The following is a 57,671-nucleotide window of genomic DNA, read 5'->3' on the forward strand; positions in this document are numbered from 1 at the left end:
GAAGAAAGCAATGGCTTGGAGAAAAGTCATGGATCTTCCAACGTTTTCGTGGGTTTGATCAGGCGACACAAACGGATCAGGAAAGACAAATGCAAAACCAAATTAATCATTATCGTAAACAAATCATCCAAACGATGAAACCATTGGATGATAGCTTACGAGAAGCAAAGACGATTGAAGAAAGAGCTATCGTTTTATTTACCTGGCTAGAATCATTGGATATTACCAAACAACTAGAAGAGATTCGTGATCAATTAGATGAAAATGGTCAGATTGAAGCAGCACGTGAGCAAGGACAAGTATGGGATGCTGTAATGCAATTACTTGATGAAATGGTAGAGATTACAGGGGATGAAAAGATTTCCCTACAGTTGTTTCAACATAGTTTAGAAACTGGATTTGAAACGTTAAAGTTCTCCCATGTGCCACCAAGTATTGATCATGTCGTAATAGGAACGATTGATCGTTCACGGGTTAGTGGAATTAAGTCTGCCTTTTTACTTGGGGTGAATGAAGGTACGTGGCCGATGAAGCCGAGTATTGATGGGATGTTATCAGAATCGGATCGGATGTCTTTAGAGGAGCATGGATTAAAGCTCGCAGATGGAGAAAAGCAACAATTATTAGATGATTGGTTTTATGTTTATTTAGCCTTCACTGTAGCATCAGAGAGGCTATGGATCAGTTATCCACTTAGCGACGCGGAAGGAAAGGGCAAGATGCCATCTTCTTTGGTCAAGCGAATACATGATCTATTTCCTACAAACGCTGAAAGCATTTTGTTACCTGATCCAGAGGAAATGACTGATTCTGATCGTTTTGTCACAACACCAACAAAAACAAGGTCCGCTTTAACAGCTCAATTAGCAAAGTATCAACGTGCCTATCCAATTGATCCAATTTGGTGGAGTGTGTTTAATTGGTTTGTGACAAACCATGATCAACACAGTAAAACAAATACGATTCTAAAAAGTTTATTTTATCAGAATAGCACAACAGATTTATCAAAAGAAACAATCGAAGCCTTATATCCAAAACAAATAAAAGCAAGTGTATCTCGGATGGAGATGTATCATCGTTGTTCCTACCAACACTTTGCACAATATAGTTTAGGTTTAGAAGAAAGACGAACATATAAATTAGATGCACCTGATATCGGTCAATTGTTCCACGAAGCACTCAAGCAAATAACAGATTGGATTCAAAAAGAAGGACGTGGATTTGTTGATATTTATCAAGTAGAGGCAGATCAATATGCAGAGCGAGCTGTGAAGCAACTTGCACCGATTTTACAACACCAAATTTTGCAAAGCTCGAATCGTTACGATTATATGAAAACGAAATTAGAGCGAATTATTTCCCGGGCAACGTATGTCTTAAGTGAGCAATCGAGAAAAAGCAACTTTTCTCCAATTGGGTTGGAAATGGGATTCGGATTACCTGAAAGTCAATTAGATCCCTTGCAATTAGACTTACCTAATGGACATGAGCTCGTTTTACGTGGAAGAATTGATCGGGTGGATCGCGCTAATATAAAAGATGCTCTATACTTGCGCATCATTGATTATAAATCGAGTGCTCAAGGACTAAATTTAGTGGAAGTGTATTATGGTTTATCCCTTCAGATGCTTGCTTATTTAGATGTTATTTTAGCGAATTCAGAAAAATGGTTAGGCATTCAAGCAACACCAGCTGGCGTTCTTTATTTTCATGTTCATAACCCAATCATATCCGAAACAAAAGCGATAGATGAACAATCACTTGAGGAAAAATTATTCAAGAAATTTAAGATGCAAGGCTTATTAATCGAGGATGAAGAAGTGGTCCAACTGATGGATACAGATTTAGAGACAGGCATGAGTTCTATGATTCCAGCTGGATTGAAGAAAGATGGAACATTTAGAAGTGGTTCTCAAATAACATCGAATGAAAACTTTGGCCATCTACAAGGGTATGTACGGCAATTAATGACTGAAGCAGGTGTTGATATAACAAACGGTGGTGTTCATTTAAATCCGTATCAACAAAAACAGCAAACTGCATGTGGTTTTTGCTCATTCCGCTCTGTTTGTCAGTTCGATGCAACGTTACCAGAGAACAATTACAGACGCTTGCACACCTATAAAGAAGATGAAGTAATGCAAAAAATTATCAAGAAGGGGGAATTCTAATGCCACAATGGACAAAGGAACAAGAAGATGCCATTTATACAAGTGGGAGTGATACGTTAGTGGCAGCCGCTGCGGGATCTGGGAAAACTGCTGTTCTAGTAGAGCGTATTATTCAAAAATTGCTGAACCAAGAAAAACCGATTGATATAGATTCTTTACTAGTTGTGACATTTACAAATGCTGCTGCACAAGAAATGCGAAATCGTGTTGCAGAAGCACTTGAAAAAGCATTAGAAGACAACCCTGAATCATTCCATTTAAAGAAGCAATTGTCTTTACTACAGCAAGCGTCGATCCAAACATTGCATTCTTTTTGTATGGATATGATCCGTCGCAATTCATATCTATTGGATATTGATCCAGGGTTTCGAATTGCTGATAGTGTAGAAGGGGACTTGATGCGTCAAGAAGTATTAGAAGATTTATTCGAGGATTGGTATGGCAAAGAGCCCGCTGAGCAAGATGCATTTTTTGAAGTGATTGATCGTTTCTCTAGTGATCGTAGCGATCTAGAAGTAGAAGCACTCGTCTTAAAATTATATAACTTTGCAATGCAGAACCCATGGCCAGAACAGTGGTTAGATAATCTAGCTGCAATGTACCAAGTTAGTTCCGATACAGATGAAAGTCAAATTAATTGGTTGCAAATTTTAAAAAGAGATGTAAAAAGTCAGCTTTTTGCCATGCGTTCGGAGGCGGAGTCAGCTCTTGCGTTAACAAGAGAAAGTGATGGTCCTTACCATTATGCAGATGCAATTGATGCTGATTTGGTTATGATTCAGGAAGCAAGTGCTCAATTGGAAATGGGCTGGGACATGGTGCAAGCGACCTTCAAAGCTTCAAAGTTCACCGCATTATCACGTAAGAAAGCGGATTGTGATGAAGCCAAAAAGGAAAAAGTGAAAGAAATACGTGCCAAATATAAAAAGCGTTGGAACGACCTGGCTACTGATTGGTTTTCACGAGAGCTTTCTAGTTATTTAACCGATATGCAGCACCTATATCCAACAATGAAGCAACTCGTGATCCTTGTAAAAGAATTCAAACAAAATTATGCTAGCTTAAAAAAAGAAAAAGCACTCGTTGACTTTTCTGACTTGGAACATTATGCTTTAGAAATTTTATTAGCGGAGGAATCAACTGCAGACGAAGCAAAACCGTCAGAAGTTGCCCGTGCGCTACAAGCAAAATTCTCAGAAGTGTTGGTAGATGAATATCAAGATACGAACTTAGTGCAAGAAACATTGTTAACATTAGTTACGCAAAAAGATCCAGGCAATATGTTTATGGTTGGAGATGTGAAACAAAGTATTTATCGTTTTCGTCATGCGGAGCCATCTTTGTTTATTAATAAATACAATCAATTTGCTGCGGATAGTCATCCAGCACATCGGATTGATTTAGCTCGAAACTTTCGTAGTAGAAAAGAAGTACTTGCAGCAACAAACTATATTTTCCAGCAACTAATAGATGAAGAAGTTGGCGAGATTGCCTATGAAGATGATGCAGCGTTAATTTATGCAAACCTTATGTATGATGAAATAACGCTAGCGGATGCAGATGCAGAAGTTGTGATTATTGATCGTGAAACACAGGAAGATGCAAGCGATGAACAAGCAGAAAGTTTAGAGGATTTAGAAAAAGCACAGATTGAAGCGCGTGCTTATGCAACGCGGATTCAGCGGTGGATTGGAAATAAAGATACACCACCAATGCAAGTAATTGATAAAGCAACAGGAGCGAAGCGAAATATTGAATATCGCGATATCGTGATATTAATGCGGTCAATGACATGGGCGTCTACAATCATGGAGGAATTGAAACAACAAGGGATTCCAGTTTATGCGGAGCTTGCAACGGGTTATTTAGAAGCGATTGAGATTAAGATCATGCTTAGCTTATTAAAAGTGATCGATAATCCAAAACAAGATATCCCTTTAGCTAGTGTATTACGCTCACCAATTGTTGGACTTAATGAAGAGGATCTTGCTCAAATTCGCTTATCTAAAAAACGAACGAGTTATTATGAAGCATTACAAACGTTTGTTAACCAAACACCTTCAGACGTAAAAAGAGCTCAAATTCAATTATTTTTAACACAGTTAGAGGATTGGCGTTTGCAAGCACGTCAAGGTGCTTTAGCTGAATTGATTTGGCAGATTTATCGTGACACTGGTTATTATGATTTTGTTGGTGGCATACCTGGTGGACGACAAAGACAAGCAAACTTACGTGCCTTATACGATCGCGCACGAGGGTATGAAGCGACATCATTCCGTGGGCTGTTCCGGTTTTTACGCTTTATTGATCGCATGGAAGAAAACGGTGATGATCTAGGAGCAGCGCGTGCATTAGGTGAACAAGAAGATGTTGTTCGTATTATGACAGTCCATAAAAGTAAGGGATTAGAATTCCCAGTCGTTATTTTAGGAGCGATGGACAAGCAATTTAATCAACAAGATTTACGTCAGAAATACCTTTTGCACAAAGATCTAGGTTTTGGTAGTAAATATATTGATCCTGAAAAAAGAATCATGTATCCAACACTAGCTTATCATGCATTAAAACAACAAATGCAACGAGAGTTATGGGCTGAAGAAATGCGCGTTTTATATGTCGCCTTAACCCGAGCAAAAGAAAAGCTTGTTATGATTGGTACAGTAGCTTCCTTTGAGAAAAAACAGGCAAAATGGCAAGAAATAACGGAACATAGTGCGCTTGTTTTGCCAGCACATTATCGCTTGGAAACGAACACGTATCTTGATTGGGTAGCCTCAACATTAATCAGACACCAACAGGCTGACGTCTTACGTGGCAGTGAACTGAGTGCGAAGATTCCGATTTCGATTCAGAATGATCAATCAAATTGGAAAATACAAGTAGAGAATGCCGATGTTTATCGAACAATTGTAGAAAAGAAAGAAACGGCGTCGGTGGATTTGATTGATAAAATTAAGAATTGGGAAACGATTCCTACTACAGAGGAACCTTTAGATGTGAAAGTACGGGATCGTTTGAATTTCACTTATCCGCATCAACAAGCAGCAAGTTATCGGGCTAAACAGACGGTAACAGAAATTAAAAGACAACATGAAGTAAAAGATGATTATAGTGATACCCAATTAGTTGAAAAATTTCAAGCGCCAATTATGAGACGGCCAGCTTTTATGCAAAAAGAAAAGAAACTAAGTGCAGCGGAAATAGGAACAGCCATGCATACGGTGATGCAACATCTACCCTTTACGAAACAGTGGCAGGAAGCGGAACTGGCTGAAGAGGTACAAAAAATGGTCGTACGTGAGATCTTAACGCAGGATCAAGCTGACGTTATTAATTTATCTGCTATACTTCAATTTTTCCAAACGTCTATTGGTAAGCAGGTTATAGCGTCATCTCACATGCATCGCGAAGTGCCATTTAGTTTGACAGTAGATGCAAGTGAAATTTATGCTGATTGGAATAAGGAAGAAAAAGAACGTATATTCATCCAAGGTGTAATGGATTTATTAATACCAGCGGACGATGGTTGGATACTAATTGATTATAAAACAGATAAAATTCAAGGCAATGTAGATGAAAAAGTATTACTTGAACGCTATCAAGTTCAAATGAATTTATATGCACGTGCATTAGAAGAGATATGGAAAAAGCCAGTCAAAGCAAAATATCTATACTTCTTCGATAAAGCGATAGTAATCGAAGTGACATAATTTTTAAGCTGATGCGATCGATAAACGCATCAGCTTTTCTTTTTCAATTTCGCAGTAGATAGAAACTGTGACGTAGTTATAAGTTATGCTTGTCCTCGCTGCGTCAGTAAATGGTCTCGCTTTCCGTGGGCACAACCTTAGCTATCTATAGAAGCAAAGATCGCTTCTATAGAGGATCTTCGGTTTGTGCTGTTCCCGCTGGAGTCTCAACCATTTTCTTCCTTCGCTGGACAGAATTTAATAACTTAATAGTAGTACACCATATGTTATTTGTTGGCTCCTAAAGTTTTATTACGTTTATGACAGCGTTTAGTTATATTAATATTATTCGAAAAGGGCTGATATTGTTGATAAAGCAACTTCATCAATAAACATATTACCGACTAGCGAAGGAAATCCACTACGACTCCTGCAGGAACAGCGCGATCTGAAGATCCACTTGGAAGTGTCTTTCTTCCAAGTTAGCTGAAGACGTGCCTGCGGAAAGCGTAGTGGATTTTCAGAGCGAAGTAATCTGCTAAGTTACGTCGCAGTTGAATATTATTGCGACGATAATCTAGTTGGGGTTTATCGTTTTTTAAAAATAAGTAATTGTTATGTAAAAGTGGGGTTCCCCACTTATTTCATGCGTTACCACTGACTACTTGATCGACGGCATCTGGGTCAAGTGCATTTGTTGCGTTTAAGCCAGTGTTTGTATTGATAAAGTCTCCGGTGTTAAAAGCCCCAGAACCAGCAGCTGTTTTGGAGGCGCTTTTTGGTGCTAAATAAAAACTATCACCGAAATTAATTACGCCACCACCTACTTCATTAATTTTAATCGGTCCAACAATCGACGGCATTTTGACACACCCACTTTTTTAGTGTATTTATCATATCGTATGCACATATTATTCGTTCGTTCCTTTTAAAATACGAATATGCTTTATTCGTGCCTCTGATTGAATCGATTCTAAATTTCCTACTTGCATAACAGAAGAAGCACTGACACCCGTAACATCAATAGAATTTACCGTGATCATTTTTTGGTGATTGGTTGTTTTCCTAATTACTGTTGTTACAGGTGTAAGTGTAGGGGAGGTTCTTTCAAATATAGGAAAATCTGAAAAGGAGATCTCTTCATCTGTTTGCATGCCGTTTTCCCTCTGAACAGCGATAGCCTTACTCGTCTGTTGGGAACGTTTCGCATCCCCAATCTCTAGAATGGAAGAGTACCCAATAGAATTGACACGTACTAGCTTAACATTACTCGTGCGTAACATGATTTTCTCCAACATCCATTCGACTAAGTGGGACTAATGAGCCAACAATATAAGAGTCTGGTGGTGTATCGTAATACGATTGTAGTTGCATCGAATCATTGTCACCAACTAAGAAAACGGATGAAGAAGATATTGCGGTGATATCTACATTACCAACATGTAATTTCCAGTTGTGTACTTCAAAATTCATAAGAACTAATCTCCTTTATTTGTTTTTTTCTCAAAATAGAGACGCAAGGAATGTGGAATTTCTGCTTGAATTTGTTGATGGATATATGTCTCTAATTGTTGCTTATTCTTAATTTGCTGCTTTATGCCTTCCTGTTCATAGTAAGTCACACGTCCTGGTAGTTGTTTTCGAATATCTTCTAAAAGTAACCGTCTGTTAGGTTCATCTAATTGGTATTGATATTCATGAACGAGTTGCTGCAACATCGCATCCCCTTCACGTGTTAAATAATTATCTAATTCGTGTATTAACTGTTGATGGTTTTGATTTTGATTTTGATTGCGAAGTGGTAGTGAAAAATTGTCCATTTTAGTGAAGTCTTCTGGTGCTAAACCGATATGCAACGTGCCGTCCATCCGATCAATTTTTAATTGATCAAAATGATATTCTAACTTTTCAATTGTTGTTTGTTGGTTTGTGGGTTGTTGAAATTCCATTTGATCAAGTCTTTCTGTAAGTGTTTGAATTTTTTTATCTTGTTCCATTATATGTTGATGTAGTTGTTGCATGTATTCGTACCATGCGGGATCATTCACACCTTACCCCTCCCTACAAGTCAAGTGTATAGTATATAGCTCCTACTAACATATGTGTAAGTAGCCCACTTGTGCTTAAGAGGGTGGGATAAGTGGCACTAGTGGTGTGTTTACCCCAGGCTGCAATTCAGCGGGATCGGCGAGTTCTTGGTATTCACCGGTGTTATAGAGCTGGGATGAGGCTTGGATTGATCCAGCGCTTCCAATTTGGAGAACAGAAGAGTTCGAAATACTTCCGATCTTCAACAAATGAATGGCTATTGATTGATGAACGATTAAATCCACATCTCACACCTCAATCTTTATAAACTCGATATAACTTGATCGAATTTGTCTTGGTCATTTATTGTTGTATTGGTTTGATCAAACTGAACGCTAATACCATCTCCAGTATTAAAGGAACCGCCACCTGCAAAAGTTTTTGCGCTAGAATTGGGTTGCATCATGTAAACATCACCTATATGAAAAATGCTGGATGAACCAAGCGTTATTACTTTCACAGCTCCGACTATAGCAGGCATTTTAACTCCTCCTTTTCTAGTAGTTTATGAAACTCATTCAATTTTGTGTCATTTTCCTATACAATAGAAAGTATGACATTATGGATGATTAGGGAGAGGCGATTTTATGAATCAACAGGTATCACCTTTAGCGGAAAAAAAGCGATTAACCTGGATTGATGCAGCAAGGGGATTTGCTATTTTCGGGATATTTATGGTCAATGTTCCTGCTTTTAATGCTCCTTATTTTTTGTATGGTGGGGAGGATACCTTTTGGACATCTGGTATCGATCAAAGTATTCAAGTAATGATTGATATTTTTTTTCAAGCTAGTTTTTATACTCTATTTTCTTTTTTATTTGGTTTTGGAATTCAAATTATTGTCGAAAATATTGTGCGAAGAGAACAACCTGTTAATAAACTGATCTTTCGACGTTTAGTCATATTAATCGGTTTCGGTTTGATACATGCCTTTTTGATCTGGCATGGAGATATTCTGCTTACATATGGCATTATTGGTATGTTGCTTTTTTTATTCTTTAAAAGGTCAGACCGGACATTAATTGCCTGGGCAATTAGCTTATTAACTATTCCGACGCTGTTATATACGCTGATGTTGTATCCTGTTCGTGATCTACTGGGTGGCTATAATCTCACTGCGATCGAAGAAGCAGTTAAGCGGTATGGATCAGGAAGTTTAGCGGATATATGGGCACAGAATTTGCAAGATTGGTCATATAGCAATGGCGTTTTCACTTACTTTATCTTAGCGTGTAACCTATTACCACTATTTTTATTAGGAATGGTGACAGCTCGAAAGAAATGGTTGCATGATGTTGAAGCACACCAATCGTTTTTGCATAAAGTCTGGCTTGTTTCATTCGTATTGTTTGTTGGCATAAAGGCTGGATTATATATATGGGGAAATCCGGTATGGTTATCGATGATTCAAGACACTATTGGTGGCTCAGCGTCAGCGATCTTTTACTTGACGACAATTACCTTAGCTTATCAACGTGCATTTTGGCAGAAAATCTTGAAACCATTTACGTATGTTGGCAGAATGTCGTTATCGAATTATATCTTCCAATCGATTGTCTGCTTTTTCTTGTTTTATTCGACCGGATTTGGGTTATATGGTAATATAAAACCACTAGGAAGTATTGGGATCGTATGTGCGGTTTATCTTATTCAGATCTTACTCAGTAGAACCTATGTGAAACGCTATCGTTTTGGTCCAATAGAGTGGGTATGGCGTCGTTTGATGTATATGGAGAAGTTGCAGAACAAACGATAAATGTATAATAGTATAGGAGGAAATAAAAATGATTCATTTACACATAACAGGATGGGTTCTAGCACTTATTTTATTTGCAGTTACCTTTTCACTTTACAAAAACAAAAAACAGAAGCCAGCGAAAGTAATGCATATGATTACAAGGCTTAGTTATCTATTAATCTTATATTCTGGTGGCGACTTATTCTATAACTATATTGTGTCAGGTACTTGGAATAGTTATATGGCGGAATTAATTATTAAAGCAGCAGCAGGATTATGGGTAATTGCTTGCTTAGAAATCCTGTTAGTTCGATACGCAAAAGGGAAACCTACGAAAGGATTTATGGTCCAATTAGCTGTCTCCTTAATTATTGTACTTGCACTAGGATTTGGTCGCTTACCTTGGGGATTTTTACCTTTATAGGTTTTTAAAGAATAGAGAGTTCTACTCGTATTATACGGGTGGAACTTTTTTTATTTTGTTTCAAATAATTATTTGATTGAGGTATAATCATTTTAAAAAGGAGGTTTTGGTAATTGATAATTTTGCCTCGTCAAAAAACAGCTATCCACGTTCAGCTAGAAGTTCTCACTCCTAGAATCTCACCCCTAGATCCACTATATGACTTATTAACAGAAAATCTGAGACGGGAACAATCCGGCTACAAAGGAGAACAGTCACTTGACTACTATTATCGACACATAGTTAAACAACCACTCTTCTTGCATGGACTTCGTATAAAAGATAAGAAAGGATCTGATTTTTTTCAAATTGATACACTAATGATTTTTTCTAATTTCATCCTTATTGTTGAAGTGAAAAACTATACAGGCTCTTTGATTTATCAAGTAGAGACAGGTTTACTGACTAGAAAACGTAATAATGGTGAGCTTGATCGTTTTGATGATCCTCGTGCACAAGTTGAGATGCAACGCTCTCGATTGCAACGTTATTTGGACAGGTCTGAAATTCCAATATATACAGTCGTGGTGTTTGCAAATCAAAATTGTATGTTACAAATTAACGGAACACAGCCCAATTTTTTGCTTCGTGAAAGACTCCCACAGCATATCAGCCAATTACTATCAAACCATTCAAACACAGCTAATTACCAGGCTGAAAGTTTGCAACTAGCAAATCAATTAAGAGATTCTCATCAACCATCGAATGCTACTGTTGTCGAAAAGTATCGTATTCATCGAAAAGCTATACGTAATGGTGTGTGGTGCACGAGTTGTAAACGCGTTTTCATGATTAGGAAACAGCGAAGTTGGCATTGTCCGAGTTGCTTTCATAAAGATTCGGATGCTTCTATTAGAGCTTTGCAAGAATACAAGATTATTTTTGGAAATGAAATAACAAATCAGCTAGCTAGAGAGTTTTTGAACCTAGAATCAAGAAAAACTGCAACAAGATTATTGCAAAAGGCCAATTTTAAAGTGATTGGTAAGAATAAAGGAGTAAAATACATCTTAAAATAAGCAGATTAGCTCTGACGGCTCATATAATTTCTGGAATGCTCATTTATTCTTCTGAGGGGAGCATATAATTTGCCGAAGGGAGCATATAATTATCTAATGGCTCATATATTCCTTATTTAGATAGTTATGAGCCTTTAATAGTTGACACATTCCCAGACGCCCATCATATAAATAGACATAAGATTTCTTTTTCAATATGCGAGAGGATGTGGTGATTAAATTATGTGCGGTATAACAGGTTGCGTTGATTATCAAAAAGATTTAACCAAGTCCGAGCAAACTATAAAGAACATGGCTAATGCCTTGCAACATAGAGGACCAGATGAACAAAAAGAGTGGGTAGATACGCATGTAGCGTTTGGGCATAAGCGTCTAGTTGTCGTTGATCCAGCTGGTGGGAAGCAACCGATGCACTGTCTGAAAGAAGATAATGACTACGTACTTGTTTATAACGGAGAACTTTATAATACAGACGATATCCGAGCTGAATTACAAACACGCGGATGGCATTTTAATTCACATTCTGATACAGAGGTACTTCTAAAAAGTTATATCGAGTGGAAGGAAGCGTGTGTAGAGAAATTTAATGGTATCTTTGCATTTGCAATTTGGGATTCTAAGAATGAAAAACTTTTTCTTGCTCGTGACCGTTTAGGTGTTAAACCATTATTTTATACCGAAAAAAACGGCGCATTTTTATTTGCATCTGAAATCAAAGGACTCCTAGCACACGAGGATGTCAAAGCCGTTCTAGATCAAGATGGTATAAGTGAACTGTTAGCGCTTGGACCATCTAGAACACCAGGTAATGGTGTTTTTAAAGGTATCAATGAATTAAAGGCCGCTCATGTTGGTATAGTAGACCGTAACGGATTTCGTACAAGAAGATATTGGAATGTAAAAAGTAAAGCGCATAAAGACAGTCTTGAAGAAACAGCAAAACAAATACGTTTCTTACTTACAGATGCAGTAGAACGCCAACTCGTATCGGATGTTCCAATTGGGACATTTTTATCTGGTGGTGTTGATTCAAGTGCAATTACAGCAATTGCAGCGAATTATTTAAAAAAAGAAAAGAATCAAACACTACCTACTTTTTCAATCGATTATGAAGACAACGCGCGTTATTTTAAGAAAAGCACATTCCAACCAAACAGTGATGTGGATTTTATCGGGAAAATGGTTGATGCATGCGAAACAGAACAACATACGTATGTACTTGATAATGAAACGTTAGCCGACTTGTTGAAAAATGCGGTCGAATACCGTGACCTGCCTGGAATGGCTGATGTTGATAGCTCTCTGTACTGGTTCTGTGGAAAAACAAAAGAAGAGATAACAGTTGCACTATCTGGAGAATGTGCGGATGAGATATTTGGTGGGTATCCATGGTTTTACAGGGAAGAAGACTTAGAACGTGAAGGTTTTCCTTGGATACGATCAGCAGATGTTCGCACCAGTTTGCTAACAAAAGAATGGCAAAATAAATTAGACCTACATGAATATATGCTAGCTCGTTATCAAGAAACAGTTGATGAAACACCCGCTTATGATGGGGAAAGTGAAATTGATAAGAAGAGAAGGCAAATGTTCTACTTGAATATGCACTGGTTTATGCCTACGTTATTAGATCGAAAAGACCGTATGAGTATGGGTGCAAGTTTCGAAGCACGGGTTCCTTTTAGTGATCACCGTTTAGTTGAGTATGTGTGGAATATCCCATGGGAAATGAAAACATATCAAGGTAGAGAAAAGGGGATTTTAAGAAAGGCTTTAGAAGGATTACTTCCTGATGAAATTTTATATCGGAAGAAAAGTCCATATCCAAAAACACATCACCCTGCTTATACAGCTGCGGTTGTAAGGTGGATGAATCAAATTATTGCTGATCCAAATGCACGCTTATTTGATTTATTTGATAAAGAGTCAATTAAGAAACTTGTTGCTAGTGAAGGAAAAGAAATTGACACACCATGGTTTGGGCAGCTTATGCAAGGGCCTCAATTACTAGCTTATTTAGGCCAAGTAGATTATTGGCTACAAAAGTATGATATAGAAATAGAAAAGTAAAGAAGCAGAGGATTACTCCTCTGCTTCTTTTGTATAAACAAATGATTTGCGAACCCAAACTTTTGAGCGCCATCGACCAAGCATTAACATTCCACGGAGCCATTCGTCAGCAATAAAGCCAATCCAAACACCGATGAGTCCAAGCTCTAAAAATATTCCGAAAAACCATGCGAAGGTAACACTGACTCCCCACATTGATAAAACGCCTACAAATACAGGGAATTTAACATCGCCAGCTGCACGCAAGGAATTAATCACAACCAGATTAAAAGCACGTCCTGGTTCTAGAATAATTGTGATAAGTAGAAGTAACGCACCTTCTTCAATAATAGAACCATTATCAGTGAAAATACCAAGTAAAAAATCACTAGAAAAATAAACAACAATGGCTGCAAAGGTACTAACTACAATTGCAATTTGCAGACTTCTAATCCCACGTTTATATGCAGAATCAATGTCACCTGCACCAATCATATGACCAATTAATATTTGTGTGCCTTGGCCGATTGCGATCGAAAACAAGAGAATAAACATCATAATATTTTGAACGTATACTTTCGTTGTTATTGCGGCAGTACCAAGCTGTGCAATAAAGTAGGTAATTACCATTTGGCTTCCATTATAAGATAATTGCTCTCCAGCTGAAGGAATCCCAATGTTTAATAAGTTCCGCACATTTTCTTTTTCAAATTTATAAAAGGATGTAAACGGTAAGGTACCTTTATTTCGTTTAACTAAAATAACGAGCAGTACTAGGAATCCTAAAAATCGGCTAATGATAGTAGAGTAGGCAACCCCTTCTACACCAAGTACGGGGAAACCAAACGGTCCGAAAATCACAAAGTAATTCCCAATAATATTAACAATATTCATACCAATCGTTACGTACATCGTATCCTTAGTAAAGCCATAGCTACGTAAGATCGCTGCAACGGTCATAATCATAGCTTGAACAAAGATTAAACCACCAACAATATTCATATAGGCATCTGCATCAGTCATTAACTCATCAGGTAAGTCCATAAGTTTAAGTATAGAGTTACTAAATACGAATAACCCCAGACTTAGTAATAAGGAAAAAATTAAATTAAGACTAATTGATGTGACGGCAATCTTTCCAGCTATAAGCGGATTATTTGCACCAAGGTTTTGAGCAATCAGGATTGCTGCACCAGCCGCAACAAAACCAAACATCACGATGACAACAGACAATATCTGATTTGATACACCAACAGCTGCAACAGCATTATCTGAGTATTGACTAAGCATTAATGTATCAGCATTTCCCATTAACATATGTAGTAGGATTTCAATGAATATTGGCCAGGTTAAAGCATATAAGGTCATTTTTTGAGTTTTATTTGACTCTTTCAAAAAATCACTCCTTTTCTCTAAAAAGAATAAAAAGTTAACGTTTTCAAAAACCACACGATAATAACTTTACTTCTGAATGAAGAAAAAGGCAATCTTTTTTTAAGGTTTTCGCAAACATCGTTGCTTTTTAATATTCGAACTTGAGATAAATGCTGTCGTAAGTATCTTACAACTTTAGACACGCTACGGTAGCAAATGGTCTCCCTTTCCGTGGGCACAACCTCAGCTATCTATAGAAGCAAAGACCGCTTCTACAGAGGATCTTCGGTTTGTGCTGTTCCCACAGGAGTGTCAACCATTTGCTACCTTCGCTTGAGGAGCGAGGCATAAGTACTGTTAGATTGTCATTTTTATAAGAGCGACGACAGAGTCTATGTTAATTAAGTCATAAACAACAATCTTCCTGAAAACAGCCTTTTTAAAAAAAGAAAAAGCAGGACCCAATAGGAATCCTGCTTTTACTTAACCATTTACGATTACGCCACCATTAACATGAATCATTTGTCCAGTTACGTAACTGGAGTCTTGACTAGCTAAATAGACATATGAAGGTGCAAGCTCATAGGGTTGTCCAGGTCGCCCCATAGGGTTGTCAGAACCAAATTGCGCAACTTTTTGTGCATCAAAACTTGATGGAATCAGAGGTGTCCATATAGGTCCTGGTGCTACGGCATTAACGCGAATTTCTTTTGGTAGTAAGGATTGTGATAGCGATCGAGTAAAGGATGTGATCGCACCTTTTGTACTAGAATAATCGATCAAATCGGCGGCCCCTTTATATGCCGTAATGGATGAGCTGTTAATGATAGAACTACCTGCTTGCATATGAGGTATAACAGCTTTTGATAAATAGAAAAAGGAAAAGATATTTGTTTTAAATGTTCTCTCTAATTGCTCGTTACTAATATTCAGAAAATCCTCCTGTGGGTACTGAACAGCAGCGTTATTTACAAGAATATCTACTTTATTGAATTGCTTCATGACTTGATCAATTGCAGACTGACAGAAGGTAGGATCACCTATATCACCGCTAATGAGTAAACACGTTTGACCTTCTTTTTCAATAGCGCGCTTTGTTTCCTCGGCGTCTTCATGCTCGTCTAAATAAATAATAACGACATCTGCACCTTCTTTGGCATAGTGGATACTTACTGCTCGACCAATCCCACTATCGCCTCCTGTGATAACAGCAAGCTTATCCTGTAGCTTTCCACTTGCCTTGTATGTGTCATTATCAAAAATAGGGAGAGGATTCATTTCAGATTCAATTCCTGGTTGTTTTGTTTGGTGTTGCGCAGGTTGCAGATTTTTTTGTGATTTATTTGTCATAATGATTCTCCTTCCATAGCGAGTTACCATATGTTTACCCGGAAATTGCATTCATATGTAAGAAAGTTGTAAAATAGGAAAAAAGTTCGATAAAAAACGCTATTCCAGTTTAACTGAAATAGCGGCGTTATTGATATAATTAAGTTATAATTTCCTTTTATTTATACGTATCATTCAAGAAAAATAATGCAATGGTTCCTGGTCCGGAATGTGCACCAATTGTTGAGCCGACCATATTAATATGAATATCTTTAATATGAAATCTTTCTTGAATCATATCAGCAAGTTCTTTCGCCGTATCGTAAACATCACCATGGCTAATGGCTATTCGTTGATTTGTTAGGTCTTGACCACGTTCTTCCATTATGTCGAGCATTCTTTTCCAAACTTTTTTGGAACCACGAATTTTTTCTAAAGGAATTAATTGACCATCCTCCACGTGTAGGATCGGTTTAATTTTTAAAAGTGTCCCAACAAAAGCGGCCGATTTACTCACGCGACCACCTCGATATAAATATTCAAGGTCATCGACAGTAAAGATGTGTTCCATATGGTCTGCATGATACTGACTGACTTCAGTAATTTCCGCTAAATCCTTACCTTCTTTAGCTAGTTCCGCAGCACGCATAACGACTAAACCATATCCAAGTGATGCACATTTCGTATCAATTATGGTGATTTCCCAATCTGGATACGTGCTTTTCACTTCTTCCTCAGCTATTTTCGCGGATTGATATGTACCGGAAAGTGCAGATGAAAAAGATAGATACAAACAAGGTTTATTATCCTTTGCATACTTCTCGAATAGTGTAGTAAAAGTCTGTGGTGAAACTTGTGATGTCTTCGGTGCTTTTCCATTACGCATCGCATCATAAATGGTCTTCGCAGAAATAGTCTTGCCGTCTTCATAGTTTTTGTCATCTAATTGGACGGTTAAGGAAGCACTATCCACTTGAAAGTGTTCGAAATCGTCTTTTGATAAATCACTTGCAGAGTCAGCAATGATTTGAACTGACATGTTATTCACCTCCATTTAATTAATAAGATGTCGTAAATAAAAGAGACATCCATTGCATCGCAACTACTTCTAGTTTATAGTTACGAGTGGTATTCGTCAAAGTAATTATGCTGTATTTCTCTATATAAGATTATCCACATTATATCTAGGGTATGCAAAGAGAGCAGAAAGTAAAAGCTAGTGTTATCAGTTTTAAGTTAAGGAGTTGTTAGTATTTATGTTTATTTTTGAAGCAAAACGTATTTTTATTGTCATCATAGGTGCATTGCTAAACGCTTTAGCATTGAATTTCTTTCTAATTGGTGCTGACGTTTATGCAAGTGGATTTACCGGGATGGCACAGTTATTATCAACTGTTTTTTCCGATTACTTTGGAATAGATTTTATTAGTACAGGTATATTACTATTACTATTAAATATTCCTGTTGCCATATTAGGTTGGTTTAAAGTTGGTCGATATTTTACTATTTATAGTTTTATTTCCGTTGCATGTACAACGTTATTTTTAGAAATTATTCCAGTTATAAGTTTCTCAAGCGATATTATGTTAAATGCGGTGTTTGGCGGTGTAATCGGTGGTATAGGTATTGGTATTTCATTAAAATGGGGTGCCTCAACAGGCGGTTCTGATATTGTAGCAATGGTACTGTCACGGATGAAGGATCGTCCAATTGGAAGTTATTTAATGATTATTAATGGATTCATTATCGTGCTAGCGGGTTATTTAAATGAACCTGAAAACGCACTTTACACACTGTTAGCACTTTACGTCACAACGCGTGTAATAGATACCTTACACACGCGACATGAAAAAGTTACTGCTATGATCGTTACGAAGAAAACAGATGAACTGCAACAAGCTATACATGATACGATGGTACGTGGTATTACAATTTTGCCAGCACGTGGTGCTTACTCAAAAGAAGAGAAGTCGATGCTGGTCTTAGTTATTACAAGATATGAATTATATGACTTAGAAAGAATTATTCATGAGGTCGATCCACATGCATTCACCAATGTTGTCCAAACAACTGGAATTTTTGGTTTCTTCCGAAAAGGTGAATAGGAAAATGTCTGTGTTAAGCAATTTGCTTAACACAGACATTTTTAATAACCGTATTTATTTAAGACATTTTCCACCTGTGAAAGAAGGCCGTCCCATTCAACATCTATCTTTTTATTAACAGTGATGAAATGTTGATATCCGAATACGTTGTCTACACCTTCAAGCTCCATTAGTTCATTCATGATTGGGAAATCACTTGTTTGACCAGGCATAACAGAGATACTGCTATTTCCTTCAAAAATTAATGAATCAGTTGAAAACTTCATTGCGTTTGGATTTGGTGTTGCCTCTACTATAACGCTCATTCTTTTTTCCTCCTAAATCGACTACTTCCATATCATTTTAGCAAATTTTGAGCAATTAAAAAAGAAGAAAAAGATATTGCTTCCCGTAGACAGATACTTTACGATGAATAGAGATGAAAATAAGACTGGATAAAGGATATAATAAGTAGAGAAAAATGCATTGATCCTGTTTGGAGTGAAAAGATAATGAAGGAATATCAAATCATCTTTTTGAAACGCTACACACATATACTAGAAAAGTGGAAAAGCCGAGAAACGATAAAGAATAAGGAAATCCAACAATTATTAACGGATATTAAAGATACCGCGCTACATATTGAATTATTCCATTTGGAAGAAATAGCAACATCCCTATTAGAAGAAATGAATAAGGATAGAATAGCTGATTGGACAGAGGAAGAGTGGAGTAATTTTATTCAACCGCTTGTATTACTTTTTAATGAGCAGCCAATTGTTAGAAGTAGTAAATTAAATAAACCATCCGAACGTGTTACAACGCTATTATTAGATAATGAAATAGGATCAGTATATCAAATTAAAGAAGAGCTAGAGAAGCGGAATTATGAAGTGTTAATTGCAACCCGAGTTAAGCGGGCTGTTGAATTATTCTATGATTATCATCCTGAGTTAATTCTTATAAATACAGCTATGGAAGAGACGGTTGTCTTAAATGCCTTATCTAAATTAAGTGAAAGAGCAATTGAATCATTTATTCCGATATTTGTAATAGGGGATGCAGAAGAAATTTCCTTAAAGATTAAAGTATACGATGCTGGTGCCACGGATTATATAGAAAACGCTGTAAATTATGATGTTTTAGATAGTCTAGTTGCCAATCGAATGAGACAGCAAGTTTATTTTAAGAAAAATGTTCTATTTGATGAATTAACGCAAGCGTATAATAGAACTTTTTTAGCTAACGTTTGGAAGAACTTAATAAAAAAGTACATCGAACGGAAGCAGACGTTTAGCTTAGTTTTAATTGACCTGGATTATTTTAAACAAGTCAATGACAGATTTGGCCATGCAGTAGGGGACGTTGTTTTAAAACGGTTCTCTTCTTATATGTTAAAAGAAAAAGGTAATTCAGATTTCTTTATTCGTTATGGTGGAGAAGAGTTCATTTTAATTATGCCAGAGTTAAATCAAATAGAAGCAATGAAATATGTGAATGGATTACTAGATAATTTCATGAAAACAGGGCACAGTACAAAAGATGGAGAAATTTTCCTTAGTTTTACAGCTGGTGTCTCTGAGATGGAAAAAGACATTACGCATATTGATCAATTAATCGAAAAAAGTGATAAAGCATTGTATTATGGTAAGGAGCAAGGCAGAAAACGCGTCGAAGTTTATCGACAGGAATTGGAAAATGATCCACTCACGGCAGATGGAGAGGTTGTCTTGAAAATTGCTATTGTAGATGACGATCGTTTTATTCAACGTCTACTACAAGATAAGTTATCTAAACTTCAGATCGAACCGTATACCTTGGAAATAACGGCATTTCAAGAAGGGGAGTCCTTTTTAGAATCTAATTGGTATAAAGGAAGAGAAAAGAAGATCGTTTTATTGGACGGTATTTTACCTAATCTTGATGGGTTAGATATTTTGAAATATTTACGACAAACAGTAAATGAATCTGAAATTGGTATTATCATGTTATCAGGAAGACAAAAGAATAGCGATATGGTTAAAGCCTTAGAATTAGGTGCGGATGATTACATCACAAAACCATTCAGCCTAGATCAACTAGAAGCACGGATAAAAAGATTAGTACAGCGACTATTTATTAGATAAGTCCTTTTTTTGAAGAAGGGCTTATTTTTAATCAGTTAAAACATTCACTTAGGTCTTGGTATAACAAGGTATTCTCACAATCCAAACTAGAAGTTGATCACGCATCTTGCGAAATTAAATGACAGACTTGATAGAAACTGCGACGTAATATTTTTATTAATAAACAAAAATAAACTACTTTAGACACGCTACGTAAGCCAATGGTCTCCCTTTCCTAAGTGGATCTTCAGCCCGTGCTGTTCCCACTGGAGAGTCGACCATTTGCTTACTCCGCTGGACAGAACTTAAAAGTAGTACACCATACGTTATTTGTTGACTCCTAAAGTTTTATTACGTTTATAACAGCGTTTAGTTATATGAATATTATTCGAAAATGTCTGTTATTGTTGATATTGCAACTTCATCAATAATCTTATTACCGGTCAGCGATGAAAATCCACTACGACTCCTGCAGGAACAGCGCGATCTGAAGATCCAATTGGAAGTGTCTTTCTTCCAAGTTAGCTGAAGACGTGCCTGCGGAAAGCGCAGTGGATTTTCAAAGCGATGTAATCTGTTGAGTTAAGTCGCAGTTGATGATAAAATCCGACGCAAGGAACGTTAAGACAGAGTCTATGTTAATTCTGTCATTGACAACAATCGTTTAGGAAGCAGACCTTTTAAAAACAAAGTAATAGAACAAATATAATGCAAACGATTAGCGCTTATTTTTTAAATGAGAAAGTTTAGATTATAAGACAAAAGAAAAACTAGGTGGTTACCTAGCGTAAAGGCTAAGTAACCGACCTAGTTTATTTTACTTGTTTTGTGAAAAGGAGTCTTAATCTAATGCTTGTTCATCACTTAAGTGAACTTCTAACTGTTGTAATTCTCTTTGTTCTTCAGGGGTAGCCTGCGCATAGGCAGCTTGAACAGCTTTAGAAGCAGCCTGCTTGTCTTCTTCTGTATAATTTGTCCCTGATGTTACACGTTGCATGGCGTCTTTTGCTTGCTGAAATAAATGATTTGCCACAATAGGTTCCTCCTACAAGTTGTTTTTTGTTGCGTTTGTGTCTATCAAGCGTTCGTGGTAAGGAAAGCGTTCATCATGTTTTTTTACTACTTCTGCCCCTTGAGCAGTAAAACGTTTTGATTTACTTTTTTTAGACATATTTTTTCCCTCCTATACCATTAAGAAAAAAAGCCTGCACTCTAATTGAATGCAAGCTTAGTTTAAATCAAATTTTAAATTTTATACCTTTAGGTAATTAGGCGTCGACCTTTAATTTTAAATATGTTTCTAAAAATTCACCTATACCATCTTCTTCGTTCGTAGCAGTAATATGATTGGCAAGATCTTTTAGTTCGTCTATCGCATTACCCATTGCAACGCCAGCACCAGCATATTCAATCATTTCATTATCATTATCCTCATCACCAAAAGCAATAACATTTGCTTGAGCAATACCATAATAATGCGCAATCCGTTGTAAACCAACAGCTTTATTCATACCTTTACGAACAATTTCAATCACATTCCATGGCGCACCCCATTTGCGATGTTCAATAACTTCAGCATGATCAAGATCTAATTGCTCTCGTAAAGCTACAATATGGTCTTCACGCGGGTGAATTAATAAAGAAGTTGGATCCTCTTTTAATTCATTTTTCAGGCTACCAATTACAATTGGATTTTTTTCTCTATCTGTATGCAAAATATTCATTAACTCTTCATCATAGCGATCTAAGTAGACATCATCTGTAACTTCAGCCATAATGTTTTTCACTTCTAAGTCATAGCAAGTTTGAACGATTCTTAAAGCTGTCCGTTTTGGAAGTGGACTATGTAATGCTTTCCATTTAGAATCTGTAGGATGATGGATAAGTGCTCCATTAAAGTTAACCATTGGTGTATCCAATCCTAATTCATGGTAGTAGTCAATACTAGCCCGGTGTGGTCTACCAGTAGCGATTACGACAATATGGCCTTCCTCTTTTGCTTTTAAAACAATTTTTTTTGTACGTTCGCTAATTACTTTATTATCTGTTAACAATGTTCCGTCAAGATCTAAAGCAATTAGATGTCGTGTCTTTGTCATTAAAAATCACCTCTTATTAGTAAGTACAGTTTAAAGAAGAATTTAACTTCTGTAAAGAATTTGTTGTATTTCGTGATGAAATTTTGCATCTAATGACTGGAAAATATATGATAGTAGTACGACTATTATAAATCAATGAAAGAAAGGACAGGCTAATGATACATATTGAAAAAGAACTTTGGCATGATATTCCTATTTTAGTTATTGTAGATAGTGAAAAGAAAAAACAGCCTTTACCAGTATTAACATATATGCATGGATTTACGAGTGCAAAAGAACATAATTTGCCGTTTGCTTATTTAATGGCTGAAAAAGGTTATCGTGTTTTGTTACCAGATTGTTTTTTACATGGTGAAAGGATAGAAGATACTGATCAAACAAATCGGCAAATGCGATTTTTTGAAATTATAAAACAAAATATACTTGACCTTAAATTAATAAAGGATACACTAGAACAACGCGGACTATTATTGGATGATCGCTTTGGACTAGCTGGAACAAGTATGGGTGGGATTACAACTGCTGCTGCTTTAACACAGTATTCTTGGATTAAATCTGCAGCAATATTAATGGGTACACCTAAGATTACGATGTTTGCACGCCAAATAATTCAAGAAGTTCAAAAGCAAGGAATGGATCTTCGAATGTCATTAGCAGAGATCGAAGCGATGCTTGAGAGCTTGCATACAATTGATTTGTCTATGCAGCCTGAAATACTAGCTGGAAGGCCATTATTCTTCTGGCATGGGGACAAAGATAAGGTTGTACCATTTGATCACGCGCATAGTTTTCATCAACAAATAGTAGGTGACTACAAGAATCAGGAAAGCATTCGATTTTTACCTGAAAATGGAGCTGGGCACCAAGTAAGTCGTTTGGCAATTTTAGAAACAGTAAAGTGGTTTGAATTGCAATTATAAAAATCGTGATCTAGATCATTTTAATTTTAATACTTTTATGTTTATAATATAGTATACGTAAATAAAGGAGGCAATATTATGGAGGAAGCTTTACAAGAGAATCTAATGGGTGCTTTGGAGAATGTAATTGATCCCGAGCTTGGAATAGATATTGTTAATTTAGGTCTTGTTTATGGCGTTAACTTAGAGGACGATGGTCTTGCCGTTGTTACGATGACTTTAACAGCAATGGGCTGTCCATTAGCTGCGCATATTGAAGAAGATGTCAAGAGTGTTCTTGCAGATCTTCCAGAAGTAAAAGATACAAGAGTTGATATTGTTTGGAGTCCACCATGGGGCAAAGAACGCATGTCACGTTATGCGAAAATTGCATTAGGTATTCCAGATTGATCAAGATTAAAAAACGTCTCTTAATTTAAGAGGCGTTTTTCTATTCGTTAAATAATAACTGATTTAACAATTCCTTGTTTATAAGTAATTCACCATTTTGGTCCTTCTTAATCGATTGTTGTTTTTTTAGTTGAGATAATGTACGACTGACTGATTCTCGACTCGAGCCGATCATATTTGCAAGTTGTTGATTAGAGAAATGAGTATGTAGGGTAAACCATCCTTGTGGTTGTTCTTTACCGTGTTTTTGTACTAAACGTAATAACAACATAATGATTTGTTCATGCGTGTTATGTAAAATTTGTTCCTCTAATCGTTTCTGTAAATCAATAATTAACCCGCCTAACACATGAATTAATTTGATGCTAATGGAGGGGTTTTCAATTAAAAAGTTTTCAAATGTCTTGATTGGAAGAGAATATATTTCTGTTTTTTCAACTGCTAGGGCATGTGCTGGGTAGTTGCCTTTCCTGAAAAAACCTTGATGTGGAAACATATCCCCTTTGGTCAACAAATTTACAATTTGTTCTTTGCCGTGGATATCTGTTTTATATATGTTAATATTACCAGTTTTAATGAAAAAAACAGTTGTCAATGGTTCCCCTTGCATGAAAACATGATTGCCACGTTGATATGTATGTGCCTGCATGAGTGATAGAATAGGTTCAATTTCTTCAGGTGTTAAATCTTTGAACAGTGGAATAGATTTTAATAATTGAATAGTTGATTCATCATTCATAAACAATTCTCCTTCCTTTGTTTAGATATTCTAAAAGCCTCCTATTGAAACTAACTTGAACATCGCAGTAGATAGAAACAGCGATGTAGATTCCTTACCCGCTCCACAAGTGAAATGGGCTCGCTTTCCGTGGGCACGACTTCAGCTAACTCGGAAGCAAAGAACACTTCCGAGTGGATCTTCAGCCCGCGCTGTTCCCCACTGGAGTCTCACCCATTTCACTTGTTCCGCTAGTCCTGATTGTAAAACATTCTATGAACCACAGATAAAAACAGTAATCATTCGTATCTTGAAATTTTTTCTTTAGACTTAGAAATTAATCCACTAACTAGTGGAGGAAGCAAATACTTGACACTCCTACGGGAAGAGCACAAGCCGAAGATCCACTTAGTAAAGCGTTTTTTGCTTTACTAAGTTAGCTGAGGCTGTGCCCGTGGAAAGGGAAAGCATTTGCTGACGTAGCGAGTAATATCCGAATTTTACGTCACAGTTGATAAAATCCCGACGCAGGGAAGTTACGTCGGGGTTATTAGTTTTTTATTAATCAATTGTACATAAAACAATGGGACAGTTTTCGCAGTTTATTTCTGTTTTTAAATAATCTAAATTATAAATAGTAATTTTCCCTTTTTCCATTCCGATAATAGCATCCCGCTTTAATTCATTTAATAAACGATTAACACTTTCGCGTGATGTGCCACAAAAATTTGCTAGTTCTTGATTCGTGAGATTAATATTTATGAATATCCCCTCTTTATTCTTCTCCCCATAGCTATTAGATAGGCGAATTAGTGTGGAATATAGTGCGCCTTTTTTTCCATGCAAAACTAAATCTCTAAACTTCGTTTGATCCCGTCGATAATTGAGATTCATAATCTTTAAGAATTCAATCGACAGTTTGGGATTCGTTAGTATTCTTTCTTCTAATGTTTTTCTTTTAATTACGCCAACTTCGCCATCTTCGATCACTTTTGCATTTAAAATGTACTTTACCTCTTCATTATCAAGTGCTAGTTCTCCGACAATGTCGTCAGCTGAACAAATGCGTAAAAATAACTCTCGACCGTCAGAGGATATTTTACCGATTTGTATTCTACCTGTTTTAATAATATATAGGTCAGATACTCCTTCACCTTGTTGAAAAAGGAAAGTACCTTTTTTGATTGGTAGAGTATGATCGATTGCTGACAAAATAGTAGTAAGTTCTTTTGATGTGCTTTGTGATACAGGAATTTTATCCATGTGCTTTCAGCTCCTCACAAAAACAATTTTAGTTATACTAATTTTACAACAAAATAAAAGCGATGAACCCTGCAATAAAGCAATAGAAAGCAAAATATTTTAAGTTTCCACGAGCCATGATGTTCATAAACCATTTTAATGAAAAGTAAGTTGCTACAGCAGCTGCAATGAATGCTAATAAGTAAGGGAGCCACATTGTTTTTAACTCTGGAGTAAACAAATCGTCAATTGATAACAGCAATGTTCCAAAGCTAATTGGAATAAAGAGTAGGAAAGAAAAACGTAAAGCCGTCTCTTGTTTCATTCCAAGCAACATGGCAGCAACTATGGTTGCGCCTGAACGACTGATACCGGGAATTAACGCAACCGATTGAGCTAATCCAATTATTATTGCATCTTTCAGCGTTAGGGCACCATCATTTTTGCGACCTCTAATGTTACGAATAATCCATAGTCCTATACCTGTAATAATTAACGTAATACCAATTTGTTGTGGCTTACTAAAAATCAAACCAATTTGTTCTTCAAATAGTAATCCTATTACACCTGCTGGAATTGTCGCAATAATAAGGTACAAAATGAAATCAAAATCTTCTTTCGCATCGCGTTCTTTTTTAACGATAAAACGTAAACCGTTTTGAATTAAGCGGAGAATGTCATTCTTATAAATAATTAAAACGGCAATCAGTGAACCAAAGTTAACCAGTATCTCAAAAGACAAGTTTTCTAACTTTAGTCCAAATAAATTTTGGACAATGACAAGATGACCACTTGATGATATCGGAATTGGCTCGGTAAACCCTTGTACCAATCCGAAAAAAATATATTTTAATAACAAACTAAAGCTTTCATAAAATTCCATTTTTATTCCCCCAGTGAATCTTTTTTTAGTTCCGCGTTTGTCACAAGTAAAACGATAGAAGCATACGTTATGAATGAGAAAGGGAGGTTATTTAGATGCATCAACCCAATCAACATATGCAAGATTTATGTAAAAATCACATGCATAGCTATGTATTGCTTGAGATTTCCGATGGTTCCGTAATTGATGGTATTATCACAGATGTTGATGACACACACGTTCACGTAGCTGTACCTTATGATCTAGGAACAGAAAACGATGAGCGTTTCACGCCATATGGTTATGGTTTCCCACAGGGACCAAGACCACCATACGGTTACGGCCCTTATCCCTATCCTTATCCAGGACCTGGACGTTTTAGAAGGCTAGTATTACCATTAGCAGCGTTAACTGCGTTAAGTGTTCTTCCATGGTATTAGGAGGAGTTAAAAATGGTTTGATAACAATGATGAACCCTTGCCAATAGGTTTGACAAGGGCTCATCACCTAACTATTCGACTGTTTCATGTGTATCGGGAGGAATAATAAAATCCCCAACAATCGTAACAATTATACTGAATGCTACTGTTAAGACAATAACAGGTCCAAATGCAAATACATCACCAGACATGCTTGTTAAAACATAAGCAAGTAGTGTACCAAGAATAAAGGACCAAATAACAACACCTAGAAAACGCATAGTTTCACCTCTATTTATACATTCACCTATCTTATTTAATACTACCAAATAAGAGCTTGAAAATAAAGTGAATTTTTTGTGCCGTACAGTTACTTTCGACAAACAAATAAAACTTATACACGACCATCAAGCACAACTTATATGTCTGTCTTGCATGTAGCATGAAAGGAGTGAAGAAATATGTTTCTTGTTATAGGTTGTTTTAACTGGGTTGGCTATCATTTAACAGATGCTTTATTAGTAAACGGAGATAAGGTAGTCGGAATAGATTATTTAGATCATACAAAAAAAGAGGAGTTAGTATTAAATATTGGCAGAAATTCAAATTTTACGTTTTATGAAACGATAGATAATAGTAAATTAAAAAGATTAGACCCTAAAGCTATATTTGTGTTTGATTCAACAATCGATTTTAACTACAAGGAATTTTCAAATGTGAGATGCTTTACTTGTATGCATGAAAAACGTGCCAGAAACAATATAATAGAAATAACGCTACCGTTTTTATATGGAGAATGGATGGAGCGAATGGAAATGGGTTATCATCAAGATCAAGCATTTATCCGATTTGATAGTCAGTTATTTAGTGAAGACGCTGTTTATGTGAAAGATTTTGTTCAAGCACTGATTCAATTAGTTGATGCAAGCTTGTTGCCCGATTCAATTAGGTATTATACTCCAGAACAAGCAATGAAAAAGTCAATTAACAAAAGGGAATTAATCATTTTGCCTAGTATGTCTAATGAAAAAAGATTTAAAAAAGTGGAGGTTTTTTATCGGAAAAACAGTGAATTTCACTAATGTAATCAAATTGTAATCTGATTTTACGTATACGTGATTGGTTTTAAAAGGTAAAATAAAAGGACAAGTCTCTTATGTAGAGGAGTGCTACTTTTTGAAAAAAGCAATTTTTCATTTATTTATTTTAATAGTAATAATTTCCCCCTTACTAGCGAGCTGTAGTTCTGATGGAGAAATTGACAAGGTAGGAATGCTTGTAGAACATTCTGTTAATGACCAGACATGGGGGTCAAAAGGTTATCAAGGTTTATTACAAATCAAGGATCAATTCAACGTTGATGTTTATTTTAAAGAAGGTATACAAACACAATTAGATGTCAATCGCTCTGTTGATGAGTTTGTTCAACAAGGTGTGAATCTAATATTTGGCCATAGTAGTAGTTATGGGAAATATTTTGATACCATTCATGCGTCTTATCCGGATGTACAATTTGTCTATTTTAACGGAGGCTATGAAGGAGAAAACGTAACAAGTCTAAACTTTAATTCAAATGCGATGGGCTTTTTTGCAGGAATGGTTGCAGGAACGATGACGCAGACAAACGAGGTAGGAATTATCGGAGCATACGAATGGCAACCGGAAATTGAAGGTTTTTATGAAGGGGTTAAATATCAGAATCCTAATGCAAACATTTCAATGAATTTTGTGAATGATTGGGATAATGTTGAGCGTGCCCTTGAGATTTTCTCAGTGATGGATGAAGAAGGTGTAGATGTTTTTTATCCTGCAGGTGATTCCTTCAGTTTAGAAGTTGTTAAAGAGGTCCAGGCATCTAGTAAATATGCTATTGGATTTGTGACAGATCCCTCAGATGTGGTGGGTTCGACTGTTTTGACTAGTACATTACAACATGTTGATAAATTATATCTACATGCAGCGGAACTTTTTGATAATAATGAATTAAGTGGTGGAATATTCACTTATGATTTTCAGGATGATGTTATATCACTAGGGGAATTTAGTCCTGATGTGCCAGATGCTTATCAAAAGAAAATTAATCAAGAAATAGAAGCATACATAAACACCGGCTTATTACCAAATGAAAGAGATTAAAGCAATTGCTTTAATCTCTTTTTACTACGATTTCTATAAATAGGTTGTTATGATTTCTATTCTAATGGAGAAAGTAAAACTTGATTATCTATAAAAATTCCATTATATTAGTACCAAGTCCTAATAATTGATTATAAAATTAATGTTTCTGAAAGGTTGAATAAAATGCGTGCAGGTATTATTGGAGCAGGACACTATGTCCCAGATAAAATAGTTACAAATGCAGATTTAGAAAAAATTGTAGATACAAATGATGAGTGGATTCGAACGCGAACTGGTATTGAAGAACGTCGTATTGCAGAAGACACAATGGATACTTCTGATATGGCCTACGAAGCTGCAATTCGTGCAATGGAGGCAGCAAATATTACAGGTGCTGATATAGATCTAATTTTAGTTGCAACGGTAACACCAGATACGCCTTTTCCTACAGTATCTTGTATGTTACAAGATAGACTAGGGGCAACAAAGGCAGCGGCAATGGATCTAAGTGCTGCATGTGCAGGGTTTATGTATGGGGTAGTTACGGCAAAGCAATTTATTGATACTGCTGTGTATAAAAACATATTAGTTGTTGGAGCTGAGAAGCTTTCTAAAATAACGGATTGGACTGATAGAAATACATGTGTCTTATTCGGAGACGGTGCGGGAGCTGTCGTTGTCGGAGAAGTAAGTGATGATAAGGGTATTCTTTCCTTTGAATTAGGTGCTGACGGAAGCGGTGGAAAGCACTTATACCAAGATAAGGATTTTATTAGTATGAATGGAAGAGAAGTTTTTAAATTTGCTGTTCGTCAAATGCCTGAATCATCGCTTCACGTGGTGGAAAAAGCAGGCTATACGAAAGAAGATGTTGATTATTTAATCCCACATCAAGCAAACATTCGTATTATGGAAGCGGCAAGAAATAAATTAGGTATTCCAGTTGAAAAAATGGCAACATCCGTTAAAAGATTTGGTAACACATCATCTGCATCCATTCCGATTGCTTTATCAGAAGCGGTACAAAATGGTGATGTTAAAGATGGTAATCTGATTGTGTTAGTTGGCTTTGGTGGCGGATTAACTTGGGGAGCAATTGCGATGAAGTGGGGAAGATAATTTTTTGAAAAAATTAGTGATTGTGAAATTATACTAGAAGATTCGATTGAAGGAGGAGAATTGTATGGAAAAAAAACGTGTTGTTGTTACAGGTCTAGGAACCGTTAGTCCATTAGGAAATACAATAGATTCTTTATGGGGTAATCTAATTGAAGGTAATTCTGGAATTGATTATATTACTAAAGTAAATAAAGATGAATTCCCAGTTAAAGTTGCTGCTGAAGTTAAAGATTGGGATGCAACAATCTACATGGATAAAAAGGAAACAAAGCGGATGGATTTATTCACCCAATACGCTGTGGCTGCTGCTAAAATGGCAGTTGAAGATGCGAAATTAGACATAACAGATGAAATTGCACCACGTGTGGGTGTGTGGATTGGTTCTGGAATTGGTGGTATGGCTACTTATGAAGAACAATTCAGGAAATTTCTTGATAAAGGGTATCGAAGAGTTAGTCCGTTTTTCGTACCAATGTTAATTCCAGATATGGCTGCGGGTCAAGTTTCGATACAGTTAGGTGCGAAAGGGATTAATTCTTGTACAGTGACAGCTTGTGCTACTGGTACAAATTCAATTGGAGATGCTTTTAAAGTAATTGAACGTGGTGATGCAGATGTCATGATCAGTGGCGGTGCAGAAGCTCCACTAACAAACATGGCCTTCGCTGGGTTCTCTACTGCCAAAGCACTGTCCTTTAATGATGACTTGAAAACGGCAAGTCGCCCATTTGATAAAAATAGAGATGGATTCGTAATGGGTGAGGGTGCTGGTATTCTTATATTAGAGTCTTTAGAATCAGCAGAAGCACGAGGCGCAAAAATCTATGCGGAAATAGTTGGTTACGGTTCTGCAGGTGATGCGCATCATATTACAGCGCCTGCTCCTGAGGGTGATGGTGCGAGTCGTTCCATGCAACAGGCTATTGATGACGCCGAAATCGATGCTAGTTCAATTGATTATATCAATGCACATGGGACAAGCACCCAATTAAACGATGCATTTGAAACAAAAGCAATGAAGACTGTTTTAGGTGAACATGCTTATAATGTTTCGATATCATCTACAAAATCAATGACAGGTCACCTGTTAGGTGCAGCTGGTGCAGTAGAAGCAATTGCATGTATCAAGGCAATTGAAGACAGTATCATTCCACCAACGATTAATTTAGAAACACCAGACCCTGAGTGTGATTTGAACTATGTACCAAATCAGGCAATTAAAAAGACAGTAAATGTTGCATTAAGCAACTCATTGGGCTTTGGTGGACACAATGCGACGTTAATATTTAAAAAATATTAATCACACGATGTTTGATCAAATAACTACTGGTTTTGAAGTAACTAATAAATTAAGACGTAACTTTCCTTATGTCAGAGTTATCATCAACTGTGACGTAATTTAACGTCTTATCACGCTCTAAAAATCCACTACGCTTTCCGCAGGCACGTCTTCAGCTAACTTGGAAGAAATACACTTCCAAGTGGATCTTCAGATCGCGCTGTTCCTGCAGGAGTCGTAGTGAATTTTCATCGCTGGTCGGTAATATGTTTATTGATGAAGTTGCAATATCAACAATAACAGACCTTTTCGGACTTTAAGTTCTTTCTAGCGAAGGAAGCAATTGGGTGACACTCTAGTGGGAACAGCACAAGCCGAAGATCCACTTGGTAAAGTGTTTTTCTTTACCAATGAAAGCTTTAGGCTGTGCCCACTGAAAGGGAATCCATTTGCTGACGTAGCGGGTAAGAAAGTTCCAATACGTCGCAATTTCTATCTATTTTTGAATTTTAAATAAAAAAATTAAAGCCTTAGCTGTGATTTATAACAGTTAGGGCTTTTTAATTTGAAAAATCATTATTTATGTTAGATAAACATATAGTTAATCTAAAGATGGACAGGCCAAAGAGGTGATAGATATATTGTTTTATCTACTTTTATTTTTAATAGGTTTTGGACTAGCTGTTGCTGGAGGCGTGACGATTATTTTATATATAAATCTTATACCTGCAGGATTAACCTGGATAGACTATTTTATGTTCATCCAAACTCGGGCTGAATGTTACCTTTTTTTATTAGGAATTATCATGATTACATTGGCGATTCCGAAGTTACCACGATTGTTTCATTGAATAATTTTTCGTGAGTTGGTCATACTGATTGCTAAATCAAGATTCGTTCATCTCTTTATAACGAATTAAAGCAGATGATGGCTGGGAGTGAGTTACATATGCAATATTTACATGATGTTTGGGTGAATTGGTTTGAAGGAGAAGAGAATGGATATAACGTTTGTGATTTTCATGAATGGCGAAAGCATGATGGAATTGAAATACTAGATCAAGTGCCAGTTATTCATGTGAATCACACATTATTTGATTTAATTGAAAATGATTTAGCAGATTTGCCAAAGAAAATGTTAGATCATATTAAAAATCGGGCTTACTTACGCAAAAACCAAGAAAGAATTCCGCTAGAGTATGCTTGCATAGTCACGGACTCAAAAGAAGTGCTTGTCTTTGATACAATGGGTTATCATATACCAATTCGAAAAAGTAGGTTGATCCCCCGACAAGAACGATTGGTTTACGAAATGATCGATAAAACAGTCAAACCAACATTTACAATCGATACAAAAAAAACAGAAAAATCACATCATATTTTATCCTTGTCACCAAAGGAAATGTTAGGTTTAACACGAAGAGAGCGACAATTAAAACAACTACTAATGATGACACTTGATCAATTAGAACGTACAAATAATAAAGAAGAATTACAATACTGGTTAACAGAGTGGGCACCACAACGTTACCATGCAATCCGAAAGATGAATGAAGATACTGCTTGGCATACGCTGTATCAAGAACTTGTAAGTGGTTGGTCAATTGGTCATGAAGTCTTTTGTAAGAAAATAATTAAGGGACAGCCATTTTTTGAAAAAATATGGGAGCTTGAAGAGAGTGAACCGAAAAATCAAACCTATAAAAGAATACTATAATGGAATAATGAAAAAGGTGTAGAAGAAATAATTCTCCTACACCTTTTTCATTGATACTATTTGTCTTTTCTAACTCTAGCTAGTCCCATTGCCTTTTTAGCTTTTGCTAATGTTTTATTAGCTATTAGAGAAGCCTTTTCTGCACCATTGTCTAAAATGTGATCTAATTCAGGTGAAGAAATTAATGCTTGATAGTGTTCCTGGATTGGTTGTAATGTTTCAATAACAACGTCAGCAGTAGCTTGTTTAAATGGACCGTAGCCTATTCCTTCAAATTTACTTTCGATATCTTTAATTGAATCACCAGTAAAACTAGCGTAAATAGTTAATAAATTACTAATGCCCGGTTTGTTTGCTTTATCAAATTTAACGATACCTTCTGAATCAGTAACAGCACTCTTAATCTTTTTCTCAATTTTCTTTGGATCATCAAGCATGAAGATAGATGCCTTTTGATTTTCATCAGATTTACTCATTTTTTTAGTTGGTTCTTGCAAAGACATAATCCGTGCACCAACTTTTGGAATGCTAATTTCCGGTAAAGTAAAGATGTCATTATATTTTCGGTTAAACCGTTGTGCCAAATTGCGTGCCAATTCTAAATGTTGCTTTTGGTCTTCACCAACAGGGACAATATTCGTATTGTATAACAATATATCTGCTGTCATTAATGGAGGATAGGTTAATAGTGCTGCAGAAACACCATCTTTACCAGCAGACTTATCTTTAAATTGTGTCATTCTTTCTAATTCACCAATATAGCTGACTGTTTGCATCATCCATCCTAATTGTGTGTGTGCAGGAACTTCAGATTGAATAAATAAAGTTGATTTATCTGGATCAATACCTGATGCTAAATAAAGAGCTGCCAGTGATCGAATATTATCGCGAAGTTTTAAGCGATCTTGTGGTACCGTAATCGCATGTTCATCAACGATACAAAAATAGCATTCATGATCTTCTTGTAAATCAACAAAATGTTTCATTGCCCCTAGATAGTTCCCAATTGTTAGCATTCCACTTGGTTGAATGCCTGAAAAGATTGTTTTCATTTTTATCACCCTTCTGTTTATAAACATAAAAAAATCCCATAATCCTAATACTAAGGGACGAATAAACCGCGGTGCCACCCTTATTATCTCAGGAACATGAGATCACTTTTAGACAAAATGTCACAGATAACGCCTGTTAAACGGTAAGTGATTATACACTTACAAGCTCTAAAGCCCCAGTTTCATTAACCCTTGGTGTCTGTTCGCAGCTTATCAGACTCTCTAAAAACCAGAGGGATTAAATCCTATGCTTTATCAACGCTTTATTAATATAAAATTATATCTAAAATCAAATCAACATGCAAGTTTAGATATAGTATATGAAAAGCAAGATAAACATGATTACTAATAAGTATAGGCCCTGCGTTAAAAGAAAACCGAGAAATGACGGACTAACTTTTGTTGAAGGCATCGGCTTATCTTCCCAATCATCAAACGCCAATTTGCGTAAAACGCCATTCCCAACTTTTCGAAACCCATAGATGACACCATCAAAAAAACGTCCTTTGATTGTAAAAAAAATCATCCAACATAATAAATAAGCTAAACTGAAATAAAAGATAATATCTATATAAAAGACGAAATGGAGTTTAGGAGAAAATAATAGAAATAGTAACAAACTAATAAATAAATTAAGCATTAACTGAAAAAAGGAGTTTCGGAATATTTGCAAAATAGAATCACAACCTTCACTTATTTTGACAACGAGTAGTATAGCATATTTTAAATGAATAGAGGTATTAAGATACGAAGATAATAGGAATATGACAGAAACGATTACAAATATAGGTATTTAGCCCTATTTTTTGTTATAAGAATGTTAAGTTTGTGGGTTTTGTGTGTGATTGTGCAAAATTATTGTAAAAAAATAATGCAAAATTGTTTGAAAACTTGTATAATTCAAGTTGTGAGTTAAATTACTCGCAGAATTATTAGAGAATTAAAAATATGGGGAGGTCATTTTATTATGAGAAAGTCAAATTGGTTGTTGCTAGTCCTTGCACTAGCTTTAAGCATGTTCTTGGCTGCGTGTTCTGGTGGAGACGATACATCAGAAACAGGGGATACAGAGGGAACAGAAGAGGAAAGTTCAACGGAACAAGTACTAAACTTAGTCGAGGCATCACAGATTCCTACGATGGATTCATCACAAGCAACAGATCAGGTTGCATTTCAATTCTTAGGTGAAAGCATGGAAGGTCTATATCGTTTAGATGAAGATGTAGTACCACAACCTGCAATTGCTGCAGGAGAGCCTGAAATAAGCGAAGATGGTTTAGAATGGACAATCACATTACGTGATGATGCTGTTTGGTCAAATGGAGATCCAGTTACAGCAAATGACTTTGTTTTTGCTTGGAGACGAGCTGTTAATCCAGAAACAGGATCTGAGTATGGTCCGTTTATGATGAATGGTGTACTTAAAAATGCTGAAGCTATTAATAATGGCGAATTAGACATAGAAGAATTAGGTGTGGAAGCAGTAAGTGATACAGAATTGCTTATTACTTTAGAGAAAGCAGTACCATACTTCCATAGTTTATTAACTTTTGGAACGTTCTTACCGCTTAACGAAGCGTTTGTTACAGAACAAGGCGAAGATTATGCGTTATCTTCTGATAACTTACTATTTAACGGACCATTCACATTAAATGATTGGAATCCAACAGGAGATAATCCAGATCAATGGTCACTCGTTAAAAATGAAGACTATTGGGATGCAGAAAGTGTACAACTTGAAACAATTAATGTAAGTGTTGTGAAAGAAACAAGTACTGCTGTTAACCTTTATAACACAGGTGAAATTGATCGCGCTGGTTTAACTGCTGAATTTGTTGAACAATACGCAGGTCAAGAAGATTATACAACTTTACCTGAACCAACTTTATTTTACTTGAAATTAAACCAAGATAATGAAGCACTTGGTAACAAGAACATTCGTAAAGCAATTGCAATGTCAATTGGTAAACAAGATCTTGTAGATGTTATTCTTGCAAATGGATCTGTTGTATCAAATGGTGCAGTACCACAAGATTTCACTACACATCCAGAATCAGGAGAAGATTTCCGTGCTATTAATGGAGACTTACTTACTGAAGATCAAGAAGCTGCCAAAGAGTATTGGGCAACAGGTCTTGAAGAATTAGGTGTAGAGTCAGTTGAATTACGTTATCTTGGTGGAGACACTGATCTTGGGCAAGATATGGATGCTTACATCATGGACCAGTTACAAGGAAACCTTGAGGGCCTAACAATTGAGCTTTCATCTGTTCCTTTTGAAGAACGTATCTCACGTGATGAAGCAAGTGATTATGATATTCAAAATTCTGGTTGGGGTCCAGATTACATCGACCCAAATACATGGTTAGAAATGTGGACATCAACTTCACCTTATATGACTATGAACTATGAAAATCCAGAGTATGATGCATTAATTTCTGAAGCAAATAATGAATTAATCACAGAGCCAGTAGAACGTTATGAAAACTTCTTAGAAGCAGAGAAAATTCTAATGGATGATGCAGCGATTGCGCCAGTTTATCAGCGTTCACGTGCTTATCTATGGAGAACATCTGTTAAAGGTGTTGTTTTCAACCCAATGGGTGCTGACTTCTCTTATAAGAATGCATATATAGAGTAAATAGTAATGCAGTAAGTTGGAAACCAAGATGAGAAACTCTTGGAAAGAGAGTGTAATGCCTAATGGGCATATGCTCTCTTTTTCCATTTGAGAAAGATTTTTGAATTATTTGAACATTCCATACGACTATATGATAGGAGGGTTTATAATGGCAAAGTATATATTACAACGTTTAGGATACATGCTTGCAACGTTAATTATTATCGCCACATTTTCATTTATCCTCATGAAAATGCTTCCCGGGTCTCCTCTGACAGCAGAACAAAAGGTTACAGAAGCTCAAAGAGAAATTATTTTAGATAAATATGGATTAAATGATCCTGTTCCAATTCAATATCTGAGATATATGGGTAACTTAGCACAAGGGGATTTAGGTATTTCATTTCAAATGAAAAACCAACCTGTTACAGATATCTTACTAAGTAGGATTCCTGTATCGGCCCAATTAGGTATACAAGCACTATTGATTGGAACATTTTTAGGAATGTTGCTAGGTTTAGTTGCTGCAATTAGGAATAATTCATGGATGGATTATAGTGCAAATATTATCTCGGTTATTGGTATATCAATACCATCGTTTATATTTGCTGGTTTAATGCAATATTTCATCGGGGTTCGTTTAGGTCTGTTACCCGTTGCTTTTTGGGGAACATTTCAACAAACAATCATGCCAACTATTGCGTTAGCCATTTTCCCAATGGCAATTTCTGCTCGTTTCTTACGAACAGAAATGATTGAAGTATTAGGATCTGATTATATTGTTACAGCGAGAGCAAAAGGCGTCACAAAAGCTGGTATTTTATTTAAACACGGCTTGCGAAATGCTTTAATTCCATTAGTTACTGTAATGGGGCCAATGGCTGTAAGCTTAATGACTGGAACACTTGTAATTGAGCAGATCTTTTCAATTCCAGGAATTGGGGAACAATTTGTTCGTTCTATCATGACAAACGACTTTTCAATAATCATGGGAACAACACTGTTCTTTGCCTTTTTCTTCATTTTTATAATTTTAGTAATCGATATTCTTTATGGAATTATTGATCCAAGGATTCGACTAGCAGGAGGGAAAGATTAATGGATAAGGAAAAACTAAACAAAGATTTATTTGTTCCTGCAAAAATAGATGAAGAGAAAAGTGAAAAAATAAGTCGACCAAGTTTATCGTATTGGCAAGATGCTTGGATTCGATTGCGAAAAAACCCTGGCGCCATATTTGGTATGATAGTAATCATGTTGATCGTGTTGATGTCCTTGTTTGCACCATTATTAACAAGTCACGGACTAAATGATCAAGAGTTAAGTCTTTCTAGATTACCACCTAAAATCCAAGGTTTAGAAGAAATTGGCTTTTTACGATTAGATGGTACAAAAAGCGAAGTATTTGAAGCAACAACAGTAGAAGAAGCAAAACAGTCAGCATTAACACGTTTCACACAAACTGACTTATCAAATATGACGTTTGATGTGAAAGAAGAAGGAGACGGTTCTCCTGAATCAGCAAAAGTTGTAGGTTATTTTGATGCTTATGCAGATAAAAATATTACAGAATACTATTGGTTTGGTACAGATGCACTAGGACGTGATATTTTCACACGTGTTTGGATAGGAACTAGAGTATCCTTATTAATTGCACTAGTTGCAGCTATGATTGATATGTTGGTCGGTGTTGCATATGGTGGCATCTCAGCATACTTTGGTGGACGAGTAGATAATGTGATGCAACGTATCATTGAAGTATTAGTCGGGATACCAAATTTAGTTGTCGTTATCTTAATGATTATGGTATTAGATCCTGGGATAATGGCGATCATTATTGCCTTAACAATAACCGGTTGGACTGGCATGGCCAGGATAGTCCGTGGACAGGTACTGAAACTTAAAAATCAAGAGTTTGTTTTAGCATCAAGAACACTTGGATCATCACATACGCGTATTTTAACGAAACATTTAATACCAAATACAGTTGGTATGATTATTATAAATACAATGTTTACTATACCTAGTGCCATATTTTTTGAGGCGTTTTTAAGCTTTATCGGACTAGGATTACAAGCACCAGATGCTTCTCTAGGTACATTAATAAATGAAGGATTTAAAGCACTGCAAATTAATCCTCATATAATGATTTTCCCAGCTATCGTTATGTCATTAGTTATGATTGGCTTTAACATATTGGCTGATGGTCTTCGTGATGCATTAGATCCAAAAATGCGTGAATAGGGGGTAGGTGTAAGAATGGATAATATATTAGAAGTAAATAATTTACATGTTTCCTTTGATACGCATGGAGGAGAAGTGAAAGCAGTTCGTGGTGTTACCTTTGATTTGAAAAAGGGAGAAACATTAGCAATTGTAGGTGAGTCTGGTTCTGGGAAGTCCGTAACGACTAGAGCATTGACTCGTCTTATTCCTTCACCTCCTGGACGTATTAAAGAAGGTGAAATATTATTTGATGGAAAAGATTTAGCAAAGTTAAGTGAACGTCAAATGCAAGCAATTCGTGGAAAGGATATTTCAACGATCTTTCAAGATCCGATGACATCTCTAAATCCAACGATGAAAATAGGAACACAAATTATGGAAGGTTTGATTAAACACCAAAAAATGAGTCGTTCAAAAGCAAAAGAAAGAACGATTGAATTATTAGAGTTAGTAGGTCTTCCAGAACCAAAAGAGCGTGTGGATCAATATCCACATCAATTCTCAGGTGGGCAAAGACAACGTGTCGTTATTGCAATTGCCTTAGCTTGTAATCCAAAAATTCTTATTGCAGATGAACCAACAACTGCACTAGATGTAACGATTCAAGCACAAATTTTAGAGTTAATGAAAGATATTCAGAAGAAAACAGATAGTTCGATTATATTTATCACGCATGATTTGGGTGTGGTTGCTAACGTTGCAGATCGTGTAGCTGTTATGTATGCTGGTAAAATTGTTGAAATAGGTACTGCGGATGAAATTTTTTATAATCCGAAACATCCATATACATGGGGATTACTTGCGTCGATGCCAACTCTAGATAGTACGGAAGAGAGTCTAGTGGCTATTCCAGGATCACCGCCAGATATGTTAAAGCCACCTAAAGGAGATGCATTTGCACCTCGTAATGAATATGCTTTAGAAATTGATAAAGAAATGGAACCACCAATGTTTAAGGTTTCAGATACACACTATGCAGCAACTTGGTTATTACATGAGTATGCACCGCATGTTGAACCGCCTGCTCCTGTACAACGTAGAATGAAAGGTTTTGCTAAAACAGGCGCCTCTAGTTCGAATGAGGGGGAGGATAAGTCATGAGCCGCGAAAAATTATTAGAAGTACAAAATCTGAAACAACATTTTAAAACAGGCAGACATAGTGTCGTAAAAGCTGTCGATGGTGTTACGTTTGATATCTATAAAGGAGAAACATTTGGTCTTGTTGGAGAGTCTGGTTGTGGTAAATCAACAACAGGCCGAAGTATTATTCGATTATATGATGCGACAGACGGTAATGTGAAATTCAATGGTATTGATGTCCATGGAAAGAAATCTAAAGCAAATTTAAAAATATTTAATCAAAAAATGCAAATGATATTCCAAGACCCTTATGCGTCTTTAAATCCAAGAATGACGGTAATGGATATTATTGCTGAAGGATTAGATGTACACGGATTAGTAAAAAATACGCAAGAACGTAAAGCTAGAGTTGAAGACTTATTAGAACGTGTTGGATTAAATAAAGAGCACGGAAATCGTTATCCGCATGAATTTAGTGGTGGACAACGTCAACGTATAGGAATTGCTCGTGCTTTAGCTGTGGATCCAGAGTTTATTATTGCGGATGAACCAATCTCTGCCCTTGATGTGTCTATTCAAGCACAGGTTGTTAATCTGTTAAAAGAACTACAAAAAGAACACGGATATACGTATTTGTTTATTGCACATGATTTATCAATGGTTAAATATATTAGTGATCGAATTGCGGTAATGTATTATGGGAGAATTGTTGAATTAACTACTAGTGATGAGTTATACAAAAACCCATTACATCCGTATACAAAATCGTTATTATCTGCAATTCCTTTACCGGATCCTAATTATGAGCGAAGTCGTGTTCGAACTACTTATGATCCATCAGATCATGACACAAGTGAAGAACCTGTATTTCGAGAAGTTAGTCCGAATCATCAAGTTTTATGTACAACAAAAGAATTTGAAGCTTATAAAAAACAACTCGTTAAGTGATGCTAAAAATGCTACCATAATCAATGTGGTAGCATTTTTTTCTATTGTTGGAAATAGATGCAAAATAAATTTGTAAGATATCGTATTATTTTGTCATCATTTCTTATATAATAAGAGTAAATAAATAATTGGGGAGTTTGATGAAATGGAGAATAAACAACGACAGACTTTACTTATCATTACTTTTCTCCTTCTCGCTTTAGTGATACCTACAAGTACATATGGTGCACCAGATACAGAAGTAATGATAGCAAGTGAAGTTGCAACAAAAGAAGTTAATCTAACTGCTTATGATAATACGAAGCGATTAGCACGATTTTCCTATGATTCAGGTTTAACGTTTACTTATCCAGATGCTGTACGAGGGATCTATGTAACAGGTCATTCTGCAGGGGGAAGTAGATTTAAGACATTATTAGATTTAGTTGATTCATCAGATTTAAATGCTATGGTAATTGACATTAAAGATGATAATGGTAATCTTACTTTTAGACCAGATGAAGATTCACCATATTATGACATTGCCAAAAATATGATAGATGATCCAAGGGAAATGTTAAAAGTTCTTGAGGAAAAAGAGATATATCCTATTGCACGAATTGTTGTTTTTAAGGATACGGTTTTAGCTAATGAACGACCTGATTTATCATTTAAGGAAAATGGTAAGGTATGGACGAATAATAAAGGCGAATCATTTGTAAACCCATTTTCGAAAGAGGTTTGGGAGCATAATGTAGAAATAGCAAAAATGGCTGTAGATTTAGGTTTTCAGGATGTTCAATTTGACTATGTTCGCTTTCCAGAAGGTTTCGAAAAACGAGATGAAGATCTAACTTACACGCTTGGGGATTATAAAGATGTTGATATGAACAACATCAAAAAACGTGTCCAAGCTGTAACAGATTTTGTTGGTTATGCTAGAGAAGAACTTAACTCATATGGTATAGATGTATCAGTAGATATCTTTGGTTATGCCGCTACAATAGAAGAAACACCGGGAATTGGGCAGAATTTCTCGAAAATTTCAGAAAATGTAGATGTTATTTCATCAATGGTTTATCCGAGTCACTGGACCCCATACTTTGGGATTGATTTTCCTGATAAAGAGCCTTATGAATTAATTAAAGCATATGCTGAAGTTGAGAATGAGGTATTGGGTGCTTTAGAAGAACCACCAGTATCACGACCATGGATTCAAGATTTTGAGGCACCTTGGTTATATAGTGGTGCTACAAAACAGTATGGTGTAGCAGAAGTTGAAGCACAAATAAAGGCATTAAATGAAAATAACATCACAGAGTTTCTACTTTGGAATGCAGGAAATACCTATACAGAAAATGTTGATTATACACCTTTAGACTAGTTAATACGCTGTAAGAACTCCTTTTCGTTAGCGAGAAGGAGTTTTTTTGACTATGTTACGCTAACATCGTATTAATAATCAAATATAAGGGTATACATAGACAGAGAGCCTTTAAACCGATTTAACAAATGTCTGACTTTTCGTTATAATATAAGGTGGACATTTTAAAATAATAAAAAGATAAAAAACAAGGGAGTAAATTCATGAATTGGTATGAAAAATTAAATGAGTACTTTCCAATTGAAGAAATGAAATCTAGAAAACACATGGAAATGTTACTTAAAGAAAAAAGCGATGTATATTATAAAGATGAGGGTCAAAATCATGTATTAATGTACGCAGAATTTAAAACTTTTATTTTTATCGATTATTTATATGTTTCATCTAAGTCTAGAGGACAGGGACTCGGGCATAAATTAATTAACACCTTAAAAACGAAACAAAAACCAATTATTTTGGAAGTGGAACCAGTTGATTATGAAGAGACTGATTCTGAAAAGAGATTACGTTTCTATCAACGTGAAGGCTTTAAACATGCACAATCGATTGGTTATAATAGACGTTCTTTAGCAACGAATGAAGAAATCCCATTGGAAATTCTGTATTGGGCTCCATCTAATGAAGATGAAGAAATGATTTATAAGCAAATGCGAAAAATGTATGAGGATATTCACACGTATAAAGATGAACAAATTTACGGAAAAGCCTATCAATCAGCTGAAGAAGTTTTATCATATGACGAGAAAAGAGATACGGATGATATCTTTGATGTATTGAAAGAAAAAGTATAAGATTAAGCATAAGAAGGAAACCTTCCATAGGAAATTGGGAGGTTTCCTTTTTCAATTACATGTTACGTATTGAAAAAAATATTGTGCAGTAATGGACGTAGAAAGAGTAAAGTTGAATAAAAGGCTCGAATTCGAGATAGTTTACAAAAAGATAATTGCATGATAAGATAATCTTATATTAAGAAGTATGATTGTTTGAAAAAGCCTTGTACAGTGAGAGAAAATAATTTTCGGAAATAGGTTTAACCCTATTTTAAAATGGGAATAATAATTACAACAGACATATTATAATCGTAAATGTGTAATTTTTAAGTAAAAATATACAAAGCTATATCGTAATATTGACAACTATAGTATACTTATATTATAAGAGTTATTTAAAGTAATTGTAATGTAATAAGTTTTTTAAAGTTAAATACTAATGAATTAAAATAAAATCATTTATTGAGGAGTGAAGTACAATGGTAACACTTTATACCTCACCAAGTTGTACATCTTGTCGGAAAGCAAAAGCATGGTTAGAAGAACATGAGATTCCATATTATGAAAGAAATATCTTCTCCGATAACCTGACCCTGGATGAGATCAAGGAAATATTACGTATGACTGAAGATGGAACAGATGAAATAATTTCAACAAGATCGAAAGTATTTCAAAAACTAAAAGTTGATTTTGAGCAAATGGCTTTAAAGGATCTGTTTGATTTAATTCAAGAAAACCCTGGTATTCTTCGTCGTCCAATTATTATTGATGATAAACGTTTACAAGTTGGATATAATGAAGATGAAATCAGAAGATTTTTACCAAGAAAAGTACGTACTTTCCAATTACGTGAAGCTCAACGTATGGTAAACTAACTAAAAAAACGCAGAACCTGTAAATAGGATCTGCGTTTTCATTTTTTTTAATCGTATTAAATGACAAACTACCTAATGTACGTTAGTATATACTTTCACTATTTATTTTAAAATAAGTAAACTTTCTTACGGAATGGATAATGTGACAAAAGTGAGAAAATTTAAATTTATAGGCATTTCTATTTTCAATTTCGTATGTTTTATCATAGAATAGAAGTATGGATTAATAACAATATAAAGATGGTTAACTTGTTATAAATAAGGGTAAGGTATAATAGGTGAAGATATCCCTTCCACCTACTTATATTTAGAAGGGAGAGCTAACAAATGGAAATAGAAAGAATTAATGAAAACACAGTAAAATTCTATGTATCCTACAAGGACATTGAACATCGTGGTTTTAATCGAGAAGAAATTTGGTATAACCGAGAAAAGAGTGAACAACTCTTTTGGCAAGTTATGGACGAAGTTAATTATAATGGTGATGAATTTAGCATAGATGGACCACTTTGGATTCAAGTACAAGCGCTAGACAAAGGCTTAGAGATCGTTGTAACAAAAGCACAAATTTCTAAAGACGGTCAAAATTTAGAATTGCCATCTGAACACGGTAATTCATTTGATTTGCCAATGGATGAAAAGATTGAATCGTTATTAGATGAGAAATTTGGAAGTGATGACGAAGAGGAAGACGATGATGATGCAATTCAAGCAATAGATGCGGATTTAACATTTATTATTGGATTTGCAGATTTTGAAGATGTTATCCAATTAAGTTATCAAACAAAAGCAGCTGAAGGAATTAATGATAAACTATACCATTATAAAGATCGTTATATTTTATTAGTTGAGTTTGATGATGTTTTTCTGGACGATGATCAACAAGATAATATCGTGAGTCAACTATTAGAATTTGGCCGACAAACAAACGTGACAGAACATATGTTGCGGGAATATGGAAAAGTTATCTTTGAAGAAGATGCACTAAATCAAATACAAAGCTATTTTCCGCAAAAGTAAAGCATTCATAAGTGAGTGCTTTTTTTGTTTGAAAAGAAGGAGTTTTGCGATTACCTGTCGAACATAGTTATCAAATGAATAACGAGGGGGGGAATATAGTTGTTACAAGCAATTACGGAAGATGGACAGGTGATTATACTAGCAATGCTACCGTTAGCAAAAATTAACGTATATAAACAAAAATACCGTTTTTATTGTCCTGTATGTATGCAACAAGTTATTGTTAAGAATGGCTATAAAATGATTGCTCACTTTGCGCATAAAAAAAACGCTAATTGTGCTAATACAGCTGGAGGAGAAGGTAAATATCATGAGCAAGGTAAATTAGATTTATATAAATGGTTTAAAAAACAGGGATTACTTGTTGCGTTAGAAAAGTATTTACCAGAAATAAAACAAAGGCCAGACATTTTTATCAGGATTGCTGAAAAGCAAATAGCAATTGAATATCAATGTGCTAATATTCCTATTAAAACATTTCTTAAACGAACACAAGGCTATTTGAAAGCTGGAATTATACCACTCTGGATACTAGGTGGTAACCGGATGAGACGAATAACAAATGCAACTATAGACTTAACTCCAAGTGATCGCCATTTCCTTCTCCAGTTTAACGCATCAATGGCAACTAGACTCTTCTTTTACTGTCCTCAAACACAACAACTTGCGATTTATAAAAATATAATTCTAACAGGTGGCAAGCGAACGATAGGTAATTTAGAATTTGTACCATTACATGCACTTTCTTTTATCCAGTTGTTTGATTCGAATCAAGTTAAAAATAATCAATTCTATTCTCTATGGTTAAAAGAGAAGAAGCGATTTCGTTTACAACCACAGTATACGATGCAAACAACAGAAGGACAATGGAGGCAATGGTTATATTTAAAAGGTGTGTCACCAAGTACTATATCTGCTGCTATTCATCTCCCAGTACTAAGTCAGTGGAAGATGAAGGTACCACCATGGAATTGGCAAAGTCGACTCTGTATTGATTTTTTTGAAAAAAGACCTACTTTCACGTTAAAAGAATGTCAGGCATATTTACAAGCATATATAGAACCAAGCCATGCATACCCACTAATTTACCCTACAAGCAACCCCGTAGCGGAATACCTTCACCAATTGGAGCACCTTCAAATTATAAAAAAAGTATCAACAGTGTATTATCAATTGCAAAGACAATTTAAAGTTTACACTACAGTCGATGAAGCAATGAGAGCAGACACAGAAATCGTTCGACAATTAGAGAATATGAGCAGGATGACACATGAATTCTAGATTGTAAGTTATAATAGTAAGTAGAGACAATTAAAAGTGAAATAAGAACAGAGGAGGTAATTGCGTTGGCAAAAGCAAATCAAAAGTTACAAGTGAGAGATGAAGTAGCAATTGAAAATACCTGGAGATTGGAAGATATCTTCACAACTGATGAAGAGTGGCAAGTCGAGTTAGAAGCTCTAAAGAAGGTTATCCCGAAATTTACTGACTATCAAGGAAAACTTGCTACATCAGAAGATAAACTATACAACTTATTAGTATTACAAGATGAAGTATCAGAGCGAATTGGTAAGCTTTATACATATGCGCATATGCGCTATGATCAAGATACTACAAATTCAGTGTATCAAGCAATTAATTCGAAAGCGGAGAATCTAATTACACAGTTTTCTAGTGCAATGAGTTTTATAGTACCGGAAATCTTAGATATGGGTGAAAAGACGCTTAAGGCATTTTATGAAAAGAAACCAGAATTAAAGCATTATCAACATGCATTAGGAGAGATTACCAGACAAAAAGAGCATATTTTGAGTGAAAAAGAAGAAGTATTACTTGCTGAAGTTTCAGAAGTAACTGGTAATGCATCACAAACATTTGGTATGTTGAATAATGCAGATTTAAAATTCCCAATGGTTAAGAACGATGAGGGGGAAGAAGTAGAATTAACACACGGGCGGTATATTAACTTTTTAGAGTCCGATAAACCTGAAGTAAGACGTGATGCATTTAAAGCTGTATATGGTACTTATGGAAGCTTTATAAATACATTTGCCTCTACTTTATCCGGAGCAGTAAAAAAACATAATTTTAATGCGAAAGTACGAAATTATGACTCGGCTCGTCAAGCGGCTTTGGACAATAACAATATCCCTGAAAAGGTATATGATAATCTAGTTGAAGCTGTTAATGACCGACTTGATTTAATGCATCGATATGTTGCATTAAGAAAACGTGTGCTGCAATTAGATGAATTGCATATGTACGATCTATACACACCGCTTGTTAAAGATGTTTCAATGAAATATAGCTATAAAGAAGCACAAGAGCACATCTTAAAAGGATTGGCTCCATTAGGTGAAGAGTATGTTGGTCGAATACAAGAAGGCTTTACTAACCGCTGGGTAGATGTTGAAGAGAACAAAGGAAAAAGAAGTGGTGCCTATTCTTCTGGATCTTATGGAACGAATCCCTATATTCTTATGAATTGGCAGAATAACTTAAATAATTTATTTACATTAGGTCATGAGCTTGGTCACTCGTTGCATAGTTATTATACAAGAGAAAATCAAGCTTTCCGTTATGGAGATTATTCTATTTTCGTAGCAGAAGTTGCTTCAACGTGTAATGAGGCATTACTAAATGAATATATGATTGAACAGACAAGCGATGATAAAGAGAAATTATTCTTATTGAATCATTTCCTAGAAGGATTTCGTGGCACTGTATTCAGACAAACAATGTTTGCTGAATTTGAACACACTATCCATCAGTTAGACCAAAAAGGGGAAGCATTAACCCCAGATAAGTTAACAGAAGAATATTATGCTTTAAATAAAAAGTACTTTGGCGACGAAATTGTTTCAGATGAAGAAATTGGTTTGGAGTGGGCTAGAATACCTCACTTTTATTATAATTACTATGTTTATCAGTATGCTACAGGGTATGCTGCTGCACAGTCATTAGCATCACAAATTCTAAAAGAAAAACAGCCGGCTGTTGATCGCTATCTTGGTTTTCTAAAAGCTGGCAGCAGTGACTTTCCTATTGAAGTCTTGAAAAAGGCCGGTGTAGATATGACAGATAAGCAACCGATATTACAAGCATTAGCTGTCTTTGAAGAAAAACTAATTGAAATGGAAACACTGTTAGACAAACTTGAGTAAATAAATAACGCCAGTTACATCATGAGATGTGACTGGCGTTATTTAAATCCTCGAAAAGTACGCTTGTGTGTAAATGAAAACAGAGTGAAATAAATTGAAGTGAAAAGTAAAGGCAAGGTAAGAAGCATTGGAATGATATCCATTAGAGCAAATATATTTAGAATAAAGGCACAACAAGCAAGCAGTAAAAACATATATGGATAATATCGTCGCATATAAATCTCCTCCATAAAAGTAACTATTATAATAGTATGTACGCGTATATAATCCTAGAAGTATGACATTTTTGTGAAATAGTGATCAAACGTATTGCTTATATCTTCAGAAGTTGTTATATTCTAACTGTGAGATGTTTAACAAACAAACCCCTTTGTTTGACCTGAAACTTTCTCCCATCCCCCCTTGTCTAGTGATAGACTTGGTGCAAGATGATGTCACTGACATCATCTTTTTTTTCACAAAAAAAGAGGCGATCTGTACAACACACAGAACACCTCTTTATTTTTAACCAATATACTTCCAAAAGTAACCATGCTTTACTGGTACTTGTTTTACGAGTTGTTTTAATTGTAGCTTTTTCATTTCTTTAAGTGCCTTTTCGTTTGACCAATCGTAAACAACAGCAACTTCTTTTGTCGCGAAAAACTGAAAATGTGCAGAAAAAGCTTCTAAACTAGGTTTTTCAGACGCTTTCACTTCTTTTTGTAGCATTTGTTGTAAGACATTTACATATATATCATAAGCGTATACACCAGATAATTTCAAACCTTCTTCATTTTCAGTTTCATTAAAAAATACAATGGAAGGAATGTACTCTACTTCCATTTCATTGGCTAATTTCAAATCACATTGTAATGCTTCTCTAGCAGAGTTCGAGTATAAGTCTTTTTTAAATTCATCTAAATCCAATTCTGCTGCTTCGGCACAAGCGAGTAGATTTTTCTCTTTCGATATATCCATTTTGTTAAGAAAAGCATATTCTTGGATTTTTCGTAAGAACTTCTTCCCTGCTTTTTTACCTTGTAATTCGGCGGCTTTGATTGCGATCGAAACGATGGATGGATATGTTATTGGATCTTCCAACCACAAATCGCCATCACAACACATTCCGGTTCTGGATGCAGTTCTTTCCCACATTTCTCTTAAATAGTTGTGTTTATCTGTGGCATCTTGATTTACCGATGCCAACTGTCCACTTAAAATTGGCCTGATAGTAAATAAACGTCCATATTCTAACGTTAATTTTTTTATAATTGGTTCTAATGACCAACATTCAGGGCAAAGAGGATCAACAAAGAGATAGATTTCTACAGGCTTTTTCAGAAGATCAAAGTATCCAAACTGTTTCTTTACTTCTAGATCTTGTACGTTAGATGACGGCCCAATTGAATTCCAACTCACAGCGATTCTCCTTTCGTTCTCTCAGGTGTATTCATCATATGGTGTGCTGTTTTCGTTAATCTCTCGTATATGATTGTTCGATAAGGTTCTTCTATATTAACTTCTTCTAATGCTTCGTTCATACAAGCTAACCAAGCATTCTTTCTCGTTGGTGTTATCGCAAATGGTGAATGTCTTCTTTTCAACATGGGGTGTCCATGTTCTTCGTTATATAAAGAAGGTCCTCCAAAAAATTGAATTAAGAATTGTGTTTGTTTCCTTGCGGTTTCCGTCAAATCTTCTGGGAAAATAGGAATAAGATCAGGATGCTCACCAACACAACGATAAAAAGCATGCACCAAAGACTCTACTTTAGTATGTCCACCAATTGCTTCATAGATTGAATTAGTGTCACTCATGTCTTTAAACCCCCTTTGTCTGTCTTGATTATTGCCTCTAATAAGTAATTGTAACAGCGTTCTACATATTATGGCAACTTATCTGTTTTCTAATGAAAGATAAAAGCGTTCAATTTTATTTAATGTAGGTTTTTTACTTATTTGTAATTGTTCCATAATTTTTTTTAATACATCTTCGCTATTTTTTTTTGTGTCTGATTCAACTTCTAATTCATAATCGAAGGTATTATTATATATACTATAATCTATGACAATAAGGGCTTGTTTATACGGTAATTCAATTCGATTCGTTTTTAATGAACCACCATAACGTAATGCTTGAAAGTCGATCCCTAAACTATCTAACTGTTGTCTAACTGCTGGTTTCGTAATAAGTTTATTGTTAATCCATGAATTTGCTTCTTTTTCAGTTAAGGTGTCATGCGTTTCTAATAAGCCATCTTGATAAGGTTCTTTTAATGTCAGCTGCCATTTATCATTCTTTTTGCGAATTCTAAGTGCAGCTCCTTTGCTTTTTAATTGGAATGTAGGTGTTTCAAAATAATGATTTATCTGTGCTCGCGCATCTTCTTTACGTAGTTCAAAAAAATCAATTAATTTGTTGTATTCCATTTCGGTTAATAAATTTTTACTTTCCATTTCAATCTCTTGTACCAATTAGTCGACCTCCTTGACTCATAAATAGAAATATATAATTTATCTGTTAAAATAAGTATAGTGCAATGCACCTAGATAAGTCGAATAATATGCAATAGGGTTCGTCATATCGAGTAAAGAGATATAGAATAAAGATAAAGCTAAATCAAATTGAAAAACGGTAAATTGTGTTACAATAGGAATGATATATGAAAAAGTTAAGAATGATGTTTATAAGGTGGTGTCTATTGTGAATTGGGAAGCTTTTTTGGCCCCTTATGTGCAAGTCGTCGAAGAATTAAAGGTGAAATTAAAAGGTATAAGAGCACAGTACGAATTTGAATCAAAACATTCTCCCATTGAATTTGTAACTGGCCGAGTGAAGCCTGTAACAAGTATTATAGAAAAAACGCGTAGTAAGAACATGTCGTTTGATAAAATAGAAGAAGAGATGCAGGACATTGCAGGTGTTCGGGTTGTTTGTCAATTTGTTGATGATATCTATGGCATTGTTCGTATGTTACAAGCGCGAAATGATTTTTCGATTGTAGAAGAAAAAGATTACATAGAAACAGAAAAAGATAGTGGATATCGATCCTATCATATGATTATTCGATATCCAGTAGCTACCCTGCGTGGAGAGAAGCAAATAATTGCAGAAATTCAGATTAGGACGCTTGCAATGAATTTTTGGGCAACAAATGAACATTCATTAAATTATAAATATGATGGTCAAATCCCAACAGATGTAAAAGCGCGATTAAAACGAGCTGCAGAAGCTGCATTTAAATTGGATGAAGAAATGGCAAAAATAAAAGATGAAGTACAAGAAGCACAACGTATTTATCATAGAAAAAGAGTTTATGCAAAACATAAAGAAGGGGGCCCCTCGTAACTCATGAAATTTTCGATCACATCTAAAGGTGACCATAAGTCAGAAAGTATTAAAGCAATAATGTGTCAATACTTAGAAGATTTTGATTTAGAATATGATGAAATAGAGCCAGATTTAGCAATCTCAGTAGGCGGTGATGGAACGTTTTTACAAGCTTTCCAAACGTATAGCGAACGATTAGACAAGACAGCTTTTATCGGGGTCCATACAGGTCATCTAGGTTTTTATGCTGATTGGGTACCTGAGGAAATCGAACAATTAGTAATTGAAATAGCTAAAAACCCGTATCAAATTGTTGAATATCCATTATTATCGATGATGATTCATTCAGAGGATGGAACATCTGAACATTACTTAGCTCTAAATGAAACGTCGATTAAAAAAGTTGAAGGTTCGGTTGTTTTGGACGTTACTATTAAGGGAGAGCACTTTGAACGATTTCGTGGGGATGGGTTATGTATTTCGACACCATCTGGTAGTACGGCCTATAATAAAGCATTAGGTGGTGCGATCATTCATCCATCATTACCTTCCTTACAGATTACAGAGATGTCATCAATTAATAACAGGGTTTATCGAACAATTGGATCTTCGTTAATGTTACCCAAGCATCACGTTTGTAAATTTTTACCTGTTGAGGACAACCAGAGTTTTTTAATCACAATTGATCATATTACGAAAAGTGTGATGAATATTAAAGCCATTGAATGTAAAGTAGCCAAAGAAAAAATTCGCTTTGCAAGGTATCGTCCTTTTCCATTTTGGAAACGTGTCCGTGATTCGTTTATTTCAGAAGAACGATAATAGCAATAGATAGAGGTAATTAGATAGAAAGGTGATAATAAGCTTGAAATGGTATGTTGAAAAAGATGATGATCAAATGCTTTTGCGCGATTATTTGAGAGACGTACAAGGCTTTTCGCGTAGAATTGTAAAGGGTATAAAGTTTCAAGGAGGTACGCTCGCTGTAAATGGTGAGTTTGTCACAGTACGAAAAGTTTTAAAGCAAGGTGATCTAATTGAAGTTTCTTTTCCATCAGAGCAACACGGTATGTATTTGAAACCAGAGGCAGTGCCACTTGATATTGTCTATGAAGATGATGATGTACTTGTAATTGATAAAGAGCCTAATGTTGCTACAATTCCATCCAATCATCATCCAACAGGGACACTTGCCAATGGGATTTTACACCATTACGCAAAAAACAATATTGATTATACGGTACATATCGTTACAAGATTAGATCGGGATACATCTGGCCTTTTGCTTGTAGCGAAGCATCGATTAAGTCATTCTATTCTGGCAGATGGTCAAAAGTCTGGTGATATTACAAGACAATATCAGGCAATTATTCCTGGTCATATGGAAACAAAACAAGGAACCATTGATCAACCGATTGGTCGAAAACCAGATTCTATTGTAGAACGAATGGTAGATTTAGATGGAAAGCCTTCGGTAACACATTATCAAGTGCTAGAGGAAACAACAGCATATTCACTACTGCATGTTGTTTTGGAAACTGGAAGGACGCATCAAATTCGTGTCCATTTAGCCCATCTTGGTCATCCTTTACTAGGCGATAATCTATACGGGGGAGATAACAGCGTAATGAAAAGACAAGCATTGCATTGTGTTTCATTAGCCTTTACGCATCCACTAACGAAAGAAAGACACACATTTACGTCTTCCTTACCTGAAGATATGAAACAAATAATCCAACAATAAAAGTCGCGATAATGACTTTATTGTTGGATTATTTTTGGTTTTCAATGATAATTGCTGAACAAATAGGAGAAGAGTAATAGACACTTGCAACATAAGGTAATTTCTTGCCTCGCTTCGGAAGCAAATAGTTTCGCTTTCCGTGGGCACAACCTCAGCTATCTATAGAAGCAAAGAACGCTTCTATAGAGGATCTTCGGTTTGTGCTGTTCCCACAGGAGTCTCAACTATTTGCTTCCTTCGCTAGTTTTAAGGAAAATTGTAACGTAGTATATAAACAATTGATGAGCTTGTCTATAATTAACTTCCATACACAAGCAACATGTAGTATTTTTAATGGAAGTTAGCGTATTAAATGAAATTGACTCCTTTTCCACAGTCTAGTTTTTCATACTATTAACCGACTTAGCAAAACACACTATTGATAAAGATCTTGTCTTTCTTTAATAATTGTAATTTTTAACTCATGAAAGAAGACATCTGTACTCCCATAGTTAGTTTCGATTCACTCGTAAATGATTGCTTCTTGGCAGGATTTCAAACCACTTGTAAGAATAATAACAAATGTACGGAATGAGTTTCGCTAGCGATGGAAATATACGGAGACTCCTGTGGGAACAGCGCGGGCTGAAGATCCACTTAGTAAAGCGATTTTTGCTTTACTAAGTTAGCTGAAGCCGTGCCCACGGAAAGCGCAGTATATTTCCAGAGCGGTATGTTACTTAACATTGTTCATTCGAAATATTTAAATTTATCTGCGATGTAGGGTTGTTGTGAGGGCACTGCTGTTAATGTTTCTTCAGGTAATCGAAAAGCAGTTAACTTATTACCAAACACGCAACCTGTATCAATATTTATTGTTTGATTAATTCTTCGTGCTTCTTTAACAGGGGTATGTCCATAAACAATCCAACGACTGCCATGGTAGTCCTGAGCCCAATCTCGTCTTTCGGGTCTGCCATCGTCATGACTCTTACCAGTTATATCACCATATAAAACGAATACGGCTGTTTCTTTATCCTCACGACCAATAAGATCTTCCCTAATACCAGCGTGGGCAACTATCGCGTTTACTTCAGGTACTGTTATATATAAATCAGCTTGCTCATAGAGTTCGATAAATTGCTTTTTAACTAGTGCTTGACGGTCTTTTGATAATGCTTGGAATTCAGCGACAGTTGTTTCTAATCCATGCGTAATTTGTACTTTATTGCCTAGGAAATAACGATACAATTTATTGCAATGATTCCCAGGTACATAATGTCCAACATTTTTTTCGATTACTATACGATAAACAAGGTCAATTGTCTTTATTGACCCTGGACCTCGATCAGTTATATCGCCTAAAAATATAGGAATTCGCTTGTCTGGATGATAAGGTATACCATTTTGACCTTGATAACCTAATTCTTTAAATAATGTAAGTAGTTCATCATAACAACCGTGAATATCTCCAATTACATCTATTTTCATAAAACTGCCTCCTATTCTGTGAATTCTTGGTGTAAGTAGTATAAACCAACAGTTTAGGAATCAAACATAAATACTTTTGTTCGATAATGGATATTTAAAACAATGCCTATAGCGATTAAATAGGTTAAGGTAGAACTTCCGCCGTAACTAATGAATGGAAGTGGTAGTCCAGTAATAGGAAGTAATTTGATCGTCATTCCAATATTCTGGAAGATTTGATACGTAAACATGCCAATAAATCCTGTAATTAAGTAACTTCCAAATGGGTCATTACTTTGTAAAGCAATATGGATTAATCGGTATACTAATAAGAAAAGTAAGGTAATGACAATACTTGAACCGATAAAACCAAATTGTTCGGCAATTGACGTAAAAATCATATCCGTATGTCGTTCAGGTATATTGGAAACTTCAAATGTTCCAATTCCTTTCCCACTTAATTGACCAGATCCTATCGCAAGCATGGCGCGGATTAATTGATAGCCACCACTTTGACCATTAACCTCTGTATCTAACCAACCAGTAAAACGGCTCTCTACGTGTTCGAAAGGGGTATCTGCTATTACGTCATCTACTGCTTCTGGGAATGTAATATATAGAAATAGTAAAATAACTACGGAAATCATTATTAGGCCAAGTAGTGAAAAAAGAATTCTCCACCGTACACCAGACACAAGAACCATACAAACAACAATAGCTGCTAATACTAAGAATCCACCTAAATCTGGTTGCAGTGCAACTAATCCCATTGGAGGTGTTGCCACTACCATAATTTTCAACAGTAACCAGCTATCACTTTTATTTGTGTGTTCTTTGAATTTATCATTATGCATGACGATAAGATGTGCTAATGCAATAATTAAAAAGACTTTCATAAACTCTGCAGGTTGTAATGTTCCAAATCCCGGAATTTGAAACCAACCCCAAGCGCCGTTAACTTCTCTTGCAATTCCGGTTGGGAAATGAAAATGGAGCATTATTAACATGATCAAACCAAATCCATAAACCAACCATGAAATTTGTCTTAAACGATCATAATCAACAAGCATGATAAGAAATATTGTTATACCGCCAAGGACATACCATTGTATTTGACTGATGTAGTAAGTATCGTTTAAATAGGGTTGTATCGTATAAAGCGAAAAAACACTGATAATCGCTAATAAGATAATAATTGAAATTAACACATAATCTATATTTGCTGTTCGAGTTTTGGATTGCATACTATACCTTTCTTTCTATATTTATCTTTTTGAATTTTTATTTTTCATACTAGTTATTAGTTTACCTTACTTTACAACATTTTTTAAGCAAAGTTGTAAAGTTGTTGATAAAAAGATTTTAAAGTGCTTTTCAAGACAATTAGATAGAGTGATTTTATTGACAAAAAAGCACGTGGCGATTACTATAAATACGGTCTAGGCGATAAGGAGGCGACCATTTATGGAACATTTAGATAAACAAGAACGCGTACAATTGTGGGAGAAAGTGCAGGACACACTTGTCAATGAAAAAATTGATCAATTTCGTGCTGAATTTTTAGAAATTCATCCATATGATCAAGCGAAAATTTTTGAAGAACAAACAGAAGAAATACGCTTCCTTATCTACACGTATTTATCGCCAGGAGAAATAGCTGATGTGATGGAACAAGTAGATGATGATCTAGTGGAAGAATTTATTACCGAGATGCTCCCATCCTTTGCTGCTCAAGTACTTGCAAATATGGCTACGGATGACGCGGTAGATATTTTGAATGAGATGGACAAAAATAAAGTTGCTAGCTATCTAACAATTATGGAAAAGCAAGCATCAAATGAGATAAAAGCATTACTGCATTATCAAGAGAAAACAGCCGGAAGTATTATGACTACCGAGTTTGTTGTTGTTCATACGGATCAAACGGTTAAAGAAGCAATGCGACACCTAAGAAAAAAAGCGCCAGAAGCGGAAACCATTTATTATATTTATGTCATTAATCATGATCAAGTATTAGTTGGCGTTATTTCTTTACGCGATCTAATTATAGCAGAAGGTGATTGGTTAATTTCTGATGTGATGAGTGAACGACTGGTATCAGTTTCTGTTGGTGAAAATCAAGAAGATATCGCACAAATGATGCGTGACTATGACTTTCTAGCTTTACCAGTTGTAGATTTCCAAAATCATTTGTTAGGTATTATCACTGTCGATGATATCATGGATGTTATGGAAGAGGAAGCAAATGATGACTATTCTAAATTAGCCGGTGTCTCGGATATGGATGGTCCAGATGATAATGCATTTGTATCAGCGAAAAAGCGTCTTCCTTGGCTAATAATTTTACTATTTCTTGGTTTATTTACAGCAAGTATTATTGGACGTTTTGAAGCAACGTTAGATCAAGTTGCTATCCTAGCCGTATTTATTCCGTTAATAGCTGGCATGGCAGGGAATTCTGGTACACAAGCATTAGCTGTTGCAGTTCGTGGTATAGCAACTGGTGAAATAGAGAAACAAGGGAAATGGAATATCCTGAGGCGTGAAGCCATTACTGGTATGATTACAGGATTGAGTTGTGGTATTTTAATTACTGGTATTGTTTATATCTGGCAAGGTATGTTTTTCCTAGGTCTCCTTGTTGGTGTATCGATAACAGCTACTTTATTTGTTGCAACGATTGCTGGTGCATTAGTTCCGTTACTTATGCACAAATTAAAAATTGATCCAGCTGTTGCCTCTGGGCCATTTATTACCACAATAAATGATATTATTTCTGTGTTAATATATTTTGGATTAGCAACCGCGTTTATGAACTTATTACTATAAGAGAGAAGTAATACAAGGGAGGTCTTTAAAATGGAGCATGCAGAATCTGTTAGCTCACTTTTAATCGTTATTTTGGCAGCTTTTTTAACGCCAATATTAATGCATCGACTGCGGTTAAATATGATCCCAGTTGTCGTTGCTGAGATTATTATTGGACTTATTATTGGTCAAAGTGGGTTAAACTTAGTTAATGAAAGTAATTGGTTAGAAACATTGTCTAC

Annotated in this window: 58 protein-coding genes and 1 other annotated feature (2 of these 59 only partly in view); of the genes, 34 read left to right on the forward strand and 24 right to left on the reverse strand. The window is 35.6% G+C overall.

Features of this window, described 5'->3' with window-relative positions; all coding sequences use genetic code 11:
• Positions 1-2,171 carry the 3' portion of a helicase-exonuclease AddAB subunit AddB gene (addB, locus tag D2K60_RS19880; protein ID WP_117170852.1) on the forward strand. It extends 1,312 nt beyond the left edge of the window, so the window shows 2,171 of its 3,483 coding nt (coding positions 1,313-3,483); the start codon falls outside the window, past its left edge; its stop codon occupies positions 2,169-2,171.
• A complete protein-coding gene (gene addA / locus D2K60_RS19885) occupies positions 2,171-5,881 on the forward strand; it encodes a helicase-exonuclease AddAB subunit AddA (RefSeq protein ID WP_117170853.1) in 3,711 nt (1,236 codons plus the stop codon). The genes addB and addA overlap by 1 nt, the downstream gene beginning before the upstream one ends.
• 623 nt (positions 5,882-6,504) lie before the next feature.
• On the opposite strand, the gene D2K60_RS19890 is transcribed toward addA, so the two are convergent.
• The 6 genes from D2K60_RS19890 to D2K60_RS19915 form a co-directional block, all read right to left on the reverse strand.
• Entirely contained in the window at positions 6,505-6,723 is a 219-nt protein-coding gene (locus D2K60_RS19890) for a spore germination protein (protein WP_117170854.1), read from the reverse strand.
• Positions 6,724-6,771: 48 nt separating this feature from the next.
• A complete protein-coding gene (locus D2K60_RS19895) occupies positions 6,772-7,143 on the reverse strand; it encodes a spore germination protein GerPE (protein WP_162880801.1) in 372 nt (123 codons plus the stop codon).
• Positions 7,127-7,333, reverse strand: coding sequence for a spore gernimation protein GerPD (locus tag D2K60_RS19900; protein WP_117170856.1), 207 nt, complete (start codon positions 7,331-7,333; stop codon positions 7,127-7,129). Before D2K60_RS19900 ends, D2K60_RS19895 begins: the two co-directional genes overlap by 17 nt.
• 5 nt (positions 7,334-7,338) lie before the next feature.
• Positions 7,339-7,908 carry a spore germination protein GerPC gene (gene gerPC, locus D2K60_RS19905; protein WP_117170857.1) on the reverse strand — a complete coding sequence of 190 codons (570 nt, stop codon included), beginning with the start codon at positions 7,906-7,908 and terminating at the stop codon, positions 7,339-7,341.
• A gap of 75 nt (positions 7,909-7,983) precedes the next feature.
• On the reverse strand, positions 7,984-8,193 hold the full coding sequence (locus D2K60_RS19910; RefSeq protein WP_117170858.1) for a spore germination protein GerPB: 210 nt from the start codon (positions 8,191-8,193) through the stop codon (positions 7,984-7,986).
• A gap of 17 nt (positions 8,194-8,210) precedes the next feature.
• Positions 8,211-8,429 carry a spore germination protein gene (locus D2K60_RS19915; protein ID WP_117170859.1) on the reverse strand — a complete coding sequence of 73 codons (219 nt, stop codon included), beginning with the start codon at positions 8,427-8,429 and terminating at the stop codon, positions 8,211-8,213.
• Positions 8,430-8,535: 106 nt separating this feature from the next.
• Between D2K60_RS19915 and D2K60_RS19920 the strand changes: the two genes are divergently transcribed.
• The 4 genes from D2K60_RS19920 (at position 8,536) to asnB (ending at position 13,239) form a co-directional block, all read left to right on the forward strand.
• Positions 8,536-9,705 (forward strand): DUF418 domain-containing protein, encoded by a 1,170-nt coding sequence (locus tag D2K60_RS19920; protein WP_117170860.1) that lies wholly within the window; start codon positions 8,536-8,538, stop codon positions 9,703-9,705.
• 28 nt (positions 9,706-9,733) lie between these two features.
• A complete protein-coding gene (locus tag D2K60_RS19925; RefSeq protein WP_117170861.1) occupies positions 9,734-10,111 on the forward strand; it encodes a YisL family protein in 378 nt (125 codons plus the stop codon).
• A 113-nt stretch (positions 10,112-10,224) separates the two neighbouring features.
• Positions 10,225-11,169, forward strand: coding sequence for a nuclease-related domain-containing protein (locus D2K60_RS19930; RefSeq protein ID WP_117170862.1), 945 nt, complete (start codon positions 10,225-10,227; stop codon positions 11,167-11,169).
• Positions 11,170-11,391: 222 nt separating this feature from the next.
• On the forward strand, positions 11,392-13,239 hold the full coding sequence (gene asnB, locus D2K60_RS19935; protein ID WP_117170863.1) for an asparagine synthase (glutamine-hydrolyzing): 1,848 nt from the start codon (positions 11,392-11,394) through the stop codon (positions 13,237-13,239).
• Between the two features lie 12 nt (positions 13,240-13,251).
• On the opposite strand, the gene D2K60_RS19940 is transcribed toward asnB, so the two are convergent.
• From D2K60_RS19940 to D2K60_RS19950, 3 genes are all read right to left on the reverse strand, one after another.
• Positions 13,252-14,586 carry an MATE family efflux transporter gene (locus D2K60_RS19940; protein ID WP_117170972.1) on the reverse strand — a complete coding sequence of 445 codons (1,335 nt, stop codon included), beginning with the start codon at positions 14,584-14,586 and terminating at the stop codon, positions 13,252-13,254.
• Between the two features lie 489 nt (positions 14,587-15,075).
• Positions 15,076-15,942, reverse strand: coding sequence for an SDR family oxidoreductase (locus D2K60_RS19945; protein WP_117170864.1), 867 nt, complete (start codon positions 15,940-15,942; stop codon positions 15,076-15,078).
• Positions 15,943-16,099: 157 nt separating this feature from the next.
• A complete protein-coding gene (locus tag D2K60_RS19950) occupies positions 16,100-16,960 on the reverse strand; it encodes a DegV family protein (RefSeq protein WP_117170865.1) in 861 nt (286 codons plus the stop codon).
• A gap of 217 nt (positions 16,961-17,177) precedes the next feature.
• Between D2K60_RS19950 and D2K60_RS19955 the strand changes: the two genes are divergently transcribed.
• Positions 17,178-18,026, forward strand: a complete 849-nt coding sequence (locus D2K60_RS19955; protein ID WP_117170866.1) for a YitT family protein — start codon at positions 17,178-17,180, stop codon at positions 18,024-18,026.
• A 41-nt stretch (positions 18,027-18,067) separates the two neighbouring features.
• Here D2K60_RS19955 and D2K60_RS19960 read toward each other — a convergent pair whose 3' ends face one another.
• Entirely contained in the window at positions 18,068-18,331 is a 264-nt protein-coding gene (locus D2K60_RS19960) for a NifU N-terminal domain-containing protein (RefSeq protein WP_117170867.1), read from the reverse strand.
• Between the two features lie 186 nt (positions 18,332-18,517).
• Here D2K60_RS19960 and D2K60_RS19965 point away from each other — a divergent pair, with 186 nt between their 5' ends.
• Positions 18,518-20,131 (forward strand): diguanylate cyclase, encoded by a 1,614-nt coding sequence (locus D2K60_RS19965; protein ID WP_117170868.1) that lies wholly within the window; start codon positions 18,518-18,520, stop codon positions 20,129-20,131.
• An 820-nt stretch (positions 20,132-20,951) separates the two neighbouring features.
• Here the strand turns inward: D2K60_RS19965 and D2K60_RS19970 are convergent.
• From D2K60_RS19970 to D2K60_RS19980, 3 genes are all read right to left on the reverse strand, one after another.
• Positions 20,952-21,143, reverse strand: coding sequence for a DUF3813 domain-containing protein (locus tag D2K60_RS19970; protein WP_112180128.1), 192 nt, complete (start codon positions 21,141-21,143; stop codon positions 20,952-20,954).
• Positions 21,144-21,155: 12 nt separating this feature from the next.
• On the reverse strand, positions 21,156-21,281 hold the full coding sequence (locus tag D2K60_RS19975) for a competence protein (protein WP_117170869.1): 126 nt from the start codon (positions 21,279-21,281) through the stop codon (positions 21,156-21,158).
• A gap of 97 nt (positions 21,282-21,378) precedes the next feature.
• Complete coding sequence (locus D2K60_RS19980; RefSeq protein ID WP_117170870.1) at positions 21,379-22,209, reverse strand: Cof-type HAD-IIB family hydrolase; 831 nt, start codon at positions 22,207-22,209, stop codon at positions 21,379-21,381.
• Positions 22,210-22,364: 155 nt separating this feature from the next.
• Here D2K60_RS19980 and D2K60_RS19985 point away from each other — a divergent pair, with 155 nt between their 5' ends.
• Both D2K60_RS19985 and D2K60_RS19990 read left to right on the forward strand, forming a co-directional pair.
• Entirely contained in the window at positions 22,365-23,129 is a 765-nt protein-coding gene (locus tag D2K60_RS19985; protein WP_117170871.1) for a prolyl oligopeptidase family serine peptidase, read from the forward strand.
• Positions 23,130-23,207: 78 nt separating this feature from the next.
• Positions 23,208-23,519 carry a metal-sulfur cluster assembly factor gene (locus tag D2K60_RS19990; protein WP_112180132.1) on the forward strand — a complete coding sequence of 104 codons (312 nt, stop codon included), beginning with the start codon at positions 23,208-23,210 and terminating at the stop codon, positions 23,517-23,519.
• A 40-nt stretch (positions 23,520-23,559) separates the two neighbouring features.
• Here the strand turns inward: D2K60_RS19990 and D2K60_RS19995 are convergent, their stop codons facing one another.
• The 3 genes from D2K60_RS19995 to D2K60_RS20005 all read right to left on the reverse strand — a co-directional run bounded on the left by D2K60_RS19995 (position 23,560) and on the right by D2K60_RS20005 (position 26,362).
• Complete coding sequence (locus D2K60_RS19995; RefSeq protein ID WP_117170872.1) at positions 23,560-24,258, reverse strand: Crp/Fnr family transcriptional regulator; 699 nt, start codon at positions 24,256-24,258, stop codon at positions 23,560-23,562.
• Positions 24,259-24,798: 540 nt separating this feature from the next.
• Entirely contained in the window at positions 24,799-25,500 is a 702-nt protein-coding gene (locus tag D2K60_RS20000; RefSeq protein ID WP_117170873.1) for a Crp/Fnr family transcriptional regulator, read from the reverse strand.
• Between the two features lie 43 nt (positions 25,501-25,543).
• On the reverse strand, positions 25,544-26,362 hold the full coding sequence (locus D2K60_RS20005) for an undecaprenyl-diphosphate phosphatase (protein ID WP_117170874.1): 819 nt from the start codon (positions 26,360-26,362) through the stop codon (positions 25,544-25,546).
• A gap of 95 nt (positions 26,363-26,457) precedes the next feature.
• Between D2K60_RS20005 and D2K60_RS20010 the strand changes: the two genes are divergently transcribed.
• A complete protein-coding gene (locus D2K60_RS20010; RefSeq protein WP_117170875.1) occupies positions 26,458-26,781 on the forward strand; it encodes a hypothetical protein in 324 nt (107 codons plus the stop codon).
• Between the two features lie 71 nt (positions 26,782-26,852).
• On the opposite strand, the gene D2K60_RS20015 is transcribed toward D2K60_RS20010, so the two are convergent.
• Positions 26,853-27,041 carry a DUF2929 family protein gene (locus tag D2K60_RS20015; RefSeq protein ID WP_117170876.1) on the reverse strand — a complete coding sequence of 63 codons (189 nt, stop codon included), beginning with the start codon at positions 27,039-27,041 and terminating at the stop codon, positions 26,853-26,855.
• A 180-nt stretch (positions 27,042-27,221) separates the two neighbouring features.
• Between D2K60_RS20015 and D2K60_RS20020 the strand changes: the two genes are divergently transcribed.
• The 7 genes from D2K60_RS20020 (at position 27,222) to D2K60_RS20045 (ending at position 32,993) form a co-directional block, all read left to right on the forward strand.
• The gene (locus tag D2K60_RS20020; RefSeq protein WP_117170877.1) at positions 27,222-27,842 is read left to right on the forward strand and encodes a hypothetical protein; all 621 of its coding nucleotides are present in this window, start codon (positions 27,222-27,224) and stop codon (positions 27,840-27,842) included.
• Between the two features lie 94 nt (positions 27,843-27,936).
• A complete protein-coding gene (locus tag D2K60_RS20025) occupies positions 27,937-28,896 on the forward strand; it encodes a BMP family ABC transporter substrate-binding protein (RefSeq protein ID WP_240335356.1) in 960 nt (319 codons plus the stop codon).
• Positions 28,897-29,061: 165 nt separating this feature from the next.
• Complete coding sequence (locus D2K60_RS20030) at positions 29,062-29,997, forward strand: beta-ketoacyl-ACP synthase III (protein WP_117170878.1); 936 nt, start codon at positions 29,062-29,064, stop codon at positions 29,995-29,997.
• 64 nt (positions 29,998-30,061) lie between these two features.
• The gene (gene fabF, locus D2K60_RS20035) at positions 30,062-31,297 is read left to right on the forward strand and encodes a beta-ketoacyl-ACP synthase II (RefSeq protein WP_117170879.1); all 1,236 of its coding nucleotides are present in this window, start codon (positions 30,062-30,064) and stop codon (positions 31,295-31,297) included.
• A 322-nt stretch (positions 31,298-31,619) separates the two neighbouring features.
• The gene (locus D2K60_RS20780) at positions 31,620-31,793 is read left to right on the forward strand and encodes a hypothetical protein (protein WP_162880802.1); all 174 of its coding nucleotides are present in this window, start codon (positions 31,620-31,622) and stop codon (positions 31,791-31,793) included.
• 124 nt (positions 31,794-31,917) lie between these two features.
• Positions 31,918-32,127 carry a YuzI family membrane protein gene (locus D2K60_RS20040; protein ID WP_117170880.1) on the forward strand — a complete coding sequence of 70 codons (210 nt, stop codon included), beginning with the start codon at positions 31,918-31,920 and terminating at the stop codon, positions 32,125-32,127.
• 98 nt (positions 32,128-32,225) lie between these two features.
• Positions 32,226-32,993: a YjbA family protein gene (locus D2K60_RS20045; protein WP_117170881.1), complete on the forward strand. Its 768-nt coding sequence runs from the start codon at positions 32,226-32,228 to the stop codon at positions 32,991-32,993.
• Between the two features lie 56 nt (positions 32,994-33,049).
• Here the strand turns inward: D2K60_RS20045 and trpS are convergent, their stop codons facing one another.
• On the reverse strand, positions 33,050-34,045 hold the full coding sequence (trpS, locus tag D2K60_RS20050) for a tryptophan--tRNA ligase (RefSeq protein ID WP_117170882.1): 996 nt from the start codon (positions 34,043-34,045) through the stop codon (positions 33,050-33,052).
• Between the two features lie 50 nt (positions 34,046-34,095).
• Positions 34,096-34,313, reverse strand: a binding site (T-box leader).
• A gap of 39 nt (positions 34,314-34,352) precedes the next feature.
• Positions 34,353-34,685: a DUF3899 domain-containing protein gene (locus D2K60_RS21380; protein ID WP_420818835.1), complete on the reverse strand. Its 333-nt coding sequence runs from the start codon at positions 34,683-34,685 to the stop codon at positions 34,353-34,355.
• Between the two features lie 327 nt (positions 34,686-35,012).
• Here D2K60_RS21380 and D2K60_RS20060 point away from each other — a divergent pair, with 327 nt between their 5' ends.
• The 11 genes from D2K60_RS20060 to pepF all read left to right on the forward strand — a co-directional run bounded on the left by D2K60_RS20060 (position 35,013) and on the right by pepF (position 48,116).
• Positions 35,013-36,686, forward strand: a complete 1,674-nt coding sequence (locus D2K60_RS20060; RefSeq protein ID WP_117170884.1) for a peptide ABC transporter substrate-binding protein — start codon at positions 35,013-35,015, stop codon at positions 36,684-36,686.
• Positions 36,687-36,834: 148 nt separating this feature from the next.
• Complete coding sequence (gene opp3b / locus D2K60_RS20065) at positions 36,835-37,764, forward strand: oligopeptide ABC transporter permease (RefSeq protein WP_117170885.1); 930 nt, start codon at positions 36,835-36,837, stop codon at positions 37,762-37,764.
• Positions 37,764-38,909 carry an oligopeptide ABC transporter permease gene (gene opp3C, locus D2K60_RS20070; RefSeq protein WP_117170886.1) on the forward strand — a complete coding sequence of 382 codons (1,146 nt, stop codon included), beginning with the start codon at positions 37,764-37,766 and terminating at the stop codon, positions 38,907-38,909. Before opp3b ends, opp3C begins: the two co-directional genes overlap by 1 nt.
• 15 nt (positions 38,910-38,924) lie before the next feature.
• The gene (locus tag D2K60_RS20075; RefSeq protein WP_117170887.1) at positions 38,925-39,992 is read left to right on the forward strand and encodes an ABC transporter ATP-binding protein; all 1,068 of its coding nucleotides are present in this window, start codon (positions 38,925-38,927) and stop codon (positions 39,990-39,992) included.
• Positions 39,989-40,921: an ABC transporter ATP-binding protein gene (locus tag D2K60_RS20080; protein ID WP_117170888.1), complete on the forward strand. Its 933-nt coding sequence runs from the start codon at positions 39,989-39,991 to the stop codon at positions 40,919-40,921. Before D2K60_RS20075 ends, D2K60_RS20080 begins: the two co-directional genes overlap by 4 nt.
• Positions 40,922-41,066: 145 nt before the next feature.
• Positions 41,067-42,284, forward strand: coding sequence for a putative glycoside hydrolase (locus D2K60_RS20085; protein ID WP_117170889.1), 1,218 nt, complete (start codon positions 41,067-41,069; stop codon positions 42,282-42,284).
• A 203-nt stretch (positions 42,285-42,487) separates the two neighbouring features.
• Positions 42,488-43,075 (forward strand): GNAT family N-acetyltransferase, encoded by a 588-nt coding sequence (locus D2K60_RS20090; RefSeq protein WP_117170890.1) that lies wholly within the window; start codon positions 42,488-42,490, stop codon positions 43,073-43,075.
• Positions 43,076-43,536: 461 nt separating this feature from the next.
• Positions 43,537-43,932 carry a transcriptional regulator SpxA gene (spxA, locus tag D2K60_RS20095; RefSeq protein ID WP_117170891.1) on the forward strand — a complete coding sequence of 132 codons (396 nt, stop codon included), beginning with the start codon at positions 43,537-43,539 and terminating at the stop codon, positions 43,930-43,932.
• Positions 43,933-44,259: 327 nt separating this feature from the next.
• On the forward strand, positions 44,260-44,952 hold the full coding sequence (mecA, locus tag D2K60_RS20100; RefSeq protein WP_117170892.1) for an adaptor protein MecA: 693 nt from the start codon (positions 44,260-44,262) through the stop codon (positions 44,950-44,952).
• Positions 44,953-45,051: 99 nt separating this feature from the next.
• Positions 45,052-46,233, forward strand: a complete 1,182-nt coding sequence (locus D2K60_RS20105) for a competence protein CoiA (protein ID WP_117170893.1) — start codon at positions 45,052-45,054, stop codon at positions 46,231-46,233.
• Between the two features lie 65 nt (positions 46,234-46,298).
• On the forward strand, positions 46,299-48,116 hold the full coding sequence (pepF, locus tag D2K60_RS20110; protein WP_117170894.1) for an oligoendopeptidase F: 1,818 nt from the start codon (positions 46,299-46,301) through the stop codon (positions 48,114-48,116).
• 504 nt (positions 48,117-48,620) lie between these two features.
• Here pepF and D2K60_RS20115 read toward each other — a convergent pair.
• The 3 genes from D2K60_RS20115 to D2K60_RS20125 all read right to left on the reverse strand — a co-directional run bounded on the left by D2K60_RS20115 (position 48,621) and on the right by D2K60_RS20125 (position 50,572).
• Positions 48,621-49,517, reverse strand: coding sequence for a ClpXP adapter SpxH family protein (locus D2K60_RS20115; protein WP_275896257.1), 897 nt, complete (start codon positions 49,515-49,517; stop codon positions 48,621-48,623).
• Positions 49,514-49,915, reverse strand: a complete 402-nt coding sequence (locus D2K60_RS20120) for a globin domain-containing protein (protein WP_117170895.1) — start codon at positions 49,913-49,915, stop codon at positions 49,514-49,516. Before D2K60_RS20120 ends, D2K60_RS20115 begins: the two co-directional genes overlap by 4 nt.
• Before the next feature lie 78 nt (positions 49,916-49,993).
• Positions 49,994-50,572, reverse strand: a complete 579-nt coding sequence (locus tag D2K60_RS20125; protein WP_117170896.1) for a CYTH domain-containing protein — start codon at positions 50,570-50,572, stop codon at positions 49,994-49,996.
• Positions 50,573-50,801: 229 nt separating this feature from the next.
• On the opposite strand from D2K60_RS20125, the gene yjbM reads away from it, so the two are divergent.
• Genes yjbM through D2K60_RS20140 form a run of 3 tightly spaced genes read left to right on the forward strand, consistent with a single transcriptional unit; the run spans position 50,802 to position 53,172 of the window.
• On the forward strand, positions 50,802-51,446 hold the full coding sequence (gene yjbM / locus D2K60_RS20130) for a GTP diphosphokinase (protein WP_117170897.1): 645 nt from the start codon (positions 50,802-50,804) through the stop codon (positions 51,444-51,446).
• Positions 51,447-51,449: 3 nt separating this feature from the next.
• The gene (locus D2K60_RS20135; protein ID WP_117170898.1) at positions 51,450-52,250 is read left to right on the forward strand and encodes an NAD kinase; all 801 of its coding nucleotides are present in this window, start codon (positions 51,450-51,452) and stop codon (positions 52,248-52,250) included.
• 43 nt (positions 52,251-52,293) lie between these two features.
• Entirely contained in the window at positions 52,294-53,172 is an 879-nt protein-coding gene (locus tag D2K60_RS20140; RefSeq protein WP_240335357.1) for an RluA family pseudouridine synthase, read from the forward strand.
• A 729-nt stretch (positions 53,173-53,901) separates the two neighbouring features.
• Here D2K60_RS20140 and prpE read toward each other — a convergent pair.
• Both prpE and D2K60_RS20150 read right to left on the reverse strand, forming a co-directional pair.
• Positions 53,902-54,642 carry a bis(5'-nucleosyl)-tetraphosphatase PrpE gene (gene prpE, locus D2K60_RS20145; RefSeq protein ID WP_117170899.1) on the reverse strand — a complete coding sequence of 247 codons (741 nt, stop codon included), beginning with the start codon at positions 54,640-54,642 and terminating at the stop codon, positions 53,902-53,904.
• Between the two features lie 53 nt (positions 54,643-54,695).
• Positions 54,696-55,865 carry an FtsW/RodA/SpoVE family cell cycle protein gene (locus D2K60_RS20150; RefSeq protein ID WP_117170900.1) on the reverse strand — a complete coding sequence of 390 codons (1,170 nt, stop codon included), beginning with the start codon at positions 55,863-55,865 and terminating at the stop codon, positions 54,696-54,698.
• Between the two features lie 220 nt (positions 55,866-56,085).
• Between D2K60_RS20150 and mgtE the strand changes: the two genes are divergently transcribed.
• Together mgtE and D2K60_RS20160 are read left to right on the forward strand one after the other, a co-directional pair.
• Positions 56,086-57,450, forward strand: coding sequence for a magnesium transporter (gene mgtE / locus D2K60_RS20155; RefSeq protein WP_117170901.1), 1,365 nt, complete (start codon positions 56,086-56,088; stop codon positions 57,448-57,450).
• Positions 57,451-57,480: 30 nt separating this feature from the next.
• A protein-coding gene (locus tag D2K60_RS20160; RefSeq protein WP_117170902.1) for a monovalent cation:proton antiporter family protein crosses the window boundary here: on the forward strand, positions 57,481-57,671 show its 5' end (the start). 1,654 nt of this gene lie beyond the right edge of the window; only the first 191 of its 1,845 coding nucleotides appear in the window; the start codon lies at positions 57,481-57,483; its stop codon lies beyond the right edge, outside the window.

This window comes from Paraliobacillus sediminis (assembly GCF_003426055.1).

Coding starts and splice junctions, on each gene's coding strand:
- D2K60_RS19895 (WP_162880801.1), bottom strand. CDS start 7,143: ATGTTACGCACGAGTAATGTTAAGCTAGTACGTGTCAATTCTATTGGG.
- D2K60_RS20010 (WP_117170875.1), top strand. CDS start 26,458: ATGCATCAACCCAATCAACATATGCAAGATTTATGTAAAAATCACATG.
- D2K60_RS20085 (WP_117170889.1), top strand. CDS start 41,067: ATGGAGAATAAACAACGACAGACTTTACTTATCATTACTTTTCTCCTT.
- D2K60_RS19925 (WP_117170861.1), top strand. CDS start 9,734: ATGATTCATTTACACATAACAGGATGGGTTCTAGCACTTATTTTATTT.
- D2K60_RS20090 (WP_117170890.1), top strand. CDS start 42,488: ATGAATTGGTATGAAAAATTAAATGAGTACTTTCCAATTGAAGAAATG.
- opp3b (WP_117170885.1), top strand. CDS start 36,835: ATGGCAAAGTATATATTACAACGTTTAGGATACATGCTTGCAACGTTA.
- D2K60_RS19890 (WP_117170854.1), bottom strand. CDS start 6,723: ATGCCGTCGATTGTTGGACCGATTAAAATTAATGAAGTAGGTGGTGGC.
- D2K60_RS19980 (WP_117170870.1), bottom strand. CDS start 22,209: ATGACAAAGACACGACATCTAATTGCTTTAGATCTTGACGGAACATTG.
- D2K60_RS19965 (WP_117170868.1), top strand. CDS start 18,518: ATGAAGGAATATCAAATCATCTTTTTGAAACGCTACACACATATACTA.
- D2K60_RS19995 (WP_117170872.1), bottom strand. CDS start 24,258: ATGAATGATGAATCAACTATTCAATTATTAAAATCTATTCCACTGTTC.
- asnB (WP_117170863.1), top strand. CDS start 11,392: ATGTGCGGTATAACAGGTTGCGTTGATTATCAAAAAGATTTAACCAAG.
- spxA (WP_117170891.1), top strand. CDS start 43,537: ATGGTAACACTTTATACCTCACCAAGTTGTACATCTTGTCGGAAAGCA.
- D2K60_RS20060 (WP_117170884.1), top strand. CDS start 35,013: ATGAGAAAGTCAAATTGGTTGTTGCTAGTCCTTGCACTAGCTTTAAGC.
- D2K60_RS20075 (WP_117170887.1), top strand. CDS start 38,925: ATGGATAATATATTAGAAGTAAATAATTTACATGTTTCCTTTGATACG.
- trpS (WP_117170882.1), bottom strand. CDS start 34,045: ATGAAAACAATCTTTTCAGGCATTCAACCAAGTGGAATGCTAACAATT.
- D2K60_RS20045 (WP_117170881.1), top strand. CDS start 32,226: ATGCAATATTTACATGATGTTTGGGTGAATTGGTTTGAAGGAGAAGAG.
- D2K60_RS20005 (WP_117170874.1), bottom strand. CDS start 26,362: ATGGAATTTTATGAAAGCTTTAGTTTGTTATTAAAATATATTTTTTTC.
- mecA (WP_117170892.1), top strand. CDS start 44,260: ATGGAAATAGAAAGAATTAATGAAAACACAGTAAAATTCTATGTATCC.
- D2K60_RS19920 (WP_117170860.1), top strand. CDS start 8,536: ATGAATCAACAGGTATCACCTTTAGCGGAAAAAAAGCGATTAACCTGG.
- addA (WP_117170853.1), top strand. CDS start 2,171: ATGCCACAATGGACAAAGGAACAAGAAGATGCCATTTATACAAGTGGG.
- D2K60_RS19985 (WP_117170871.1), top strand. CDS start 22,365: ATGATACATATTGAAAAAGAACTTTGGCATGATATTCCTATTTTAGTT.
- D2K60_RS21380 (WP_420818835.1), bottom strand. CDS start 34,685: ATGCTTAATTTATTTATTAGTTTGTTACTATTTCTATTATTTTCTCCT.
- D2K60_RS19990 (WP_112180132.1), top strand. CDS start 23,208: ATGGAGGAAGCTTTACAAGAGAATCTAATGGGTGCTTTGGAGAATGTA.
- D2K60_RS20080 (WP_117170888.1), top strand. CDS start 39,989: ATGAGCCGCGAAAAATTATTAGAAGTACAAAATCTGAAACAACATTTT.
- D2K60_RS19975 (WP_117170869.1), bottom strand. CDS start 21,281: ATGTCTAAAAAAAGTAAATCAAAACGTTTTACTGCTCAAGGGGCAGAA.
- D2K60_RS19955 (WP_117170866.1), top strand. CDS start 17,178: ATGTTTATTTTTGAAGCAAAACGTATTTTTATTGTCATCATAGGTGCA.
- opp3C (WP_117170886.1), top strand. CDS start 37,764: ATGGATAAGGAAAAACTAAACAAAGATTTATTTGTTCCTGCAAAAATA.
- D2K60_RS20030 (WP_117170878.1), top strand. CDS start 29,062: ATGCGTGCAGGTATTATTGGAGCAGGACACTATGTCCCAGATAAAATA.
- D2K60_RS19900 (WP_117170856.1), bottom strand. CDS start 7,333: ATGAATTTTGAAGTACACAACTGGAAATTACATGTTGGTAATGTAGAT.
- prpE (WP_117170899.1), bottom strand. CDS start 54,642: ATGAAAATAGATGTAATTGGAGATATTCACGGTTGTTATGATGAACTA.
- D2K60_RS19945 (WP_117170864.1), bottom strand. CDS start 15,942: ATGACAAATAAATCACAAAAAAATCTGCAACCTGCGCAACACCAAACA.
- D2K60_RS19950 (WP_117170865.1), bottom strand. CDS start 16,960: ATGTCAGTTCAAATCATTGCTGACTCTGCAAGTGATTTATCAAAAGAC.
- mgtE (WP_117170901.1), top strand. CDS start 56,086: ATGGAACATTTAGATAAACAAGAACGCGTACAATTGTGGGAGAAAGTG.
- D2K60_RS19960 (WP_117170867.1), bottom strand. CDS start 18,331: ATGAGCGTTATAGTAGAGGCAACACCAAATCCAAACGCAATGAAGTTT.
- D2K60_RS19940 (WP_117170972.1), bottom strand. CDS start 14,586: ATGACCTTATATGCTTTAACCTGGCCAATATTCATTGAAATCCTACTA.
- fabF (WP_117170879.1), top strand. CDS start 30,062: ATGGAAAAAAAACGTGTTGTTGTTACAGGTCTAGGAACCGTTAGTCCA.
- D2K60_RS20120 (WP_117170895.1), bottom strand. CDS start 49,915: ATGAGTGACACTAATTCAATCTATGAAGCAATTGGTGGACATACTAAA.
- D2K60_RS20015 (WP_117170876.1), bottom strand. CDS start 27,041: ATGCGTTTTCTAGGTGTTGTTATTTGGTCCTTTATTCTTGGTACACTA.
- D2K60_RS20150 (WP_117170900.1), bottom strand. CDS start 55,865: ATGCAATCCAAAACTCGAACAGCAAATATAGATTATGTGTTAATTTCA.
- D2K60_RS19915 (WP_117170859.1), bottom strand. CDS start 8,429: ATGCCTGCTATAGTCGGAGCTGTGAAAGTAATAACGCTTGGTTCATCC.
- D2K60_RS20135 (WP_117170898.1), top strand. CDS start 51,450: ATGAAATTTTCGATCACATCTAAAGGTGACCATAAGTCAGAAAGTATT.
- D2K60_RS20000 (WP_117170873.1), bottom strand. CDS start 25,500: ATGGATAAAATTCCTGTATCACAAAGCACATCAAAAGAACTTACTACT.
- D2K60_RS20020 (WP_117170877.1), top strand. CDS start 27,222: ATGTTTCTTGTTATAGGTTGTTTTAACTGGGTTGGCTATCATTTAACA.